This window comes from Klebsiella sp. SWET4, from assembly GCF_024296565.1.
In the GTDB taxonomy this organism is placed as follows: Bacteria; Pseudomonadota; Gammaproteobacteria; order Enterobacterales; family Enterobacteriaceae; genus Klebsiella; species Klebsiella variicola.
Window position 1 is genome coordinate 1 of the sequence record NZ_JANCOB010000016.1, and the last position, 56,880, is coordinate 56,880.

Sequence of the window (56,880 nt, forward strand, 5' to 3'; positions counted from 1 at the left end):
GCCTGTCACGCAGGGGGTCGCGGGTTCGAGTCCCGTCCGTTCCGCCACTTATTAAAATTAAGCCTGCTATATTAGCGGGCTTAATAGCGAGAAAGATTTAGGGGCGTAGCTCAGTTGGTAGAGCACCGGTCTCCAAAACCGGGTGTCGCGAGTTCGAGTCTCTCCGCCCCTGCCATATATAATCCTTTGCTTAGGCAAAGGATTTTTTTTGCTTGTAATTTTTCCATTCCTCTCTCTTCCTTGCTTTCTGAGCACTCCATCCATGGAGTCAGATCTTTATTCCAGTATGCTGCTTTTCAGGATCTCGCGAATATGCGCTTGTTTATCACTATTTTGTAGCCAAATGGCATACAGAGGACGTGAGAGCGTTACGCTATCGGTCACCGTATGCAGACCACTTTTCTGCTGCGCCCAACTGACGGGTAACCAGGTACAGCCATTCAAGGTACTGAGTTGCTGATAAGCCAGTTCTGCGGAGCTCGTCGTTAACAGTGGCACATCATCGCTACCAATCAGCCCCACTTCGTTTTGCTGGAAATCCGGCCCCCATTCCAGACGCAGGTAGTTCAAATCATTCTTATTTTTCCCTGGGGCGGCACAATAGAGCGCCAGGGTGAAATTACCCAGCAACTGGCAGCTTAATTCATCCATCTTCGGTGATTCAGTTGTGATCAGGAGATCGAGCTGGCGTTCATGCAACTGTTTAACTAATGACTGACGTTGGGCGATCCGCGCCTCGAATTGCAGGTTATAGGGATCTTTGTAGAGAGTCCCCAGCCAGCCGTTCAGTAGACATTCCCACAGCGACGCGCTGGCCCCGATGGAGAATTCGTTATGTCGCGAAGAGTGAGCGACCTCCTTGCGCGCGGCCTGCCAGGTGTTCATCAACGTTTCGGCGTAGGGCAGTAGCTTTTCTCCGGCGGTCGTCAGACGAATGTTATTACGATGGCGGGTGAACAGGTTCACGCCAAGTTGATTCTCCAGCTGACGAATACGAAAGCTGACCGCTGACTGCGTCAGGTAAAGTGCCTCTGCTGCCCGCCCAAAGTGACGAGTTCTGCTCACTTCCAGGAAAGTCTTGAGCAATTCCGTATCCACACCGTTCTCCACAAAATTATTTGTCGTCATGATTTAAATGTTTTGTTTGACGCTCTGTCAAGCGTAACTAATACTCCGCGCCATAAATAGCTCGGCCAAAGAATCAGGAGCGTGTAGGATGGCGGAAAGCTTTACGACGACTAATCGTTTTTTCGACAATAAAAATTATCCACGCGGGTTCTCCCGTCATGGTGATTTCACCATCAAAGAGGCGCAACTGCTGGAACGTCATGGTTATGCCTTTAACGAACTGGAACTGGGTAAACGCGAACCTGTTACCGATGATGAAAAACAATTTGTCTCGGTGTGCCGTGGTGAACGTGAGCCGGTAACGGAAGCAGAACGCGTATGGATTAAGTATATGGCACGCATTAAGCGGCCGAAGCGTTTCCATACTCTTTCCGGCGGCAAACCGCAGATGGAAGGCGCTGACGATTACACCGAAAGCGATGACTAAGAAAAAAGGGCGTAAGCCCTTTTTTTACGCCATCATTTTCTGCAGATGGTTTAGCATCCGGTCTATTGCCCGATAGCTGAGCGCCTCCTGCAAATGGCGGCGTTCAATCTCTTCAGCTTCTGCCAGATCGGCAATGGTTCTTGCCACCTTTAACAGACGCTGCCAGGCCCGTATAGAAAGCCCCAACTGCGTTAACGTCTGTTCCAGCCAAAGCGCATCCTCCTGGCGCAAGTGACAGCAGCTCTTCATTTCACGATTCTCAAGATGCGCATTCAGCTTATTTTGCCTGAGCATTTGACGTTCACGTGCCGCCAGCACACGCTGACGGACCGTCGCACTCGATTCTTCGCCCTGCGTGCCCTGGCTCAGTATCCCCGGCGGCGGGAGCGGGATCTCTAAAGAAAGATCGAAGCGGTCGAGAAAAGGGCCGGACAGGCGCCCAAGGTAGCGCAATGTCTGCTCAGGCGACGCGCGATTATGTTTGCCCTGATAATGCCCGGTAGGGCTTGGGTTCATTGCCGCGATAAGCTGAAAACGCGCCGGATAGTCAATCTTGGCGCGCGATCGCGATATGTGGATCTTGCCTGACTCAATGGGCTCACGTAGCGCATCCAGCACCCGCCGCTCAAACTCCGGTAGCTCATCAAGAAATAGGACGCCATTATGGGCCAGTGAAATCTCGCCTGGGGCAGGTATTGAGCCACCGCCCACCATCGCTGCCAGCGAGGCGCTATGGTGAGGGGCGCGAAACGGCCTCTGACGCCACCGGGTCTTCGCAGCCTGGAGGTTGACCAGACTTTGAATGGCCGTGCTCTCCAGCGCTTCCTGGTTGCTTAATGGCGGCAAAAGGCCGGGGAGCCGGCAGGCAAGCATTGTTTTGCCGGTACCGGGCGGGCCAATCAGCAGCAGGTTGTGGCCACCGGCCGCCACAATCTCCAGCGCTCGCTTGCCTTGTTGTTGGCCGATAACATCACGTAGATCTTCACAGCGTTCATCAACGGCGGGCACGTCGGCGAGAGGCGGCGAGAGCGATGCTTGCCCTGCGAGAAACGCGCACACCTGTTGCAGATGGTCGGCGACCAGGCAATCGCTGCCGCCGATCAGACCCACCTCAGCCGCATTGTCAGAGGAGACGACAATGCGCCGGCCGGCTTTGATGGCTTCCATTGCGCTGGGGATCGCCCCTGGAACGCCGCGTAAGCCGCCTGTAAGGGCGAGTTCGCCCACAAACTCATATTGATTCAATCGGGTAGTGTTGAGCTGCTCTGAGGCGACGAGAAGCGCGAGAGCGATGGGAAGGTCATATCGCCCGCCCTCTTTGGGCAGATCCGCGGGTGCCAGGTTAATGGTTATTTTCTTCGCAGGGAAAGCGTAGCCGCTGTTGATCAAGGCGCTGCGTACCCGGTCGCGGGCCTCTTTCACGGTGGTCTCCGGTAGCCCGACCATGGTCAAGCCAGGCAGACCGCTGCTGAGATGAACCTCGATAGTAATCAATGGCGCTTCGATACCGAGCGCCGCGCGTGTGTAAACGATGGCGAGCGACATAAAACCTCCTGGACAGAGAAGGATTATGACGAGCCAGCCGTGAAACGGCAGCGGCAATAACACGAAATTAGAAGCATAAATCCATTATTTTCACGCCATCTCGTTACATTTAGCCGAAAATGGAAGCGTGATCGAAAAAGGTGGTGCATCCGAAACAGAGATGGGCGCTGAGCGTACAGCGTGAAAGAAAACTGAATTTTTTTCATTTCTGATTTTCTTCATATAAAACAATTATTTTTCCTGAAACTGTTAGGCTGCTCAGAAACCAGGATATAAAAAAATCTTGTGTTTTATGTGATGTCTGTGGTACCTCTTTAGGTATTCCTTCGAACAAGAAGCCAGAAAGTACAGAAAATGACAGCCCTTCTACGAGTGATTAGCCTGGTCGTGATTAGCGTGGTGGTGATTATTATCCCACCGTGCGGGGCTGCACTTGGACGAGGAAAGGCTTAAGAATCAAGCCTTAACGAACTAAGACCCCCGCACCGAAAGGTCCGGGGGTTTTTTTATAACTGAAATAACCTAAGCGAGGAGCAGATGATGACTTTTAGCATAAAATTCTGTTTCTCCCGATTTATGACGGGGAACTAACTATGAATGGCGCGCAGTGGGTGGTACATGCTTTGCGGACACAGGGAGTCGACACAGTTTTTGGCTATCCGGGTGGCGCAATTATGCCGGTTTACGATGCACTGTATGACGGCGGCGTGGAGCACCTGCTGTGTCGGCATGAGCAAGGGGCAGCCATGGCGGCTATTGGCTATGCGCGAGCAACCGGGAAAACCGGGGTGTGCATAGCGACGTCCGGCCCGGGCGCGACCAACCTGATCACTGGCCTGGCGGACGCCCTGCTTGATTCCATTCCCATTGTCGCTATCACCGGCCAGGTGGCCGCTCCCTTCATCGGCACGGATGCGTTCCAGGAAGTAGACGTTCTTGGTTTGTCACTGGCCTGTACTAAGCACAGTTTCCTCGTGCAGTCTCTGGATGAGCTGCCGCGGGTTATCGCTGAAGCTTTCCAGGTGGCAAACTCAGGCCGTCCGGGCCCGGTGCTGGTTGATATCCCTAAGGATATTCAGATGGCCCAGGGCGAGCTTGATCCTCATTTCTCTACCGTCGACGATGAGATGGCGTTCCCGCAGGCGGAGGTTGCTCAGGCTCTGCAGATGCTGGCTCAGTCACAGAAGCCGATGCTGTATGTTGGCGGCGGGGTGGGTATGGCGCAGGCGGTACCGGCTTTGCGTGAATTCCTGGCGGTAACCCGAATGCCGGCAACCTGCACGCTGAAAGGGCTGGGCGTGGTGGCCGCAGATTATCCGTATTATCTCGGTATGCTGGGCATGCACGGCACTAAGGCGGCCAACCTGGCGGTACAGGAGTGCGATCTGCTGATCGCTGTCGGCGCGCGCTTTGACGATCGTGTGACCGGTAAGCTCAATACCTTCGCTCCGCATGCCAAAGTGATCCACATGGACATCGATCCGGCGGAGCTGAACAAGCTGCGTCAGGCGCACATCGGTCTGACCGGCGATCTGAACCGCTTGCTGCCGGCGCTGCAGCAGCCGTTAGCTATCGATGCCTGGCGCGAGCATAATGCCGCACTGCGTACCGAGCACGCCTGGCGTTACGATCATCCCGGCGAGGCGATCTACGCGCCGCTGCTGCTGAAGCAGCTTTCCGATCGTAAGCCGGCGGACAGCGTCGTGACAACCGACGTTGGCCAGCACCAGATGTGGTCGGCTCAACATATGACCTATACCCGCCCGGAAAACTTTATCACCTCCAGCGGCTTAGGCACGATGGGCTTTGGCCTGCCAGCCGCCGTTGGTGCCCAGGTGGCGCGCCCGGACGATACGGTGATCTGTATCTCCGGTGACGGTTCCTTCATGATGAACGTGCAGGAGCTGGGCACCGTCAAGCGCAAACAATTACCGTTAAAGATCGTGTTACTCGACAACCAGCGGTTAGGGATGGTTCGACAATGGCAGCAGCTGTTTTTCCAGGAACGTTATAGCGAAACCACTCTGACTGATAACCCTGATTTCCTCACGCTGGCCAGCGCCTTCGGTATTCCTGGCCAACACATCACCCGTAAAGACCAGGTTGAAGCGGCACTCGACACCATGCTTTCGAGCCAGGGGCCATACCTGCTTCATGTCTCAATTGACGAACTTGAGAATGTCTGGCCGTTGGTGCCACCCGGCGCCAGTAATGCAGAAATGCTGGAGAAATTATCATGAAGCAACATCAGGTCGCTTTGCAGGCGCGTTTCAATCCGGAAACCTTAGAGCGCGTGCTGCGCGTTGTCCGCCACCGTGGTTTTCAAATCTGCGCAATGAATATGGAAACCGCGCCAGATGCGCAAAATATAAATATCGAATTGACCGTTGCCAGCCCGCGGCCCGTCGAATTACTGTTTAGCCAATTAAGTAAACTGGTCGACGTTGCCTGCGTCGAGATCCAGCAACCCACATCACAACAAATCCGCGCCTGAGCGCAGAGGAATAAAAAAAATGACGACGAAGAAAGCTGATTACATTTGGTTCAATGGCGAGATGACCCCATGGGGCGAGGCGAAAGTGCACGTCATGTCCCATGCGTTGCACTACGGTACTTCGGTATTCGAAGGCATCCGCTGCTACGACTCGCACAAAGGCCCGGTGGTGTTCCGTCATCGCGAACATATGCAGCGTCTGCATGACTCAGCCAAAATTTATCGTTTCCCGGTCTCGCAGAGCGTTGATGAGCTGATGGAAGCCTGCCGCGAAGTTATCCGTACCAATAAACTGACCAGCGCTTATATTCGTCCGCTGGTGTTTGTTGGCGATGTTGGCATGGGCGTTAACCCGCCGGACGGTTACAAAACCGACGTTATCATCGCGGCGTTCCCGTGGGGCGCCTACCTCGGCGCAGAAGCGCTGGAGCAGGGGATCGATGCGATGGTTTCTTCCTGGAACCGCGCGGCGCCGAACACCATCCCAACCGCGGCGAAAGCGGGCGGCAACTATCTCTCCTCTCTGCTGGTCGGCAGCGAAGCGCGTCGTCACGGTTATCAGGAAGGTATCGCGCTGGATGTTAACGGTTATATCTCCGAAGGTGCAGGCGAAAACCTGTTTGAGGTAAAAGATGGCGTGCTGTTTACTCCGCCGTTCACCTCTTCCGCGCTGCCGGGCATTACCCGCGACGCGATCATCAAACTGGCGAAAGATCTTGGCATCGAAGTGCGCGAGCAGGTGCTGTCCCGTGAATCGCTGTACCTCGCGGATGAAGTGTTCATGTCCGGCACCGCGGCAGAAATCACCCCGGTACGCAGCGTTGACGGCATCCAGGTCGGCGCAGGTCGCCGCGGGCCGGTGACCAAACGCATTCAGGAAGCCTTCTTTGGCCTCTTCACCGGTGAAACAGAAGATAAATGGGGCTGGTTGGATCCGGTAAGTAAGTAATTAAAAATGGGACGGCACGCACCGTCCCATTTAATAAACAGAGATGGGAGTAAAAAGAGCATGCCTAAGTACCGTTCCGCCACCACCACACATGGCCGCAACATGGCGGGCGCCCGCGCGTTGTGGCGCGCAACCGGAATGACCGATGCCGATTTCGGCAAACCGATTATCGCCGTCGTCAACTCCTTTACCCAGTTTGTCCCCGGGCACGTGCACCTGCGCGATCTCGGTAAACTGGTTGCTGAGCAGATTGAAGCGGCAGGCGGTGTCGCCAAAGAATTTAACACCATCGCGGTGGATGATGGGATCGCCATGGGCCACGGGGGTATGCTCTATTCACTGCCATCCCGCGAGCTGATCGCTGACTCGGTCGAGTACATGGTTAACGCCCACTGTGCTGATGCCATGGTCTGTATCTCCAACTGCGACAAAATCACTCCGGGGATGCTGATGGCCTCTCTGCGCCTGAACATTCCGGTGATCTTTGTTTCCGGTGGCCCAATGGAAGCCGGGAAGACCAAGCTGTCAGATAAAATCATCAAGCTCGACCTGGTGGATGCGATGATCCAGGGGGCGGATCCGAAAGTGTCCGACGAACAGAGTAACCAGGTGGAACGTTCCGCTTGTCCGACCTGCGGCTCCTGTTCCGGGATGTTCACCGCGAACTCCATGAACTGCCTGACCGAAGCGCTGGGTCTGTCACAGCCGGGTAACGGCTCGCTGCTGGCGACCCACGCCGATCGTAAGGAGCTGTTCCTGAACGCCGGTAAACGTATCGTGGAGCTGACCAAACGCTACTACGAGCAGGACGACGCTTCCGCGCTGCCGCGCAATATCGCCAGCAAGGCGGCATTTGAAAACGCCATGACTCTCGATATCGCAATGGGCGGCTCAACCAATACCGTATTGCACCTGCTGGCGGCGGCGCAGGAAGCCGAAATCGACTTCACCATGAGTGATATCGACAAGCTGTCCCGCAAAGTGCCGCAGCTGTGTAAGGTGGCGCCGAGTACGCAAAAATACCATATGGAAGACGTGCACCGCGCCGGTGGCGTGCTGGGTATCCTCGGCGAGCTGGATCGCGCGGGGTTACTCAACCGCGATGTTAAAAACGTCCTTGGCCTGACGCTGCCGCAGACCCTGGAACAGTACGATGTGATGGTGACCCAGGACGACGCGGTGAAAAAAATGTTCCGCGCCGGCCCGGCCGGGATCCGTACCACTCAGGCATTCTCGCAGGATTGCCGCTGGGATACGCTGGATGACGATCGCGCCGAGGGATGTATCCGTTCTCTGGAACATGCCTACAGTAAAGACGGTGGCCTGGCGGTCCTGTACGGTAACTTTGCTGAAAACGGCTGTATTGTTAAAACCGCCGGTGTGGACGATAGCATCCTGAAATTTACCGGCCCGGCGAAAGTTTATGAAAGCCAGGACGAAGCGGTTGATGCCATCCTCGGCGGCAAAGTCGTGGAAGGCGACGTCGTGGTTATTCGCTATGAAGGGCCGAAAGGCGGGCCGGGGATGCAGGAAATGCTCTATCCGACCACCTTCCTGAAGTCCATGGGTCTTGGCAAAGCGTGCGCGCTGATCACCGATGGCCGTTTCTCCGGCGGCACCTCCGGGCTTTCCATCGGCCACGTATCGCCGGAAGCGGCGAGCGGCGGCAACATCGCGATCATCGAAGATGGCGACATGATTGCTATCGATATTCCGAACCGCGGTATTCAGCTGCAGCTCAGCGATGCCGAAATCGCCGCCCGTCGCGAAGCGCAGGAAGCGCGTGGCGATAAGGCGTGGACGCCGAAAGACCGCGAGCGCCAGGTCTCCTTTGCACTGCGCGCTTATGCCAGCCTCGCGACCAGCGCCGACAAGGGCGCGGTGCGCGATAAATCAAAACTGGGTGGCTAATTATGGCGGACTCACAACCCCTGTCCGGTGCCCCTGAGGGCGCCGAATACCTGAGAGCAGTGCTGCGCGCGCCAGTTTATGAAGCGGTGCAGAAAACGCCGCTGCAAAAAATGGAGAAGCTCTCTTCGCGGCTGGATAACGTTATTCTGGTCAAACGCGAAGATCGCCAGCCGGTACACAGCTTTAAGCTGCGCGGCGCCTACGCGATGATGTCCAGCCTGACGGCGGAACAGAAATCGAATGGGGTGATCACGGCGTCGGCAGGCAACCATGCGCAGGGAGTGGCTTTCTCAGCCTCCCGGCTTGGGGTTAAGGCGCTGATCGTGATGCCGGTAGCGACCGCCGATATCAAAGTCGATGCCGTTCGCGGTTTTGGTGGCGAAGTGCTGCTGCATGGCGCCAACTTTGACGAAGCGAAAGCTCGGGCGATTGAACTGGCGCAGCAGCAGGGGTTTACCTGGGTGCCGCCATTCGATCACCCGATGGTGATCGCGGGTCAGGGAACCTTGGCGCTGGAGCTGCTGCAGCAGGATGCCCACATCGACCGTGTATTCGTCCCGGTGGGCGGCGGCGGTCTGGCGGCGGGCGTGGCGGTGCTGATCAAGCAGCTGATGCCGCAGATTAAAGTGATAGCGGTAGAAGCGGAAGACTCGGCATGTCTGAAAGCGGCGCTGGATGCCGGCCATCCGGTGGATCTGCCGCGCGTCGGTTTGTTTGCTGAAGGCGTGGCGGTGAAGCGCATCGGCGATGAAACCTTCCGTTTGTGCCAGGAGTATCTGGACGACATCATCACTGTCGACAGCGACGCTATTTGCGCGGCGATGAAAGATCTGTTCGAAGATGTGCGGGCGGTGGCGGAGCCTTCCGGCGCGCTGGCGTTGGCGGGGATGAAGAAATATGTCGCCCAGCACAATATTCGCGGCGAGCGACTGGCTCATATTCTGTCCGGGGCCAACGTTAACTTCCACGGCCTGCGCTACGTGTCTGAGCGCTGCGAGCTCGGGGAACAGCGCGAAGCGCTGCTGGCGGTGACGATCCCGGAAGAGAAGGGCAGCTTTCTGAAGTTTTGCCAGCTGCTGGGCGGGCGCTCGGTGACGGAGTTCAACTACCGCTTTGCTGATGCTAAAGACGCCTGCATTTTTGTCGGGGTACGCCTGAGTCGCGGGCTGGAGGAGCGGAAAGAGATCCTCCAGTTACTGAACGATGGCGGCTACAGCGTCGTTGACCTTTCCGATGACGAAATGGCCAAGCTCCATGTGCGCTATATGGTCGGCGGCCGGCCGTCCAAAGCGCTGCAGGAGCGGCTGTTCAGCTTCGAGTTCCCTGAATCGCCGGGGGCGCTGCTGAAGTTCCTGCATACCCTTGGCACCCACTGGAATATTTCGCTGTTCCACTACCGTAGCCACGGCACCGACTATGGTCGGGTGTTAGCGGCCTTTGAGCTGGGCGAGCACGAGCCGGACTTTGAAACCCGCCTTAATGAACTGGGCTATGAGTGCCACGATGAAACGCATAACCCGGCGTTCCGCTTTTTCCTCGCGGGCTAGTGGTTAGGCAGGATTTTCCAGAAAGCATCAATAAGCGGCTCATGCAGCCGCTTTTTTTGTGCGCAAACGCCCAGCTCAAACGGGGTTTGCTCATCACTGCGCTCCAGAATCATCACCCGGTTGCGTACCGGTTCCGGGCTGTTTTCCAGTACCACCTCCGGTAGCAGCGCCACGCCGCAGCCGAGGGCGACCATCGACACCATCGCTTCGTGTCCCCCGACGGTGGCATAGATCGACGGGTTGCTGATTTTATGGCGTCGAAACCACAGCTCGATGCGCCGACGTACCGGCCCCTGGTCAGCCATGATAAACGGCACTGTCGACCAGTCCGGACGCTCGACGGTCACCTGGTTACGCACCGGGCAGGGAAGCGCCGGGGCAATTAACACCACGGCGAGGTTCTCCAGCATCGAAAACGCCACCGATCCCGGCAGGGTCTCTGGTTTACCGGCAATCGCCAGGTCGGCTTCGCCGGTGACGACCTTCTCCATGGCGTCAGCGGCATCGCCGGTCGATAATTTTATCTCAACCGAAGGATGCGCGGCGCGAAAGCGGTCGAGGATCGGCGGCAGATGGCTATAAGCGGCGGTGACAGAGCAGAAGATATGCAGCTCGCCGGAGAGCGACGGTCCCTGCTGATCGATGGCGTGGCGAAGCTGCTGATACTGCAGTAAGGTCTGCTGGGCAAAGGTGCGTAACTCTTCCCCGGCTTCGGTGAGCGTCACCGTGCGATTATCACGCACGAACAGCGGCTGGCCGAGGTCCTCTTCCAGGCGTTGGATCTGCCGCGAAAGGGTCGAAGGACTGACGTGCATGGCCCGCGCGCTGCGGCCAAAATGGCGGCTTTCCGCCAGATGCAGAAAGGTTTTCAGATCGCGTAAATCCACGGCGCGTACTCCCCGATTTTGTATTTCATAAATTGCAACGTGACGTTGTGAATATATCAATTTCCGCAATAAAATTCCTGTCATATAGTAAGTTCATTCTCGCAAAAGCGAACCGAACAATAAGCACGACAACACAACATCACGAGGTATCACCATGGCTAACTACTTCAACACACTGAATCTGCGCCAGCAGCTGGCACAGCTGGGCAAATGCCGCTTTATGGGGCGCGATGAATTTGCCGATGGCGCAAGCTATCTTCAGGGTAAAAAAGTAGTCATCGTCGGCTGTGGCGCGCAGGGCCTGAACCAGGGTCTGAACATGCGTGATTCCGGCCTGGATATCTCCTATGCGTTGCGTAAAGAAGCGATTGCCGAGAAGCGCGCTTCCTGGCGTAAAGCGACCGAAAACGGCTTCAAAGTCGGTACCTATGAAGAGCTGATCCCGCAGGCCGACCTGGTGGTTAACCTGACGCCGGACAAACAGCACTCTGACGTTGTGCGTTCCGTACAGCCGCTGATGAAAGACGGCGCGGCGCTGGGTTACTCCCACGGCTTCAACATCGTTGAAGTGGGCGAGCAGATCCGCAAAGACATCACCGTGGTGATGGTGGCGCCGAAGTGCCCGGGTACCGAAGTTCGTGAAGAGTACAAACGCGGTTTCGGCGTGCCGACGCTTATCGCCGTCCACCCGGAAAACGATCCGAAAGGCGAAGGCATGGCTATTGCCAAAGCCTGGGCAGCGGCGACCGGCGGCCATCGTGCGGGCGTTCTGGAATCCTCCTTCGTGGCGGAAGTGAAATCTGACCTGATGGGCGAGCAGACCATCCTCTGCGGCATGCTGCAGGCGGGTTCTCTGCTGTGCTTCGACAAGCTGGTGGCGGAAGGTACCGATCCGGCGTATGCGGAAAAACTGATTCAGTTCGGCTGGGAAACCATCACCGAAGCGCTGAAGCAGGGCGGTATTACCCTGATGATGGATCGCCTCTCTAACCCGGCGAAACTGCGCGCTTATGCGCTGTCCGAACAGCTGAAAGAGATCATGGCGCCGCTGTTCCAGAAACACATGGACGACATCATCTCCGGCGAATTCTCCTCCGGTATGATGGCAGACTGGGCGAACGATGATAAGAAACTGCTGACCTGGCGCGAAGAGACCGGCAAAACCGCGTTCGAAACCGCCCCGCAGTATGAAGGCAAAATCGGCGAGCAGGAGTACTTCGATAAAGGCGTGCTGATGATCGCGATGGTGAAAGCGGGCGTTGAGCTGGCGTTCGAAACCATGGTTGATTCCGGCATCATCGAAGAGTCCGCTTACTATGAATCACTGCACGAGCTGCCGCTGATCGCGAACACTATCGCCCGTAAGCGTCTGTATGAAATGAACGTGGTTATCTCTGATACTGCAGAGTACGGTAACTACCTGTTCTCTTACGCTTGCGTACCGCTGCTGAAAGAGTTTATGACTACCCTGCAGACCGGCGACCTGGGCAAAGCGATTGCTGAAGGCGCGGTAGATAACGCTCAGCTGCGCGATGTGAACGAAGCAATTCGCAGCCACGCTATCGAGCAGGTAGGTAAGAAACTGCGCGGTTATATGACTGATATGAAACGTATCGCGGTAGCCGGCTAATTCCTCGTCGTCTTTCGACTTGCCGATGCGTTGGCTACGGTACGTACACCCCAGTCACATAGTAATCTATGTTCCTGGGGATGTACTTCCTTGCCGCCTTCCGGCAAGCCGAAATCCATAGAGGAATGGATTTGTTTAGTCGGTCTGATAAGCGAAGCGCCATCAGGCAGAAACCCGGAGATTAAGATCCCCGGGTTTTTTATTATTTCCGGTATAGCACTTTGATGATGTGGTAGCCGAACTGGGTATGCAGCGGGCCGGTTGGCTCCAGTTCCGGGCAGGAGAAGACCACTTTATCGAAGGCCGGTACCATCTGGCCCTGGCGGAACTCACCCAGATCGCCGCCGCGTTTGCCTGACGGACAAATGGAGTGTTTCTTTGCCAGCTTGCCGAAATCGGCGCCGTTTTTGAGCTGCTCGAGCAGATCGAGCGCCAGTTTCTCTTCTTTTACCAGGATGTGCAGTGCTGCCGCGGTTTTAGCCATGATTGCGCCTTGATTGAGTTGGGATAAATCAGGGCGCCATAGTAGCACGCGTTACCGGCGATACAGCACCTTGATGATATGGTAGCCAAATTTGGTTTTCACCGGGCCATAGGGTTTGAGCAGCGGACAGCTGAAGACAGCTTGATCAAACGGACCGACCATCGTCCCCTGCGGGAATTCGCCTAAATCACCGCCATGACGTCCGGACGGACACTTTGAGTAACGCTTCGCCAGATGATCGAAGCTGATGCCCCGTTCCAGTTTGGCGAGGATCTCGTGCGCCAGTTTCTCTTCTTTAACCAGAATATGCAGGGCCGCTGCGCTTTTTGCCATTACCAGATCCTCAGGATGAATTGCGTGGCTGACACTTTACCATCAGCCGGTAAATCTCGGCCTCGCTTTCTGCTACAATCCACACCCCGTTCGAAGATTGAGCAATATTCCCATGCGTTTAAACCCTGGCCAACAACAAGCCGTCGAATTCGTTACCGGACCGTGCCTGGTGCTGGCGGGCGCCGGTTCCGGTAAGACCCGCGTTATTACGAATAAAATCGCCCACCTGATCCGCGGCTGCGGCTATCAGGCGCGCCATATCGCGGCCGTCACCTTCACCAACAAGGCCGCGCGCGAAATGAAAGAGCGCGTCGGGCAAACGCTGGGGCGCAAAGAGGCGCGCGGGCTGATGATCTCCACCTTCCACACCCTGGGCCTGGATATCATCAAACGTGAATACGCCGCGCTGGGAATGAAGTCTAACTTTTCCTTGTTCGATGATACTGACCAGGTCGCGCTGCTGAAAGAGCTCACCGAAGGGTTGATCGAAGATGACAAAGTGGTGTTGCAGCAGCTGATCTCGACGATCTCCAACTGGAAAAACGATCTGAAAACCCCGGCGCAGGCGGCGGCTGGCGCGAAAGGCGAACGGGACCGCATTTTCGCCCACTGCTATGGGCTGTACGATGCGCACATGAAGGCCTGCAATGTCCTCGATTTTGACGATCTGATCCTGTTGCCGACGCTGCTGCTGCAGCGTAATGAAGAGGTGCGCGAACGCTGGCAGAACAAAATCCGTTACCTGCTGGTGGATGAGTATCAGGATACCAACACCAGCCAGTATGAACTGGTGAAATTACTGGTGGGGCAGCGCGCGCGTTTTACCGTGGTGGGGGACGATGACCAGTCGATCTACTCGTGGCGTGGCGCGCGGCCGCAGAACCTGGTGCTGCTCAGCCAGGACTTCCCGGCGCTGCAGGTGATCAAGCTTGAACAGAACTACCGCTCCTCCGGGCGTATTCTGAAAGCTGCTAACATTTTGATCGCTAATAACCCGCACGTCTTTGAAAAGCGGCTGTTCTCAGAACTTGGCTACGGTACCGAGCTGAAAGTACTCTCCGCCAACAATGAAGATCATGAAGCGGAGCGCGTGGCCGGGGAACTGATCGCCCACCACTTTATTAATAAAACCAACTACAAAGACTACGCGATCCTTTACCGCGGCAACCACCAGTCGCGGGTCTTTGAAAAGATGCTGATGCAGAACCGCATCCCGTACAAAATCTCCGGCGGCACGTCGTTCTTCTCGCGTCCGGAAATTAAAGACCTGCTGGCCTATCTGCGCGTGCTGACCAACCCGGATGACGATAGCGCCTTCCTGCGTATCGTCAACACGCCGAAACGCGAGATCGGCCCGGCGACGCTGCAAAAGCTGGGTGAGTGGGCGATGAGCCGCAATAAAGGCTTATTCACCGCCAGCTTTGACATGGGGTTAAGCCAGACGCTGACCGGGCGCGGGTATGAATCCCTCACTCGTTTCACCCACTGGCTGCGGGAAATTCAGCAGCTGGCCGAGCGTGAACCAGTCAATGCCGTGCGGGATTTAATTCGCGGGATTGATTATGAGTCCTGGCTATATGAAACCTCGCCGAGCCCGAAAGCCGCGGAAATGCGGATGAAAAACGTCAACCAGCTGTTCACCTGGATGACCGAGATGCTGGAAGGCAGCGAAATCGATGAGCCGATGACCCTGACGCAGGTGGTCACCCGCTTTACCCTGCGGGACATGATGGAGCGCGGCGAATCGGATGAAGAGCTCGATCAGGTGCAGCTGATGACCCTCCATGCCTCAAAAGGGCTGGAGTTCCCGTATGTTTACCTGGTGGGAATGGAAGAGGGATTGCTGCCGCACCAAAGCAGCATCGATGAAGATAACGTCGATGAAGAGCGCCGGTTAGCCTACGTCGGCATCACCCGGGCGCAAAAAGAGCTGACCTTTACGCTCTGTAAGGAGCGTCGACAGTATGGTGAGCTGGTGCGCCCGGAGCCAAGCCGTTTCCTGCTTGAGCTCCCGCAGGACGATCTGATATGGGAGCAGGAGCGAAAAGTCATCTCTGCGGAAGAACGTATGCATAAAGGCCAGGCCAACGTCGCGAATATTAAAGCGATGCTGGCGAAGGCGAAAAAAGGCTAACGCCTCAGGCGACAAACTGCTGCCAGGCGGCGGAGAAGGGCATTACCAGCAGCAGTGAGGGCAGCATATTGGCGGTGGGGAAGGCGCGGATCCCGCACAGACGAAAACCAGTCGCCAGCATAATGATGCCGCCGCAGGCGGTGAAGTCGGCGATCATCGCCGGATTGATCAGCGCCATGATAAAGGTTGCCGCGAAAAACAGGATAATGAAGACAATCAGCTGGGGAATAAAGATCACGGTGATGATATACCCCAGCGTAGAGGCGAAAATCGCGGCAGTGAAAAAGTCGAGTATCGACTTGGTCAGCAGAATGGTCGGGTCGCCGGTCATCCCTTCGGTTAAAGCACCGAAAATGCCGGTGCCGCTGGCGCAGAAGAGGATCAGCACGGCGATAAACTGATTCATAAAATCTTCCGCACTCACGCTGGCGCTGGCCTGCGCCGGGAAAATGCGCTCAATGGGCGTGCGCAGCGTTGTCCCGGCCCGCTCAATCCATTTTTCAATATTCAGCAGGCCGCCGATAATCGTGCCGACAATAATGGCCAGGGCAATGGGCGGCAGATTATGCAATTTATTGACAAAGAAGATACCCATGCTGATGGAGATCAATCCGGCAATCAGCGGCAAGGTCTTTTTGAAGTGTTCCGGAATAAAGCGATTCAGCGAGGCGCCGGCCAGTGCACCGACGAGAAGCGAGCCGCTACAGACAAATATACCTATTGCCATCATTTATTCTCCCTAATAAAAACAGGGCCTGAATATTCAGGCCCTGAAGTCTGTCTTTAATATTACTTAATGTTAAAGACACGGCTGGCATTGCCCCAGGCAATTTTATCTTTCAGGCCCGCTTCAAGTTCTAACGGATCAAACCAGTCACAAGCCTGATGAATATCTTCATACGGATAATCGACAGAGAACATCACACGATCGGCGCCCATGACTTCAATGGCATTATTCAGCGAATGGGTATTAAAATGGCCGCTGGTGGTAACAATGAAGTTATTCTGCAGGTAGTGCATTAACGGTTTTTCCGCTTTACCCAGACCGCAGCCGAAACGCTGACGATAGAGGCGGTGCTGAGTACGCGGCAGCATATGAACCAGCCCTTCGCCGAGGTGGCCCAGTACCAGATTGAGGTTAGGATAACGATCGAACAAACCACTCATCATCAGACGGATAGCATGCACTGCCGTTTCCTGCGCAAAGCCCCACGCGGAGCCGATCAGGCTTTCGTAACCGGTATAGATGCCGCGCGCCGGGCCTTCCAGCGGTTCGCGAGGATGCAGGTACACCGGTACGTTCAGCTCGTTGACCTTATCCCAGAAGACCAACATCGATTCGTCATCAAGATACAGGCCATGCTCGCTATCTTTAACGTTGGTATAGCCGTTGATCAGCGCGCCTTTCATGCCTAGTTTCTTCACGGCGCGCTCCAGCTCTTCCGCCGCGGCTTCCGGGTTTTGCAAGGCCAGGGTGGCGAAAGCGCTAAATTTATCCGGATTTGGCTTCACATAATTCTCGACGATAAAATCGTTAGTATCACGAGCAAAAGAGACCGCTTTGGCTTTATCTAAAATAGATTGCGCGCCAGGTGAAGTTAGAGAAAGAATGACGTGGTCAATATGACGCTGCGCCATTTCTTCCAGCTGAATACTGCGATCCAGCAGGCGACGTTCAACGTCTTTCATATATTCTGTACCGTTACGGCCGGCTTCACCGGTTGAATCCCACAGACGGTTATTTTCAGGAGTGGAGACGTGTTCTTCTAAAGCGATTTTTCCGCGCATGATATATTCCTTGCGATATTTGTCAGTATGGCTCGATGCAATGAGAATAAAAGCTTTCTCGTATTGCCAGCAATAAACCAAACGTAATAGGGATTATCAGTAAAACTAATACAGCGGTATATTTCGCGGTTTAGATCGTAATAGATCCGCTCTGCTGAGCGGGATCGGCAAGTGCGGCGATCAGCGAACGTAGCCAGATATGCCCGGGATCGCGGTGCAGCCGCTGATGCCAGACCTGACGGATGGCGATCCTGGCGAGAGGAAAAGGTAGCGGCCAGCTGCGGCAGGGATAGCGGCGGGTGATATGCCGCGCTACCTGTTCCGGGACGACGGCAATCATATCGCTTTCGGCCACCAGCTCGCCGGTACCTAAAAAGCTCGGTAATGTCAGCGCGATCCGCCGGGGCATACTGTGCTCATCAAGCCGCTTATCCATATCGCCGTGGGCAGTCCCCTCCACGCGGATCGCCAGATGCTTTTCCTGCCGCCAGTCTTCGGCACGAAGCTGGGTTCGAATACGTGGATGATTTTCCGCCGCCAGGCAGACATACGATTGATCGAAGAGATGCTGCTGGTAGACGCTATCCGGAAGCTGCGTCAGGTAGCCGATCGCGAGATCACATTTCCCGGATTCGAGGGCGTTGAGGGTCTGCTCATCCAGATTCTGTATCGTAAAGGTGATCTCGTCCGCCGCCTGCTGCTGGAGCGCAATTTGCAGCAAAGGCAACAGCGTCATTTGACTGATATCGGTCATTCCGATCGTGAAGTTACGCTGGCTCTGCTGGGGAAGAAATTCAGGTTTGACGGCTAAATCGTTATCGGCAAGCTGGAGAAGGGTAAATACAGTCGGGGCGATCGCGTCCGCTCGCGGCGTCGGCATCATCCGCTGTCCCACCCGGACAAACAACGGGTCAGCAAAATGATCCCGTAGTTTTTTCAGCAAAAGGCTGCCGGTGGGTTGGCTGATATTCAGCGCGTCAGCCGCCGGGGAGACATTGCCTAGCCGGTAGAGCGCGGAGAAAAAGCGTAGCGATTTGAAATCCAGTTCTTCCCGCATCCGCCCTCCTGGCTGGATATTATCTTGGCGTATCGCCGCTGGTGACCCGTAGCGTCCAGTGGACGTAGCTTTGCCATTGACACTCCTGATCGACCATTTCCCGGCCAAGCGGATGTTCAGCCAGCCAGTTCTCCGGCAGCGTCAGCGTTAACTGGTCGTCGTGAGCGGCCAACTGAATCGCCGGCAACAAATCGTCGCGCCGCCGGCTGGCAAACAGGATCGCCAGTCGCAGCAGGCGACACAGATGTTCGGCCACTCGCGGCGGGACCGCATTCTGCTGATGAAGCGAAGACAGGTCGATGGCGTTGGTCTGATTCAGGAGCAGCGTGGCAATCAACTTCTTCTGCGCCGGGGTAAAGCCGGGCAGGTCGAGGTTATTGACCAGATAAGCCGCGTGCTGCGGCGCGCGCTTGAAATCCACACTCAGCCCAATTTCATGCAGCGAGCAGGCGCTGAGGAGTAAATCGCGGCTCAGCGGGTCCAGCTCCCAGCTGCCGTCCAGCTGACTGAGCAGATGGCTGGCCAGACTGGCGACGCGTTGGGCCTGCTCGGTGTCGATCATAAAACGGCGCTGAATATTGCGCAGGGTGCGGCTGCGGATGTCCTGTTCGACAGAGAGATGCAGCATGCCGTATACCAGACCTTCGCGTAACGCGCCGCCTGCCAGGGTCATACACTGAATATTCAGTTCGCTGAAGATAGCGATCAGGATCGCCAGCCCGCTCGGGAACACCAGCGCCCGCTCAAGGGTTAAGCCTTCGATCTCCAGCTCTTCCAGACGTCCGCACTGGATGGCGCGCTGTTTAAGCTGCTGGAGTTTAGCGAGGGTGATGCGTTCATCCATCCCCTGCGCCATCATAATTTCCTGCAGCGCCTGAACGGTGCCGGAAGCGCCGACGCACACTTTCCATCCGTGATAGCGCAGCACATCGGCGATGGGTAATAACACCTCGCGCGCGGCCGCTTCGGCGAGATCGAAATTCTCTTTCGTCAGGCTACGGTCGGCAAAATAGCGTTCAAGCCAGGTCACACAGCCCATCGACAGACTGAACAGCGAGGTCGTTTGCGCGCCGGTGCCGGTCACCAGTTCGGTGCTGGCGCCGCCGATATCGACCACCAGACGCTGATCGGCGCCGCCGGTGGTGTGGGCGACACCCTGGTAAATCAGGCGCGCTTCTTCTTCGCCGCTGATCACCTGCACTGGCGTGCCGAGGATCTCTTGCGCTTTCGCCAGAAACTCCTCTGCATTGACGGCAAGACGTAGCGTGGCGGTGGCCACGACGCGGATTTGCGTCGGCGGAATATCCTGCAGGCGTTCGGCAAACAGGCGTAAGCACTGCCAGCCGCGCTCCATCGCTTCCGCGGAGAGCGTGTTGTCGCTATTCAGACCGGCGGCCAGACGAACCTTACGCTTAATACGGCTCAGCGTCTGGATGCTGCCCGCCACCTCGCGCACCACCAACATATGGAAACTATTGGAACCCAAATCAATGGCGGCATACAGCGAGGTGGAGCTCATACTCTTCATCGTTCAGAAGGCTCCCTGGTTGGCGGAGCGCTTAAGCCCGGTCCACATCACTGAGCGGGTTGCCAGAGGAAGGTCGCCCTGGCTGATTCTGAATGATTGAGCGTATGGCATAGATTTCTTAACCTGAACGACGACGATTGCGCGGTGGACCGTTGCGGCGCGGGCCGTTGCCTGGGCGCGCACGGGTCAGACGCAGCGGCTTAGGCAGGTCGGTCATCAGCGCGTCCGGGTTGTACTTACTGACCGGGATCGAGTGACCAATATAGGTTTCGATTGCCGGCAGGTTCAGCGCGTACTCTTCGCAGGCGAGGCTGATAGAGTTGCCGCTGGCGCCAGCGCGGCCGGTGCGGCCGATGCGGTGAACGTAATCTTCGCAGTCGTCCGGCAGATCGTAGTTAAAGACGTGGGTCACGGCCGGAATATGTAAGCCGCGCGCAGCAACGTCAGTTGCGACCAGAATATCGAGATCGCCACGAGTAAATTCGTCGAGAATACGCAGACGCTTTTTCTGCGCCACGTCGCCGGTCAGCAGACCTACACGATGGCCGTCAGCGGCGAGATGACCCCAGATATCTTCACAACGGTGCTTGGTGTTGGCGAAGATGATGGCGCGATCGGGCCACTCTTCTTCCAGCAGCGTCTGCAGCAGGCGCATTTTTTCTTCGTTGGAAGGGTAGAACAGCTCTTCTTTAATACGGTGGCCCGTTTTCTGTTCCGGTTCCACTTCGACATATTCGGCGTTGTTCATCTGCTCGAACGCCAGTTCGCGAACGCGATAAGAAAGAGTCGCGGAGAACAGCATGTTCAGGCGCTGCGTCGCCGGCGGCATGCGGCGGAACAGCCAGCGGATATCTTTAATAAAGCCGAGATCGTACATGCGATCGGCTTCGTCCAGTACGACGACCTGAATGGCGCCGAGGTTAATGTGGTTCTGTTTCGCGTAATCGATCAGACGACCAGTGGTACCGATCAGAATATCGACACCGCTTTCCAGCACTTTCAGCTGCTTGTCGTAGCCGTCGCCGCCGTAAGCCAGACCCAGCTTCAGACCGGTGGCCTGCGCCAGCGGTTCAGCATCCGCGTGGATCTGTACCGCCAGTTCACGCGTTGGTGCCATAATTAGCGCGCGCGGTTGGTTAACCTGGCGATCGGCGATAGCCGGGTGAGAGAGAAGATAATGAAACGTTGACGTCAGGAACGCCATCGTTTTACCGGTACCGGTTTGCGCCTGCCCGGCGACATCGCGGCCTTCCAGCGTCAGCGGAAGGGCGAGGGCCTGAATGGGTGTGCAATTATGAAACCCTTTCTTTTCAAGGGCTTCAATGACTGCCGGGTGCAGGGCGAAGTCGGAAAACTTCTGTTCTGTTAAATGTGTTTTGCTCATAGTGTGGTAGAATATCAGCTAACTATTGCATTAAGAAAGCGTATCCGGTGAAATAACGTCAACCTTTCGTTGGCGGTGTACGAAATTATTCAAGGTACGTCTACGGTAACTGAACGAATCCAGGATAGCTTAGACTACTAAGCGAGTCGGGAGCGATAAATCTGCAGCATGCAGTTCGCGTTCGGGCACCCTGGCGTCAACAGGCGAGTCCATGATGGATTGCGCCAGTTGGCAGCCCAGAGAATTGAGGTATCCTGAAGAATAGCGTGCATAACGTAGCCGCAGCACGTCGTTGATGGCTACGACACCAACACACCAGGCTTATTCCTGTGGAGTTAAATATGAGCGATAAAATTATTCACCTGACTGACGACAGTTTTGACACGGACGTACTCAAGGCTGACGGGCTGACCCTCGTCGATTTCTGGGCAGAGTGGTGTGGTCCGTGCAAAATGATCGCCCCGATTCTGGATGAGATCGCTGAAGAGTATCAGGGCAAACTGACCGTAGCTAAGCTGAACATCGACCAGAACCCGGGCACCGCGCCGAAATACGGCATTCGCGGTATCCCAACCCTGCTGCTGTTCAAAAACGGCGAAGTGGCGGCCACTAAAGTTGGCGCACTGTCCAAGGGTCAGCTGAAAGAGTTCCTCGACGCCAACCTGGCGTAAGCGAATTGCTGGTCCGGCGTCCAGATTCCTATTTTTTGCGGAACTCTGGACGCCCGGCAGGAGTCGTGCTAAGTTAATCCACAGACTTCGTTTTAAACATACCTATTGTTTGAATCTTGTTTTACCCAAAGCGTCCCGCAGACGATGCGCGTGAGGCTAATAATTCCGGGCTTATCACTCATTCCGTCTTGTCGTTTCAGTTCTGCGTTCTTTCCTGTGACCAGGCAACGTACAGACACGAGATGAAGCCGCTAACAGGCATGGATGTTCCTGCCATACCATTCACAACATTAAGTTCGAGATTTACCCCGAGTTTAAGAACCCACACCACTATGAATCTTACCGAATTAAAGAATACGCCGGTTTCTGAGCTGATTACTCTCGGCGAAAATATGGGGCTGGAAAACCTGGCTCGTATGCGTAAGCAGGATATTATTTTTGCCATCCTCAAGCAGCATTCGAAGAGTGGCGAAGATATCTTTGGCGACGGCGTACTGGAGATACTGCAGGATGGATTTGGATTCCTCCGCTCCGCAGACAGCTCCTACCTCGCCGGCCCTGACGACATCTACGTATCCCCCAGCCAAATCCGCCGTTTCAACCTTCGCACTGGTGACACCATTTCCGGTAAGATTCGTCCTCCGAAAGAGGGTGAGCGTTACTTTGCACTGTTGAAAGTTAACGAAGTTAACTACGACAAGCCGGAAAACGCGCGTAACAAGATCCTCTTCGAGAACTTAACGCCGCTGCACGCGAATTCTCGCCTGCGTATGGAACGTGGTAACGGTTCTACCGAAGACTTAACCGCTCGCGTACTGGATCTGGCCTCCCCGATTGGCCGCGGCCAGCGTGGTCTGATTGTCGCGCCGCCGAAAGCCGGTAAAACGATGCTGCTGCAGAACATCGCGCAGAGCATCGCTTACAACCACCCGGACTGCGTGCTGATGGTGCTGCTGATCGACGAACGTCCGGAAGAAGTGACCGAGATGCAGCGTCTGGTGAAAGGTGAAGTGGTTGCTTCCACCTTTGACGAGCCGGCATCCCGCCACGTGCAGGTTGCCGAGATGGTTATCGAGAAAGCAAAACGTCTGGTTGAACACAAGAAAGACGTTATCATCCTGCTCGACTCCATTACTCGTCTGGCGCGAGCCTACAACACCGTGGTACCGGCTTCTGGTAAAGTCCTGACCGGTGGTGTGGACGCCAACGCCCTGCACCGTCCGAAGCGTTTCTTCGGTGCGGCACGTAACGTCGAAGAGGGCGGCAGCCTGACCATCATTGCCACGGCGCTGATTGACACCGGCTCCAAAATGGACGAAGTGATCTACGAAGAGTTTAAAGGCACCGGTAACATGGAGCTGCACCTCTCTCGTAAGATTGCCGAAAAACGCGTCTTCCCGGCTATCGATTACAACCGTTCCGGTACCCGTAAAGAAGAACTGCTCACCACTCAGGAAGAGCTGCAGAAAATGTGGATCCTGCGCAAAATTATTCATCCGATGGGTGAGATCGATGCAATGGAATTCCTCATTAACAAGCTGGCGATGACCAAGACGAATGATGACTTCTTCGATATGATGAAGCGCTCGTAAGGTAAAAAAAGCCAAAAACGCCACGCCTTTGCGTGGCGTTTTCATTTTTGGGTTTGTATGATCCAGAGACAGAGAAAGCGGGACGAAAGTTGTCGTATAATGGCGCCGGATAGCAGGCGGAGACAGCTTTAACAGACTAAAATCTATACAATAAATTTGTAATGTTCTGCTTTTCCCCTTCTGGAGTTGGGGCATCATCGCTATACTTCCCGGATTAACTATGCTGAGAGCACATGCGTTGTGAATTTACTCACTGCTATTACTGAATTAATCAGTATTTTCTTATTCACGACCCTCTTTATTTTTGTCGCGCGGAAAGTGGCAAAAAAGATCGGGTTGGTGGATAAACCAAACTATCGCAAACGGCATCAGGGGTTGATTCCGTTGGTCGGTGGTATCTCAGTTTATGCAGGCATCTGTTTTACTTTCGCCATCGCCGATTATTATATTCCTCACGCCTCGCTGTATCTGGCCTGCGCGGGGGTATTGGTGCTGGTTGGCGCGCTTGACGATCGCTTCGATATCAGCGTGAAAATTCGCGCAGTCATACAGGCTGCGATCGCCGTGATTATGATGATGGCAGGGAATCTGCATCTGAGTAGTCTCGGCTTTATTTTTGGCTCGTGGGAGCTGGTGCTGGGGCCTTTCGGCTTCTTCCTGACGCTGTTTGCCGTGTGGGCCGCCATCAATGCGTTTAACATGGTCGACGGGATCGACGGCCTGCTCGGCGGTCTGTCATCGGTCTCCTTTGCGGCGACTGGGATCATCCTCTGGTTTGATGGTCAGTACAGCCTGGCGATGTGGTGCTTCGCGATGATCGCCGCCATTCTGCCCTATATTCTTCTCAATCTTGGCGCCCTCGGCCGCCGCTATAAAGTCTTTATGGGTGACGCCGGCAGCACGATGATTGGCTTCACCATTATCTGGATCCTGCTGGAAACCACGCAAGGTAAAACACATCCCATTAGCCCGGTTACCGCGCTGTGGATTATCGCTATCCCGTTGATGGACATGGTGGCGATTATGTATCGCCGCCTGCGCAAAGGCATGAGTCCTTTCTCTCCGGACCGTCAGCATATTCATCATTTGATCATGCGCGCCGGCTTTACTTCCCGTCAGGCGTTCGTCCTGATTACCCTGGCCGCCGCCCTGCTGGCGCTGGTTGGCGTCGCGGCGGAATACACCCGCATTGTGCCGGAATGGGTGATGTTAATTCTCTTTTTGGTAGCCTTCTTCCTTTATGGCTACTGTATTAAGCGCGCCTGGAAAGTGGCGCGCCTGGTTAAGCGCATCAGACGCAGAATTCGGCGACACAGCGGCAATAATCCGAAACTAACCAAGTAAAGCTGGGGATGTGATGACTCAACCATTACCGGGAGCACAAGCAGTGAACGTTGAGAACGAGCTGGATATTCGCGGGCTGTTTCGCGCTTTATGGGCAGGAAAAGGCTGGATAGTCGGCGGCGCCGTACTCTTCGCCGCCATCGTGCTGGTATATACCTTTTTTGCTCGCCAGGAGTGGAGCGCCACGGCGATCACCGATCGGCCTACTGTCAATATGTTGGGGGGGTACTATTCCCAGCAGCAGTTCTTACGCAATCTGGACATTAAAGCCGACCTTGCCTCGGTCGATCAGCCTTCCGCCATGGATGAAGCGTATAAAGAGTTCATCATGCAGCTGGCCTCCTGGGATACCCGGCGCGATTTCTGGCTACAAACGGACTACTACAAGCAGCGTCAGTCGGGTAATGCCCGCGCGGATGCGGCGATGCTGGATGACCTGATTAACAATATCCAGTTTATGCCAGGCGATGCGGCCAAGAGCATTAACGACAGCGTCAAACTGACCGCCGAGACCGGGCAGGATGCCAATAATCTGTTGCGTCAGTATGTGGCTTTCGCCAGCCAGCGGGCGGCAGGCCATCTTAATGACGAACTCAAAGGCGCCTGGGCGGCGCGGACCGTGCAAATGAAAGCGCAGGTGAAGCGCCAGGAAGAGGTGGCCGAGGCCATCTTCAACCGTCGGACGCACAGCGTGGAGCAGGCGCTGAAGGTGGCCCAGCAGCACAATATTTCACGCAGCGAAACGGATGTTCCTGCCGATCAGTTGCCGGATTCAGAGCTATTTTTATTGGGCAGGCCGATGCTGCAGGCCAGGCTGGAAAACCTGCAGGCCGTCGGGCCGGAATATGACCTCGATTACGACCAGAACCGCGCCATGCTGAGCACGTTGAACGTCGGTCCAACGTTAGATCCGCGTTTTCAGACTTACCGGTATTTGCGGACGCCGGAAGAACCTGTAAAACGCGATAGCCCGCGCCGTGTATTTCTGATGGTGATGTGGGGGATTGTGGGTGCGCTCATCGGCGCAGGCGTGGCGTTATCACGTCGTCGTGTCCTGTGATTGCGGCCTGTGGTGAAGGGCAGATGACCTTCATCGCCTAATCGAAGAGAATCGATGTGAAAGTACTAACTGTATTTGGCACGAGGCCGGAAGCCATCAAGATGGCGCCTCTGGTCCATGCGCTGGCAAAGGATCCTCATTTTGAGGCGAAAGTATGCGTGACCGCGCAGCATCGGGAGATGCTCGATCAGGTGTTGAAACTTTTCTCTATTGTCCCGGACTACGATCTCAACATCATGAAGCCGGGGCAGGGGCTGACCGAGATCACCTGTCGCATCCTTGAGGGGCTGAAGCCGGTGCTGGAGTCGTTTAAACCCGACGTGGTGCTGGTGCATGGCGATACCACGACCACCATGGCGGCGAGCCTGGCGGCGTTTTATCAGCGGATACCGGTGGGCCACGTAGAGGCCGGCCTGCGCACTGGCGATTTAAGTTCGCCGTGGCCGGAAGAAGGCAACCGTACTTTGACCGGCCATCTGGCGACATACCATTTCGCCCCCACGGAAACCTCGCGGCAGAACCTGCTACGGGAAAATATTGCCGACAGTCGCATCACGGTCACCGGGAATACGGTCATTGACGCCCTGTTCTGGGTGCGGGATCGGGTTCTGGGTGATGAAGCGCTACGGGAGACCCTGCTGCAGCGCTATCCTTTCATTAGCCACGGTAAAAAGATGATTCTGGTTACCGGCCACCGGCGGGAAAGCTTTGGGCTCGGCTTTGAACAGATCTGCCAGGCGCTGGCGGAGATAGCCCATACCCACCCTGAGGTGCAGATTGTCTATCCGGTTCACCTGAATCCTAACGTCAGCGAGCCGGTGAATCGTATTCTAGGTCATATTGACAATGTGATGTTGATTGAACCGCAGGACTACCTGCCGTTCGTCTGGCTGATGGATCGGGCCTGGCTGATCCTGACCGATTCCGGCGGCATTCAGGAAGAGGCCCCTTCTCTCGGGAAACCGGTACTGGTCATGCGCGATATGACCGAACGTCCGGAAGCGGTGGCCGCTGGCACCGTGTGCCTGGTCGGCACCGACAGCCAGCGCATCGTGGCGGAAGTCACGCGACTGCTGCAGGATGATGCCGCATACCAGGCGATGAGCCGCGCGCATAATCCCTATGGCGATGGTGAAGCATGTCGTCGAATTTTGTCTGCACTTAAAAATAATCAGGTAACGTTATGAGTTTTTCTACCATTTCAGTGATTGGCCTTGGCTATATCGGGCTGCCAACCGCTGCCGCGTTCGCCTCCCGGCAGAAGCGGGTGGTCGGCGTTGATGTTAATCAACATGCCGTGGAGACCATTAACCGTGGAGAGATTCATATCGTGGAGCCGGATCTGGCGAGCGTGGTGAAGACCGCGGTCGAACAGGGTTATTTAAGCGCCACCACCACCCCGGTGGAGGCGGATGCCTACCTGATTGCCGTGCCGACGCCGTTTAAAGATCGCCACGAGCCGGATATGGTGTTTGTCGAGTCGGCCGCTAAATCCATTGCGCCGACGTTAAAGAAAGGGTCACTGGTGATCCTGGAGTCCACCTCGCCGGTGGGTTCGACTGAGCAGATGGCCGGCTGGCTGGCGGAGATGCGCCCGGACCTCAGCTTCCCTCAGCAGGCGGGCGACGCCGCTGACGTGAATATCGCCTACTGCCCGGAGCGGGTATTGCCCGGTCAGGTGATGGTCGAGCTGATTAAAAACGATCGCGTTATCGGCGGCATGTCGCCGGTCTGCTCGGCGCGCGCCAGCGAGCTGTATAAAATCTTCCTCGAAGGCGAATGCGTGGTGACCAACTCGCGTACCGCCGAGATGTGTAAGCTGACGGAAAACAGCTTCCGCGACGTCAACATCGCCTTTGCCAACGAACTGTCGCTGATTTGCGCCGACCAGGGCATTAACGTCTGGGAGCTGATCCGCCTGGCAAACCGCCATCCGCGCGTCAATATCCTGCAGCCGGGCCCGGGCGTCGGCGGCCACTGCATCGCCGTCGACCCGTGGTTTATCGTGGCGCAAAACCCGCAGCAGGCGCGTCTGATCCGCACCGCTCGCGAGGTCAACGACCATAAGCCGGAATGGGTTATCGAACAGGTGAAAGCGCAGGTGGCGGACTGCCTGACTGCCACCAACAAACGGGCCAGCGAACTGACGATCGCCTGTTTTGGCCTCGCTTTTAAACCGAATATTGACGACCTGCGCGAAAGCCCGGCGATGGAAATTGCCGCGCAGATTGCCCGCTGGCACAGCGGCACGACGCAGGTGGTTGAGCCCAACATTCACGCGCTGCCGAAGAAACTCGATGGACTGTGTACGCTGGCGACCCTCGATGCGGCGCTGGCCAGCGCCGATGTGCTGGTGATGCTGGTCGATCATAATGAATTTAAAGCCGTTAGCGGCGATAGCGTCACCCAGGCGTATATCATCGACACCAAAGGAGTGTGGCGGTGAGAACCATTCTGGTCACCGGCGGCGCGGGCTTTATTGGTTCGGCGGTGGTGCGGGAGATTATCCAGCACACCGCCGATCGCGTAGTGGTGGTGGATAAACTGACCTATGCCGGCAATTTAATGTCGCTGGCGCCAGTGGCGCAGGATGCGCGTTTCGCCTTTGAACAGGTGGATATCTGCGACCGCCGCGAGCTGGACCGTATTTTCCGTCAGCATCAACCCGATACGGTGATGCACCTGGCGGCGGAAAGCCACGTCGATCGTTCGATTGACGGCCCGGCGGCGTTTATCGAAACCAATATCGTAGGCACCTATACGCTACTGGAGGCGGCCCGCAGCTGGTGGAATACCCTGGCCACGGAGAAAAAATCGGCGTTCCGTTTTCACCATATCTCGACCGACGAAGTGTATGGCGATCTGCACGGCAGCGAGGATTTCTTTACCGAGACCACGCCCTATGCGCCAAGCAGCCCCTATTCGGCCTCGAAAGCCAGCAGCGACCACCTGGTGCGCGCCTGGCTGCGGACCTATGGCCTGCCGACGCTTATCACCAATTGCTCCAATAACTACGGCCCGTATCACTTCCCCGAGAAGCTGATCCCGCTGACGATCCTCAATGCGCTGGCGGGCAAGCCGCTGCCGGTGTATGGCAATGGGCAGCAGATCCGCGACTGGCTGTACGTGGAAGATCACGCCAGAGCGCTGTATCTGGTGGCGACCCGCGGCGAACCGGGCGAAACTTACAATATCGGCGGTCATAACGAACGTAAAAATATCGAGGTGGTGGAAACCATTTGTCAGCTGCTGGAAGAGCTGGCGCCGCATAAACCGCAAAGCGTGGTGCACTATCACGATCTGATCACCTTCGTAGCCGATCGTCCGGGCCACGATCTGCGCTATGCCATTGATGCCTCGAAGATTGCCCGCGAGCTGGGCTGGACGCCGGCAGAGACCTTTACTTCCGGTATGCGTAAGACCGTGGCGTGGTATCTGGCGAACGAGAGCTGGTGGCGCCAGGTTCAGGATGGAAGCTATCAGGGCGAGCGTCTTGGGCTGCAAGGCTAATCATCTCTGGGGGGAATGATGAAAGGTATTATTCTGGCGGGCGGTTCCGGAACGCGACTGCATCCCATCACCCGTGGCGTATCGAAGCAGTTGTTGCCGATCTACGACAAGCCGATGATCTACTACCCGCTGTCGGTATTAATGCTGGCCGGGATACGTGAGATCCTGATCATCACCACGCCGGACGACCTACGTGATTTCCAGCGCCTGCTCGGCGATGGCTCAGAGTTTGGCATTGCGCTGCACTATGCCGTACAGCCGACGCCGGATGGTTTAGCCCAGGCGTTTATCATCGGCGAAGCCTTTCTTAACGGCGAACCGGCATGTCTGGTGCTAGGCGACAATATTTTCTTCGGCCAGAGCTTTAGCCCGAAGCTGCGCAGCGTGGCTGCCCGCACGGAAGGGGCGACGATTTTTGGCTATCAGGTGATGGATCCTGAGCGCTTTGGCGTGGTGGAGTTTGATGACAACTTCCGCGCGCTGTCACTGGAAGAGAAGCCGAAGCAGCCGAAGTCGAACTGGGCGGTCACCGGTCTCTATTTCTACGATGGCAAGGTGACGGAGTATGCCAAACGGGTCAAGCCGTCCGAGCGCGGCGAGCTGGAAATCACCTCCATCAACCAGATGTACCTTGAGGATGGCGCATTGACCGTCGAGCTCCTCGGGCGCGGTTTTGCCTGGCTGGACACCGGCACGCACGATAGCCTGATCGAGGCCAGCATGTTCGTGCAGACCGTCGAGAAGCGCCAGGGCTTTAAAATCGCCTGTCTGGAAGAGATCGGCTGGCGTAACGGCTGGCTGGACGATGATGGCGTCAAACGCGCCGCGAAGCGGCTGGAAAAAACCGGCTACGGCCAATACCTGCTGGATCTGCTCCGTGCCCGTCCGCGCCAGTATTGATCCCCTGGAGTGGGAGAACCGCTTCTTTGCCGTTAACAGCGCCATCGTTCACTTTGATGAACGTGCGCCGCGGCTGACGCCTGAGGCGCTGGCGGGGTGGTCGCGGGTGCAGGCGAAGGTGGCCGCCAGCGACACCGTCCGGCTGGACGCGCTACAGCAGCTGGGTTTTCAGCTGGTGGAAGGCGAAGTCGATCTGGCGCTACCGGTGGGCAACCCTGCTGATGCGGGCGCCGACGTCGCCGTGGAAGCGGATATTGCGCCGCTGCGCGAGCTGGCGGCACAGGCCTTTGCCATGAGCCGCTTTCGCGCGCCCTGGTACGCTGCCGATGCCAGCGGCCGCTTCTATGCCCAGTGGATTGAAAATGCGGTGCGCAGCACCTTCGATCATCAGTGCCTGATTTACCGCCATCCTGAGGGCGATATTCGCGCCTTTGTCTCTCTGCGCCAGCTCAACGCGACCGAGGCGCGTATTGGCCTTCTGGCCGGGCGCGGCGCCGGGGCGCAACTGATGCAGGCGGCGCAGCACTGGGCTGCCTCGCGCGGACTTTCTACACTGCGGGTGGCGACCCAGATGGGCAACACCGCCGCGCTTAAACGTTATATTCTCAGCGGTGCTAACGTGGAAAGCACCGCCTACTGGCTATACAGGTGACCCCATGATCCCATTTAACGCGCCGCCGGTGGTTGGAACCGAGCTTGATTACATGCAGTCTGCGATGAACAGCGGCAAGCTGTGCGGCGACGGCGGTTTTACGCGCCGCTGCCAGCAGTGGATGGAGCAGCGATTTGGCACGGCAAAAGCGCTGCTGACGCCTTCCTGCACGGCTTCGCTGGAGATGGCCGCGCTGCTGCTGGATATCCAGCCGGGCGACGAAGTGATTATGCCCAGCTATACCTTTGTCTCTACCGCCAACGCCTTTGTGCTGCGTGGGGCGAAAATCGTCTTCGTTGATATCCGCCGCGATACGATGAATATCGATGAAACGCTTATCGAAGCCGCCATCACCGATAAAACCCGGGCGATTGTCCCGGTGCACTATGCCGGCGTAGCCTGCGAGATGGACACCATCATGGCCATTGCCGACAAATACAACCTGTTTGTGGTGGAAGACGCCGCGCAGGGGGTGATGTCTACCTATAAGGGGCGTGCGCTGGGCACCATCGGCCATATCGGCTGCTTCAGCTTCCATGAAACCAAAAACTACACCGCCGGCGGTGAGGGCGGGGCGACGCTTATCAACGATCGCACACTGGTGGAACGCGCGGAGATCATTCGTGAAAAAGGTACCAACCGCAGCCAGTTCTTTCGCGGTCTGGTGGATAAATATACCTGGCGCGATATTGGCTCCAGCTATCTGATGTCCGACCTGCAGGCCGCCTATCTGTGGGCGCAGCTGGAAGCGGCGGAGCGGATCAACCAGCAGCGCCTGGCGCTGTGGCAGAACTATCACGATGCGCTGCTGCCGCTGGCGCGTGCGGGGCGTATCGAACTGCCGACGGTTCCGGCCGACTGTGGGCAAAATGCGCACATGTTCTACATTAAGCTGCGTGATATCGAGGATCGCAGCAGGCTGATCGCCTGGCTGAAAGAGGCGGAGATCCTCGCGGTATTCCATTATATTCCGTTGCACAGCTGCCCGGCCGGAGAACACTTCGGCGAGTTCCACGGTGAAGACCGCTACACCACCCAGGAGAGCGAGCGCCTGGTGCGCCTGCCGCTGTTTTACAATCTCTCTCTGGTGAACCAGCGGACGGTGATTAACTCGCTGCTGAGCTATTTCTCCTGATATGTCGTTAGCAAAAGCCTCACTGTGGACGGCGGCATCGACGCTGGTCAAAATCGGCGCCGGTCTGCTGGTCGTCAAGCTGCTGGCCGTCTCGTTTGGGCCGGCGGGCGTTGGCCAGGCCGGTAACTTCCGGCAGCTGGTCACCGTGCTCGGCGTGCTGGCGGGTGCCGGGATATTTAACGGCGTCACGAAGCTGGTGGCTCAGCATCACGACGATCCCCCACGTCTGAAACAGGTGGTGGGTACCTCGTCGGCTATGGTGCTTGGCTTTTCCACGCTGCTGGCGCTGGTGTTTTTACTGGCGGCGGCGCCGATAAGCCAGGGGCTGTTCGGCCATACGCACTATCAGGGGCTGGTACGCCTGGTGGCGCTGGTGCAGATGGGGATCGCCTGGGCGAACTTCCTGCTGGCGCTGATGAAAGGCTTTCGCGATGCGGCGGGTAACGCCTTCTCGCTGATTGCCGGGAGCCTGATTGGCGTCGCGGCCTATTATGCCTGTTACTACTTCGGGGGTTACCAGGGGGCGCTGTTGGGGTTGGCGTTAGTGCCGGCGCTGGTGGTGATCCCGGCGGGCATCATGCTCTGGCGGCGGGGTAATATACCGCTGAGCGCCCTGCGCCCGCGCTGGGATAACAGTCTGGCGGGACAGCTATCGAAATTTACCCTGATGGCGCTCATAACCTCGGTGACGCTGCCGGTGGCCTATGTAATGATGCGTAATCTGCTGGCGGCGCATTACGGCTGGGAGGCGGTCGGGATTTGGCAGGGGGTGAGCAGCATTTCCGATGCCTACCTGCAGTTTATTACCGCCTCGTTTAGCGTCTATCTGCTGCCGACGCTGTCGCGGCTGAGCGCCAAAACGGATATCACCCGCGAGATTGCCAAATCGCTGAAATTCGTTCTGCCGGCGGTGGCGGCGGCAAGCCTGACGGTCTGGCTACTGCGCGATTTTGCCATCTGGCTGCTGTTTTCCGATCGCTTTACCGCGATGCGTGACCTGTTCGCCTGGCAGCTGGTGGGCGACGTCTTAAAAGTCGGCGCCTATGTCTACGGCTATCTGGTGATCGCCAAAGCGTCGCTACGTTTTTATATTCTGACGGAAATCAGCCAGTTCACGCTGCTGACCGCATTCTCACACTGGCTTATTCCGGCGCACGGCGCAATTGGCGCGGCGCAGGCGTATATGGCCACGTATATTGTTTATTTCGCCCTTTGTAGTGGCGTGTTTTTACTCTGGCGTAAACGGGCATGACAGCACTGATACATGTACTGGGATCGGATATCCCGCACCACAACCAGACCGTACTGCGGTTCTTTAACGACGAACTGGCCGCCGACCCGCAGGCGCGGAGATTTTTGGTCGTCGGTGATGAGGCTAGAGTGCGTGATGGATATCCGGCACTGGATATCACCTGCTATCGAGGAAAGAAAGCGCTGGCGCAGGCAGTGATTGCCACCGCGAAAGCCAACCGCCAGCAGCGCTTTTTCTTCCACGGCCAGTTTAATACCGGGCTGTGGCTGGCGCTGTTGAGCGGCGGCATCCGCCCGTCACAGTTTAACTGGCATATCTGGGGGGCAGATCTGTATGAAAACTCTGCCAGCCTGAAGTTTCGCCTGTTCTATCCGCTACGCCGCATGGCGCAGGGGCGAGTAGGGCGCGTTTTCGCCACCCGCGGCGATCTCAGCTGGTTCGCTAACCGCCATCCGCGTGTGCCGGGTGAGCTGCTCTACTTCCCGACCCGTATGGATCCGGCGCTGAATACCCTGGCCGATAACGCCCCGCGCAGTGATACCCTGACTATTCTGGTCGGCAACTCCGGGGATCGCAGCAATGAACATATTGCCGCGCTGAAGGCTATCCATCAGCAGTTTGGCGATACGGTGAATGTCATCGTGCCGATGGGTTATCCGGCGAATAACGACGCCTATATCAACGAGGTGCGCGAGGCGGGGGCGGCGCTGTTTAGCCGTGCGCATCTGCAGATCCTCAGCGAGAAGCTTGAATTTAATGATTATCTGGCGCTGCTGCGCCGCTGCGATCTGGGCTATTTTCTGTTTGCCCGCCAGCAGGGGATCGGCACCCTGTGTCTGCTGATTCAGGCGGGCATCCCCTGCGTGCTCAATCGGGAAAACCCGTTCTGGCAGGATATGACCGAGCAGCATGTGCCGGTGCTGTTCACCAGCGACGCGCTGGACGTCAGCGTGGTGCGTGAAGCGCAGCGTCAGCTGGCGAGCGTGGATAAATCTACTATCGCCTTCTTCCGGCCGAACTATATGACGGGCTGGCAGCGGGCGCTACGGTTAGCGGCGGAGGGGCAGGCATGACGTTAATGCAATTTAGCGGGCTGCTGGTGGTCTGGCTGTTGTCGACCCTGTTTATCGCCACCGCCACCTGGTTTGAGTTCCGCCGGGTACGCTTCAACTTCAACGTCTTTTTCTCGTTGTTGTTTCTGCTGACCTTTTTCTTCGGCTTCCCGCTGACCAGTATTCTGGTGTTCCGCTTTGACGTCAGCGTAGCGCCGCCGGAGATTTTGCTGCAGACGCTGCTGATCGCGGTATGCTTCTACGCGATCTACTACGTGACCTATAAAACGCGGTTGCGCCCGGCCTCGCGCGAGGTTGCGCATCGCCCGCTGTTTACCATGAACCGGGTGGAAACCCATCTGGCGTGGGGCATACTGATGGGGCTGGCGCTGCTGTGCGTCGGCATCTTCTTCGCTCACAACGGCTTTCTGCTGTTTAAGCTCAACTCCTACAGCCAGATTTTTTCTGCTGAAGTGTCCGGCGTGGCGTTGAAGCGCTTCTTTTACTTCTTTATTCCGGCGATGCTGGTGGTCTATTTTCTGCGCCAGGATTATAAGGCGTGGATCTTCTTCCTCGTCAGCACCGTGGCCTTTGGTTTGCTGACCTACGCCATCGTCGGCGGGACCCGCGCCAATATCATCATCGCCTTCGCCATCTTTCTGTTCATCGGTATTATTCGCGGCTGGATCAGCTTGTGGATGCTGGCGGCGGCGGGCGTGCTGGGTATTGTCGGCATGTTCTGGCTGGCGCTGAAGCGCTACGGGATGAACGTCAGCGGCGATGAAGCGTTTTATACCTTCCTGTATCTCACGCGCGACACCTTCTCACCGTGGGAAAACCTGGCGCTGCTGCTGCAGAACTACGACAAGATCGATTTCCAGGGGCTGGCGCCGATGATCCGCGATTTCTACGTCTTCATCCCCAGCTGGATGTGGCACGGTCGTCCGACGATGGTGCTCAATACCGCCAACTACTTCACCTGGGAGGTGTTAAACAATCATTCGGGGCTGGCGATTTCGCCGACGCTGATTGGCTCGCTGGTGGTGATGGGCGGCGTCTGGTTTGTGCCGCTGGGCGCTGTGGCGGTAGGGTTGATTATTAAATGGTTCGACTGGCTGTATGAGCTGGGCAACCGGGAGAGCAATCGTTACAAAGCGGCTATCCTGCACAGTTTCTGTTTCGGCGCTATCTTCAACATGATAGTGCTGGCGCGCGAGGGTCTGGATTCGTTCGGCTCCCGCGTGGTGTTTTTCCTCGTGATCTTTGGTATCTGCTTGCTGGCGGCGAAATTGCTGTACTGGTTCCTGGATAGCGTGGGACTGATTCATAAGCGCGTAAAACCGCTTTCGCAACCGCAAGTCTGAGAAGGATAGACATGACTGGGACCATTTCCGCGCCGTTGTACCTGTTAAGAGGGCTGCAGCTCATAGGCTGGCGCGATATGCAGCACGCTCTGGATTATTTGTATGCCGACGGCGCGCTCCGGGAGGGGACGCTGGTGGCCATTAATGCTGAGAAAATGCTGGCCGTAGAAGATAACCCGGAGGTACGGGCGCTGATTGAGGCTGCGGAGTTTAAATATGCGGATGGCATCAGCGTGGTGCGTTCGCTGCGCAAAAAATACCCGCAGGCCCAGGTATCCCGCGTCGCCGGGGCCGATCTCTGGGAAGCGTTAATGCAGCGCGCTGGCGCTGAAGGGACACCGGTGTTTTTGGTTGGTGGTAAACCTGAGGTCCTGACGCAAACGGAGTCCAGGCTGCGTCAGCGCTGGCAGGTGAACATCGTCGGCAGCCAGGACGGTTATTTTACCCCTGAGCAGCGCCAGGCATTGTTCGAACGCATTCGCGACAGCGGGGCGAAAATCGTCACCGTCGCGATGGGGTCGCCGCGCCAGGAGATCTTCATGCGCGACTGCCGGCGCCTGTATCCGCACGCGCTGTATATGGGCGTCGGCGGCACTTACGATGTCTTCACTGGGCACGTCCATCGGGCGCCGAAGTTCTGGCAGGATCTGGGGCTGGAGTGGTTCTATCGCCTGCTTTTGCAGCCGAGCCGCATCAAGAGACAGTTCCGTCTGCTGCGCTATTTACGTTGGCATTATACCGGCAAGCTCTGATATTCCACTGCAACCAGGCGAGTTTGCATACATATTCTGTGTAATCTCTTCACTCGCCTGATACTTTATTTGCCATTTCCGCAAAATTAATTAACCATTCGCAGGCTTCATACGCGCGGGGGAGACCTGCGCGTCGGCAAGGCTATGGTTTCAGTTAATAACAATAACCGGGAGTACCCGGAATACGGCAAACACAAGAGGATATATGACTGAGAAAAAAGCGGAGCTCCAGCGTGGACTGGAGGCCCGGCATATTGAACTGATCGCCCTTGGCGGGACGATTGGCGTGGGGTTGTTTATGGGGGCGGCCAGTACGTTGAAATGGGCCGGGCCTTCCGTGCTGCTGGCGTACATTATCGCTGGCCTGTTCGTCTTTTTCATTATGCGCTCAATGGGCGAAATGCTGTTCCTTGAGCCTGTCACTGGCTCCTTCGCGGTGTATGCGCATCGCTATATGAGCCCCTTCTTCGGCTACCTGACCGCGTGGTCCTACTGGTTTATGTGGATGGCGGTGGGGATCTCGGAGATTACCGCCATCGGGGTCTATGTGCAGTTCTGGTTCCCGGAGATGGCGCAGTGGATCCCGGCGTTAATTGCCGTGGGGCTGGTGGCGCTGGCGAACCTGGCGGCGGTCCGGCTTTACGGTGAAATCGAGTTCTGGTTCGCCATGATTAAAGTGACCACCATTATCGTGATGATCGTCGTCGGGCTGGGCGTCATTTTCTTCGGCTTTGGCAACGGCGGCCACTCCATTGGTTTTGGTAATCTCACCGAACATGGCGGTTTCTTCGCCGGCGGCTGGAAGGGCTTCCTGACGGCGCTGTGTATCGTGGTCGCATCCTATCAGGGCGTAGAGCTTATCGGTATTACCGCGGGTGAAGCGAAAAATCCGCAGGTGACGCTGCGCAGCGCGGTGGGCAAAGTGCTGTGGCGGATCCTGATTTTCTACGTCGGCGCGATTTTCGTTATTGTCACTATCTTCCCGTGGGATCAAATTGGCTCCAACGGCAGCCCGTTCGTACTGACGTTTGCCAAAATCGGGATTACCGCGGCGGCGGGAATTATCAACTTCGTGGTGCTGACGGCGGCGCTTTCCGGCTGCAACAGTGGGATGTACAGCTGTGGACGTATGCTGTACGCCCTGGCGAAGAACCGCCAACTGCCGGCGGCGATCGGTAAGGTATCGCGCAACGGCGTTCCGGCCGTCGGCGTGGCGCTGTCGATTCTGATCCTGCTGGTGGGCTCCTGCCTGAATTACATCATTCCTAATCCGCAGCGGGTGTTTGTCTATGTCTACAGCGCCAGCGTGTTGCCAGGGATGGTGCCATGGTTTGTGATCCTGATCAGCCAGCTGCGTTTCCGTCGCGTGCATCGGGCGGCAATCGCCAGCCATCCGTTCCGTTCGCTGCTGTTTCCGTGGGCCAACTATTTCACCATGGCCTTCCTGATCTGTGTGCTGGTAGGGATGGGTCTGAATGATGAAACCCGGATGTCGCTGTTTGTCGGCATTATTTTCCTGGCCGCCGTCACCCTGATTTATAAGGTGTTTGGCCTCGGAAGACAGGGGCAAGTCAATAATACGGCTGAATAACCGTCAAAACGAACAAAGCATGAGCAAACGATAATTTTCTTTTAAAAGGCACTAGACAGCGGGGTAGGAAGTCCGTATTATCCGACCCCGCAACGGCGCTAAGCGCCCGTAGCTCAGCTGGATAGAGCGCTGCCCTCCGGAGGCAGAGGTCTCAGGTTCGAATCCTGTCGGGCGCACCATTAACCCGGTGCTGGAGCTGCGGTGGTTTTAATACCGCGTAAAAGGTTTGCAGTGGTGGCTATAGCTCAGTTGGTAGAGCCCTGGATTGTGATTCCAGTTGTCGTGGGTTCGAATCCCATTAGCCACCCCATTATTTGATAGAGTTGTGAATTTGCGAAGGTGGCGGAATTGGTAGACGCGCTAGCTTCAGGTGTTAGTGTTCTTACGGACGTGGGGGTTCAAGTCCCCCCCCTCGCACCACGACTTTAACGAATTGAACTAAAAATTCAAAAAGCAGTATTTCGGCGAGTAGCGCAGCTTGGTAGCGCAACTGGTTTGGGACCAGTGGGTCGGAGGTTCGAATCCTCTCTCGCCGACCAATTTTGAACCCCGCTTCGGCGGGGTTTTTTGTTTTCTGCTGCCGTCCGCCATCTCTTATTTCTCTGATCTTGCTGATAAAAAATCTTCTCTTTGCTTAAGAATACGCGTCAGGAAAACTCTCAATTCATCACTGTGGTAGATGCAATTTCCCCGGATCCTGTGCGATAATAACCGGGTAGATGCTCATTCCATCTCTTATGTTCGCCTTCGTGCCTCATAAACTCCGGAATGATGCAGAGCCGTTCTTACGGTGCTTATCGTCCACTGACAGATGTCGCATTTATGCCTCATCAAACACCATGGACATTACGTTGAGTGAAGCACCCAATTTGTTGTCAAACAGACCTGTTTTAACGCCTGCCCTGATTTCAGCGCAGGCGTTTTTTTCTTTCAGGGATCCGTCAACGCGAAGGCGGGGGAGAAGGGCTATCGCCCCGCAGGAGGCGATAGCCATGGCAGGTTACGGCTGAGGATTATTCTGCAGCGTCAGCAGCAGCCCATCGCGGCGCATAGCGGCGGCTTCTTCCGGCTGATGCAGGCGATCCAGGGCATCCGCCAGCCAGGCGTAATCAAAGGCATCCGGACGCTGCTTAAGCGCGGCGCGGAAGGCGATGCTGGCCTCCTGCCATTCGCCGTGCCGCATCAGCGACTGGCCCAGGGTACTCCACAGCAGCGGACGGTCGCCAACGGCTTTGATCTGCTGGCGCAGCACTTTCTCCAGCTGTTCCGGGTTATTGGTCTTCAGACGCGGGATCGGCATCACCAGACGGTCATCATACTGTTTCTTCAGACCATCAATGATAATTTGCTGCGCGGTATCGTGATCGTCGCTCTCGATGAGGCGCTCGGCCATTGCCACCTGCAGCGGCACCAGCGCCCGTGTTTTACGGCTCTGGTTGCGCCACCATTCGCGCAACCCTTCGCTGCCGCCGTCGGCCAGCGCTTTATCCATCAGGCCAACCCAGGCCAGCTGTTCCAGCGCAGCGCGGTGCTCTTCATCGCCGACGTTAGCTTTCGCCATCGACGGAATGATGTCCAGCAGCGACTGCCAGGCGCCGGTGCGGGTGTATGCCTGTTCGGCGAGGCGCAGCACTTCAGGATGACGCGGAGTAATTTCCAGCAGCTTATCGATGCCATGGCGCGCGGCGTGATTTTCATTACGCGCCAGCTGCAGGCGAACGCGGGTGATTTCCACCGGGATCAGGTCATCGCCCGCCAGCTCGGTGGCGCGCTCCAGATGCTGGTTGGCCCGCGCTTCATCGCCGCGCTGCTGGGCCGCTTCCGCCGCCAGCAGATAGTTCACCACCGGTTGTTCGGCGTGATCGGCATTTTTCGCCATCAGCTTCTCAACCTGCTGGTAATCACCTTCCGCCAGCTTGAGAAGCGCCTGCTCGGTTTGCTTACGCGCGCGACGGCGTTTACGGCCGACAAACCAGCCGCGCGTATGCGCCCCGGTGCGGAAAATGCGGCGCAGCAGCCATTCGATGGCGAACAGCACCACCATGGCGAGGATCAGAATGATCACCAGCCCGGTGACGCTGGTCTCGATATTGTAATTATCGGTCTGGATCAGGACGTAGCCCTGATGCCCGGCGATCATCGGGCCAAGCACGATCCCGGCGATCAACAGCGCGAAGAGTAGAAGAATTTTCAGCATGCGTTACTCTCCTTGCGGCGCAGCAGGGGCGGCCGGTGCAGCAGGGGCTGGTGAGGGCGCGCCGCCCGCGTTAACGGCAGGCTGCGCCATCAGGTTGCGCACCCGGGTCTGCATCAGTTTTTCCAGCAACGCCTGGCTCTGCAGCGTTTCCGGCACCGTCATGGTAATGCTTTGCTGACTGAGCTTATCCACCTCGTCGAGGAAGGCTTTGGTGGTGGCGTCATCAGTATCGTAATAGGCGCGTACCCAGGTCGAGACGTTATCCAGCGACTGTTTCCAGGTCTCTTCCTGATGGCGCGGCACTGCCTGCGCGGCGACCAGCAGGCGAGAGCGAATATTTTCCCGCAGATAGATATCCTGATTCGGCGCCAGCAGCGGGACCGCGGTTTCATCGCGGCGGCGCACGGTGATAAAGCTGTCCATAAAGTTCTGCCAGCTTTTCTGCAGATTGACGCGCCATTCGCTGATAGAGCTGGAAAGCTCGTCGCTATCAGAGTCCATCGGCGAATCGTCATCGTTATTATCGGCCAGCCGCAGGTTGTCGATTTGGTTCGCCAGCTGATTCACCTTGAGGATCATGCCGTCGTAGTCCACCTGGCTTACCGCGGAGAGGGTGGTGATGTCGTCGGTGATCGCCCGGCGGGCGCCGATCAGGCTGGGGTCATTCATGTCGGCGAGGCTGGCGTCGGCGCTTTTTAGCAGCGCGGCGGCGGTAGTGACATCCTGATCGCTCCACAGCTTACGTCCCGCCAGCTTGACGAGGAAATCGGCCTGGGCCAGCAGCCAGGTTTTGGCATCGCTGCCCGAAATCACGGCGACTTTCTGCTGCAACTCATCAAGCTGTTTGGTCAGGGTTTCCTGCTCGTGTTTGGCCTGACTCAACTGGTCGGCCTGCTGTTTGATAATGCCTTCCAGTTCGCTCTTTTGGCTCTCCTGCGCTTTTTGCAGTGCCGCAAGCTGGCCTGATAATTCAGCGGTGGTTGCGTTTTGCCGCGTGGCCTGCTGTTTGTTCAGGCCATACAGGCCGATGCCAGCGGCTATCGCAATGGCGATAGCGATCGCGCTGAGCGCCAGGCTGGTTTTGTTACCCGCCTTCTTCTTATCGTTGTTCTCTGGCTGTGGTGTGGTTTCCACGGCCTCCCTGGTCTCTTCAACCACGGCGGATTGATTTTGTTGTTCCGTCATTATGGCTTCCAATGTTGAGAGTTATTGTAATGCGCGTAGCAGCGCATCGTTGTCAGCGTTATCGGCAACCTGAATCTCCTGCCAGCCCAGTTCCCGGGCCTGAAGGGCCAGACGTTCGCTGACAACGACAAGGCGGCAGTGCAGGAGCCACTGTTCGCGATACCATTGCGGTATGAGCGACCACAGCTGCTGCAGCATCTCACCGCTGGTGACCACCAGCGTGGTGACCCCGCGAGACTGCCAGCGCATCGCTTCTTCTGCGCCATCGTAATGTTTTGCACTACGTTGATAACATTCACAAAATGTGACCCTGGCGCCGCGTTCAGCCAGCGTGGCGCCTAAGAGTTCCCGCCCACCATTGCCGCGTAGGATCAGCGCATTTTTCCCGGCAATGTTTTGTAATTCAGGTAATTGTAGCAAGACTTCGCTAATTTCCCGATCTAACGGGTAACGGATGTGCTGCCCGCTGACCGTATGCAGGGCCAGCGCCGTCGTTCGACCAATGGCAAAATAGTGCGGAGAAGTGGGCCAGGGCAGGCCTTGCTGCTGCAGACGGGCATGGGCGAATTCCACCGCATGCTGGGATAGCGCAAACAGCAGGTCGTCGGACCCCAGATGGGCAAGATGGTCGCCCAGCACGGGAAGCTCCCGGCCAGGCGTAAATTCTATCAGCGGAAAGCTCCAGGCCACGCGTCCCATGGCCCGCAGACGGCTGACCAGCGCTTCCCCTTGCGGGAGTGGACGAGTGACCAGGATGCTCATCGTGGGGCTTCTCCATCATAAACTGCCGCGAGAATGTCGCGGGCGCCGTTATCCAGGAGCTCTTCCGCCAGCGAGATGCCGAGCGCTTCGGCCTGCTCTGCTGGCCCGCGCCGTTCGCCGCGTACCATCTGCGAACCATCCGGGGCGCCAACCAGCGCCCGCAGCCACAGTTCGCCGTTGACGAGTTCCGCATAGCTGCCAATTGGCACCTGACAACCGCCTTCGAGGCGGGTGTTCATCGCCCGTTCGGCGCGCACGCGTACCGCGGTTTCCGCATGGTTGAGGGGCGCTAACAGCGCCTGGGTCCATGCATCGTCAAGACGGCATTCGATACCCACCGCGCCCTGGCCGACGGCCGGCAGGGATTGCTCCGGCGACAGCGGCTGGCGAATACGCGCTTCCAGTTTCAGGCGCTTCAACCCGGCGGCGGCAAGGATAATGGCGTCATACTCACCGTTATCCAGTTTACTCAGCCGGGTACCGACGTTACCGCGCAGAGAGCGGATCACCAGGTCTGGACGGGTGGCGGCCAGCTGGCACTGACGGCGTAAACTTGACGTGCCAACGACGCTGCCGGCCGGCAGTTCGTCAATTGAGGCATAGTGATTGGAAACAAACGCGTCGCGCGGATCGTCGCGCTCGCAGATGGTGACCAACCCCAGGCCCTCCGGGAATTCCACCGGGACATCTTTCATCGAATGGACGGCGATATCGGCCCGCCCTTCGAGCATGGCGAGCTCTAACTCTTTCACAAATAAGCCCTTGCCGCCCACCTTTGCCAGGGGCGTATCAAGGATGACATCACCGCGCGTAACCATCGGCACCAGCTCGACGTTCAGTCCTGGATGCGCTTGTTCCAGGCGCGCTTTAACATACTGCGCCTGCCATAGCGCAAGCGGGCTTTGCCGTGTGGCAATTTTCAAAACTTTGTCTAACATGCTTGTTACCGTCATTGTCGACCACTATCCATCCTAACATTGTTGTCTTACGGATGTTAGTTTTCACGGTTTATGTGGGAGATGGCTCCGGCCTTCTCTTTTTTAACCTTTCATGCGCGTGGCGGTTGCCGGAGGCGTAGTGAGGAATTTACAGGTAATAAACGGTGCTACACTTGTATGTAGCGCATCTTTCTTTACGGTCAATGAGCAAGGTGTTAAATTGATCACGTTTTAAACCATTTGTCCGTCCGCTGCTCATCACAACCACACCGACGACGAATGGTGACGGTTTTTGTTGAAATACTGAAATCCTCCGTACTATTGTACTTCGGGTTTTTGAACATCAGGCGATATGTCTTGTACCTCTATATTGAGACACTGAAACAGAGACTGGATGCCATCAACCAATTGCGCGTGGATCGCGCGCTTGCTGCCATGGGACCCGCTTTCCAGCAGGTTTACAGTCTACTGCCAACGTTACTACATTATCATCACCCGCTGATGCCGGGTTACCTTGACGGTAACGTTCCCCGTGGCATTTGCCTCTACACGCCTGATGAAACCCAACGCCACTATCTTGAAGAACTGGAGCTGCATCGCGGCATGCAGACCCAGGAGCCGCCGAAAGGCGAGCTGCCGATCACCGGCGTCTACTCGATGGGCAGTACTTCCTCCGTTGGTCAAAGCTGTTCTTCCGATCTGGATATCTGGGTATGTCACCAGGCCTGGCTGGATAGCGAAGAGCGCCAGCTGCTGCAGCGAAAATGCAGCCTGCTTGAGAGCTGGGCGGCCTCGCTCGGCGTGGAAGTCAGCTTCTTCCTGATCGACGAAAACCGCTTCCGTCATAATGAAAGCGGCAGTCTCGGCGGCGAAGACTGCGGTTCGACTCAGCATATCCTGTTGCTCGATGAGTTCTATCGCACCGCGGTGCGCCTCGCCGGCAAGCGTATTCTGTGGAATATGGTGCCGTGCGATGAAGAAGAGCATTACGATGATTACGTCATGGGGCTGTATGCTCAGGGCGTGCTGACGCCTAACGAATGGCTCGATCTCGGCGGCCTCAGTTCGCTGTCGGCGGAAGAGTACTTCGGCGCCAGCCTGTGGCAGCTGTATAAAAGTATCGACTCCCCCTATAAAGCGGTGCTGAAAACGCTGCTGCTGGAAGCCTACTCCTGGGAATACCCCAATAACCGCCTGTTAGCGAAAGATATCAAACAGCGTCTGCACGACGGCGAGATTGTCTCCTTCGGCCTCGACCCGTACTGCATGATGCTGGAGCGCGTGACTACCTATCTGCAGGCCATCGAAGATGAAACCCGCCTCGACCTGGTGCGCCGCTGCTTCTACCTGAAAGTCTGTGAAAAACTCAGCCGCGAACGCGCCTGCGTCGGCTGGCGTCGCGAAGTCGTCAGCCAGTTGGTGAATGCCTGGGGCTGGGACGAAAAGCGTCTGATGATGCTCGACAACCGCGCCAACTGGAAAATTGATGAAGTGCGCAAGGCGCACAACGAACTGCTCGACGCCATGATGCAGAGCTATCGTAATCTGATCCGCTTCGCGCGGCGCAATAACCTTAGCGTCTCCGCCAGCCCTCAGGATATTGGCGTGCTGACCCGTAAGCTGTATGCGGCCTTTGAAGCGCTACCGGGGAAAGTGACGCTGGTGAACCCGCAAATTTCGCCGGATCTGTCGGAACCGAACCTGACCTTTATCCACGTGCCGCCGGGCCGTGCCAACCGTACCGGTTGGTATCTGTATAACCGCGCGCCGGATATGGAATCGATCATCAGCCATCAGCCGCTGGAATATAACCGTTATCTTAATAAGCTGGTGGCCTGGGCCTGGTTTAACGGCCTGCTGACCTCACGCACCCGCCTGTTTATTAAGGGCAACGGCATCGTCGATCTGGCGAAGCTGCAGGAGATGGTGGCCGACGTGTCGCACCACTTCCCGCTGCGCCTGCCGGCGCCGACGCCAAAAGCACTGTACAGCCCGTGCGAAATCCGCCATCTGGCGATTATCGTCAACCTCGAATATGACCCGACCGCGGCCTTCCGCAATCAGGTGGTGCACTTCGACTTCCGTAAACTGGATGTTTTCAGCTTCGGTGAAGAGCAAAAATGTCTGATCGGCAGCGTCGACCTGCTGTATCGCAACTCGTGGAACGAAGTGCGTACGCTGCACTTTAACGGCGAGCAGGCGATGATCGAAGCGCTGAAGACGATCCTCGGCAAAATGCATCAGGACGCCGCGCCGCCGGACAGCGTGGAGGTGTTCTGCTATAGCCAGCACCTGCGCGGCCTGATCCGCACCCGCGTGCAGCAGATGATCTCCGAATGCATCGAACTGCGTCTCTCCAGTACCCGCCAGGATACCGGGCGCTTCAAAGCGCTGCGCGTCTCCGGCCAGACGTGGGGGCTGTTCTTCGAGCGTCTTAACGTTTCGGTGCAGAAGCTGGAAAACGCCATTGAGTTCTACGGCGCTATCTCGCACAACAAGCTTCACGGGTTGTCGGTGCAGGTGGAAACCAATCACGTTAAGCTGCCGGCGGTGGTGGATGGCTTCGCCAGCGAAGGGATTATTCAGTTCTTCTTTGAAGATGCGGATAACAACGACAGCGGCTTTAACATCTATATTCTTGATGAGAGCAACCGTGCCGAGGTCTATCATCACTGCGAGGGCAGTAAAGAGGAGCTGGTGCGCGACGTCAGCCGCTTCTATTCGTCATCGCACGATCGTTTCACCTACGGCTCCAGCTTTATCAACTTCAACCTGCCGCAGTTCTATCAGATTGTCGAGGTAGACGGGCGCACCCAGGTGATCCCCTTCCGTACCCAGGCGATTGCCGCCGCGATACCCACCAGCCAGGACGTTACCGCCTCGCCGGTGCTGCAGCAGCGCTACTCGTAGATTTGGCCCGGATAAGGCGTGAGCCGCTATCCGGAGATATTCCCTGCTGGCGCTGCGCTTAGCAGGGCTACGGTTCTAAGTCGTCGGGTAGCCCGGATAAGGCGCGATGCGCCGCCATCCGGGAAACACGTCATTAACGGAATTTCACCGTCTCACCGGCCTGCTGGCTCGCCGCCTGCTCCAGCAAATCCCAGAAGGTCTCGCCGCTGCGATCGCAGATCCACTCGTCGCCTTTGAGATCAAAATGGTAGCCGCCCTGTTTGGTGGCCAGCCACACCTGGTGCAGCGGCTCCTGACGGTTAATAATGATTTTGCTGCCGTTTTCAAAGCTGATGGTCAGCACGCCGCCGTTGATTTCACAGTCGATGTCGCTATCGCCGTCCCAGTCGTCCAGGCGTTCTTCGATGGTCATCCACAGGCTATCCGCCAGGCGATGGAATTCACTGTCGTTCATGGTTCTATCCTGCTTTTTTGAAGATGGCGGCAGTATAGCGCGAAACAAAAGCGCGCGCAGTCGGATGCTAAACGCTTGCTTTTACGTCTTCTCCTGCGATGATAGAAAGCAGAAAGAATGAATCACGGGCAACTATCAATGAAAAACGTTTTTCCTACGCTTGCCGTTTTGTTTGCGATCTTCAGCCTGACCGGCTGCGGTCTGAAAGGGCCTCTCTATTTCCCGCCGGCGGACAAAACCGCGCCGCCGCCGACCAAACCGGTTAACCCGGGCATTCAGAGCTCAACGCCGGATCGTAACGATCGTGGCGATACCGGTGGTCCGAGCCAGGTCAATTACTAACGATAACGTTCTGTTCCGCGCAACTGGAGTAGATGATGCAGTTCTCTAAAATGCATGGCCTTGGCAACGATTTTATGGTCGTTGACGCGGTAACGCAGAATGTTTTTTTCTCGCCGGAGTTGATTCGCCGCCTGGCAGATCGCCATCTTGGCGTCGGGTTCGATCAGCTGTTGGTCGTCGAGCCGCCCTACGATCCCGATCTGGATTTTCATTACCGGATCTTTAACGCCGACGGCAGCGAAGTGTCGCAGTGCGGCAACGGCGCGCGCTGTTTTGCCCGCTTTGTCCGGCTGAAAGGCCTGACCAATAAACGTGATATTCGCGTGAGTACGGCCAACGGGCGTATGGTATTAAGCGTAACGGAAGACGATCTGGTGCGGGTGAATATGGGCGAGCCTAACTTTGAGCCGTCCCAGGTGCCGTTCCGCGCCAACAAAGCGGAAAAGACCTATATCATGCGTGCCGCCGAGCAGACAGTATTGTGCGGCGTGGTGTCCATGGGGAATCCGCACTGCGTCATCCAGGTGGATGACGTGGATACGGCGGCCGTAGAAACCCTCGGCCCGGTGATGGAAAGCCACGAGCGTTTTCCGGAGCGCGCCAATATCGGCTTTATGCAGGTGGTCGGCCGGTCCCACATCCGTCTGCGCGTCTACGAACGCGGCGCGGGGGAAACCCAGGCCTGCGGCAGCGGCGCCTGCGCCGCGGTGGCGGTGGGGATCCAGCAGGGGCTGCTCGCTGAAACGGTACGCGTGGAATTGCCCGGCGGTCGTCTTGATATCGCCTGGAAAGGCCCGGGCCAGCCGCTGTTTATGACCGGCCCGGCGGCCCATGTCTATGATGGATTTATTCATTTATGAAACCAATCGGGGAAGAACAGCAGGAGGTTACCAGCGCGTTGAACGATCGTGCGGTGGTGGACTATCTGTTGCAACATCCTGAATTTTTTATTCGTAATGCCGCCCAGGTTGAACATATCCGTGTCCCGCATCCGGTCCGCGGTTCGATTTCGCTGGTGGAGTGGCACATGATGCGGGCGCGTAACCATATTCATGTGCTGGAAGAGAATATGTCGCTGCTGATGGAGCAGGCGGTCGCTAATGAAAGCCTGTTCCAGCGCCTGCTGCAGCTGCAAACGCGGCTGGCGGCCGCGGAGAGCCTCGATGATATGCTCAACCGCCTTCATCGCTGGGCTCGCGAGCTGGGGTTAGCTGGCGCCACGGTGCGCCTGTTCCCTGACTGCTGGCGCCTCGGCGCGCCCTCGAAGTTTACCCATTTGGCGTTAAGCCGGCAGGCGTTTGAGCCGATCCGTATTCAACGTCTGGGCCAGGCGCGCCACTATCTTGGGCCGCTGAACGGTCCGGAGCTGCTGGTGGTGCTACCGGAAGCGAAGGCCATTGGATCCGTGGCGATGTCGATGCTGGGCGGCGATAACGCTCCGGGCGTGATGCTCTTTAGCAGCCGCGATGCGCAGCATTATCAGTCAGGGCAGGGGACGCAGTTGCTGCAGGAAATTGCGCAGATGCTCCCTGGCCTGCTGGAGCGCTGGATTGAACGCGCATGACCGACTCTCCGCTTTCCGCCTGCGTCGACCGCTTCCTGCGCTATCTCGGCGTTGAGCGTCAGCTTAGCCCGATTACGCTGACTAACTACCAGCGTCAGCTGGACGCGTTGATCGCCCTGGCGGATGAGGCTGAGCTGAAAAGCTGGCAGCAGTGCGATGCCGCTCAGGTGCGTAGCTTTGCGGTACGCAGCCGCCGTGCGGGTTTAGGACCGGCGAGCCTGGCGCTGCGGCTTTCCGCGCTACGCAGCTTCTTTGACTGGATGGTCAGTCAGGGCGAACTGGCCGCTAACCCGGCGAAGGGGATTGCGGCGCCGAAAATTCCCCGCCACTTGCCGAAAAATATCGATGTCGATGATGTAAATCGGCTGCTGGATATCGACCTCAACGATCCGCTCGCGGTGCGCGACCGGGCGATGCTGGAAGTGATGTACGGTGCAGGTCTGCGTCTGTCTGAGCTGGTCAACCTTGATATTAAGCACCTCGACCTCGAAAGCGGTGAGGTTTGGGTGATGGGCAAAGGCAGCAAAGAACGCCGTTTACCGATCGGTCGCAACGCGGTGACGTGGATTGAGCACTGGCTGGATTTGCGCGGCCTGTTCGGTACTGATGACGACGCGCTGTTTTTGTCGAAGCTGGGTAAACGCATTTCGGCGCGCAACGTGCAGAAGCGATTTGCCGAGTGGGGGATTAAGCAGGGGCTGAACAGCCATGTGCACCCGCACAAGCTGCGCCACTCCTTTGCTACCCATATGCTGGAGTCCAGTGGCGATCTGCGCGGCGTGCAGGAGCTGTTGGGCCATGCTAACCTCTCCACCACTCAAATCTATACCCATCTTGACTTTCAACACCTTGCCTCGGTGTACGATGCCGCGCATCCGCGCGCTAAACGGGGGAAATAATGCGTTTTTACCGACCTCTGGGCCAGATTTCCGCACTGACGTTTGACCTGGACGACACCCTATATGATAACCGCCCGGTGATTGACCGGACGATGCACGAGTCGCTGGCCTTTGTGCGCAATTACCATCCGTCGCTCAGCCAGTTCGATGCCCATGAGCTTAACCAACTGCGTCAGACGCTGCTGGCATCTGAGCCGGAGATCTACCACGACGTGACCGTCTGGCGCCATCGTGCGCTGGAGCTCGGCATGCGTAACGCTGGGCTCTCCGCCGAAGCGGCAAAAGCCGGCGCCGATGCGGCGATGGAAAACTTCGCCCACTGGCGCAGCCGGGTCGATGTTCCGCAGGAGACCCACGATACGCTGGCGAAGCTGGCACAGAAGTGGCCGCTGGTGGCCATTACCAATGGCAACGCCCGCCCCGAGCTGTTCGGCCTGAGCGACTATTTCCGCTTCGTGCTGCGCGCGGGTCCGGATGGTCGTTCCAAGCCGTTTGCCGATATGTATCACCTGGCGGCGGCGCGTCTGAATTTACCGCTCGGGCACATTCTGCACGTCGGCGATGATCTGACGACCGACGTCGCCGGTTCGCTGCGCTGTGGGATGCAGGCCTGCTGGATCAAACCGCAAGGTGCGGACCTGATGCACACCGCGGACAGCCGCCTGCTGCCGCATATTGAAATTTCACGGTTGGCATCTCTGACCTCGCTGATATAATCACCAGTCACTCTGTATATATTAACAGGGGTTCATGGAACCCCTTCTCTTCCGGCGGTGCCAATGGACGTTTCTTACCTGCTCGACAGCCTTAATGACAAACAGCGTGAAGCCGTAGCGGCCTCGCGCACCAATATGCTGGTTCTGGCAGGGGCGGGCAGTGGTAAGACGCGCGTTCTGGTGCACCGTATCGCCTGGCTGCTGAGCGTGGAGAACTGCTCGCCGTACTCGATTATGGCGGTGACCTTTACCAACAAAGCGGCGGCGGAGATGCGCCACCGTATCGGCCAGCTGATGGGCACTACCCAGGGCGGCATGTGGGTAGGCACCTTCCACGGCCTCGCGCACCGCCTGCTGCGTGCGCATCATCTGGACGCCAACCTGCCGCAGGATTTCCAAATCCTCGACAGCGAAGACCAGCTCCGTCTGCTGAAGCGTCTGATTAAGGCGATGAACCTCGATGAGAAGCAATGGCCGCCGCGTCAGGCGATGTGGTACATCAACAGCCAGAAAGATGAAGGGCTGCGCCCGCATCACATTCAGAGCTACGGCAACCCGGTCGAGCAGACCTGGCAGAAGGTCTATCAGGCCTACCAGGAGGCCTGCGACCGCGCCGGGCTGGTGGATTTCGCCGAGCTGCTGCTGCGCGCGCACGAGCTGTGGCTGAACAAGCCGCATATCCTGCAGCACTATCGTGAGCGTTTCACCAATATCCTTGTCGATGAATTCCAGGACACCAACAACATCCAGTACGCCTGGATCCGCCTGCTGGCGGGCGATACCGGCAAAGTGATGATCGTCGGCGATGATGACCAGTCGATTTATGGCTGGCGCGGCGCGCAGGTCGAGAACATTCAGCGCTTCCTCAACGACTTCCCCGGCGCGGAAACTATTCGCCTGGAGCAGAACTATCGTTCAACCAGCAATATTCTTAGCGCTGCCAACGCCCTGATTGAAAACAACAACGGGCGCCTGGGCAAAAAGCTGTGGACCGACGGTGCCGACGGCGAGCCGATTTCGCTGTACTGCGCCTTCAACGATCTCGACGAAGCGCGCTTCGTGGTGAACCGCATTAAAACCTGGCAGGAGAACGGCGGCGCGCTGGAGCAATGCGCCATTCTCTATCGCAGTAACGCCCAGTCGCGCGTGCTGGAAGAGGCGCTCCTGCAGGCCAGCATGCCGTACCGTATCTACGGCGGTATGCGCTTCTTCGAACGTCAGGAAATCAAAGATGCGCTCTCTTACCTGCGCCTGATTGCCAACCGTAACGACGATGCCGCCTTTGAGCGGGTGGTCAATACGCCGACCCGCGGCATCGGCGATCGCACGCTGGACGTGGTGCGCCAGACCTCGCGCGATCGTCAGCTGACGCTGTGGCAGGCCTGCCGCGAGCTGCTGAAAGAGAAAGTGCTGGCTGGCCGTGCCGCCAGCGCTCTGCAGCGCTTTATGGAGTTGATTGACGCGCTGGCGCAGGAAACCGCCGATATGCCGCTACATGTTCAGACCGATCGGGTGATTAAAGACTCCGGGCTGCGCGCGATGTACGAGCAGGAGAAAGGCGAGAAGGGCCAGACCCGTATTGAAAACTTAGAGGAACTGGTGACGGCGACGCGCCAGTTCAGCTACAACGAAGAAGATGAAGACCTGATGCCGCTGCAGGCGTTCCTCTCTCACGCCGCGCTGGAGGCGGGCGAGGGGCAGGCGGACACCTGGCAGGACGCGGTTCAGCTGATGACCCTGCACTCGGCGAAAGGGCTGGAATTCCCGCAGGTGTTTATCGTCGGCGTCGAAGAAGGGATGTTCCCGAGCCAGATGGCGCTTGATGAAGGCGGCCGCCTGGAAGAAGAGCGTCGCCTGGCCTACGTTGGCGTGACGCGCGCCATGCAGAAGCTGACGCTGACCTACGCCGAAACCCGCCGTCTGTACGGCAAAGAGGTTTACCATCGCCCGTCGCGCTTTATTGGAGAACTGCCGCAGGAGTGCGTAGAAGAAGTGCGTCTGCGGGCCACAGTGAGCCGTCCGGTAAACCACCAGCGACTGGGGGCGCCGATTGCCGAGAGCGATACCGGCTACAAGTTAGGTCAGCGGGTGCGTCATCCGAAGTTTGGCGAAGGCACTATCGTCAACCTCGAAGGCAGCGGCGAGCACAGCCGGCTGCAGGTGGCTTTTCAGGGCCAGGGAATCAAATGGCTGGTGGCGGCTTACGCGCGGCTTGAGACGGTGTAACTTTAAGAAAAATATCATTATTTTGTAATATTCTGCTACCTTTATACGTTAAGGCGCCTGATTTGCGCTTTCGCGTTCCGTTGCGTGTTGACGCCGATTTTGCGCTGGCGTAACATGCGCGCACGATTACGCTAAGAGGACATTCGCCTTGGACACACCCAGTAGATGCTGGCTCAACTTCCTGTCATTCAGGAACAACTCCTAAGGCTATCCTCTTATGCTGATAGCCTTAGCGGTTGTCAGCGACCTGTCCTATTCCCGTCGCGCTGAGTCAGGCTTAATGGTCTGAAACCCAATTTGTTTCTGTGTGCCCACCGAACTGTCCGATAATTTTTTTGCATTGGGAGTCCCGGTCATGCTGAGCGCATTTCAACTGGAAAACAATCGTTTAACGCGCCTGGAAGCCGATGAGATCAAGCACCTCGCCAGCTCGGTGTGGGTCGATCTGGTCGAGCCTGACGACGATGAGCGAAGCCGCGTGCAGACGGAACTGGGTCAGAACCTGGCGACGCGCCCGGAACTGGAAGATATCGAAGCCTCCGCGCGTTTCTTTGAAGATGAAGACGGGTTACACATCCACTCGTTCTTCTTTTTTGAAGATGCGGAAGATCACGCCGGCAACTCTACCGTGGCGTTTACCATCCGCGAAGGCCGCCTGTTCACGCTGCGCGAGCGCGAACTGCCCGCTTTCCGCCTGTACCGTATGCGCGTGCGCAACCAGACGCTGGTCGACGGTAACGCCTACGAACTGCTGCTCGACCTGTTCGAAACCAAAATCGAGCAGCTGGCGGATGAAATTGAAAATATCTACAGCGACCTGGAAAAGCTGAGCCGCGTGATTATGGAAGGCCATCAGGGCGACGAGTACGATGAAGCGCTGTCGACGCTGGCGGAACTGGAAGATATCGGCTGGAAGGTCCGCCTCTGTCTGATGGATACCCAGCGCGCGCTGAACTTCCTGGTGCGTAAGGCGCGCCTGCCGGCGGGCCAGCTGGAACAGGCGCGGGAGATCCTGCGCGATATCGAATCCCTGCTGCCGCACAACGAATCGCTGTTCCAGAAGGTGAACTTCCTGATGCAGGCGGCGATGGGCTTCATCAACATCGAGCAGAACCGCATCATCAAGATCTTCTCGGTGGTGTCGGTGGTATTCCTGCCGCCAACCCTGGTGGCGTCCAGCTACGGGATGAACTTTGAATTTATGCCGGAGCTGCACTGGAGCTTCGGCTACCCGGGGGCGATCGTCTTTATGATGCTGGCCGGCCTGGCGCCATATCTCTACTTCAAGCGTAAAAACTGGCTGTAAAAAAAGGGAGCGGCGGCTCCCTTTTTTACTGGCAGAGGCCGGCTTAGCCTCTGCGCAGCCGGCGCTGGGTATACAGCGCATCGACGATAAATACCGCCAGCGCGACCCAGATAAAGCCGAAGGTCACCATTTTATCCTTGCCCGGCACTTCGCCGTAGAACGTCACCGCCAGCAGGAACATCAGCGTTGGGCCGATGTACTGGAAAAAGCCCAGCGTGGAGAGCCGCAGGCGCGTTGCCGCGCCAGTGAAGCACAGCAGGGGAATGGTCGTGACCACGCCCGCGGCCATCAGCAGCAGATTGAGCGACCAGGGGTTCTCCCCCATATGGCTGGTCGGGCTATCAGTGATGCCAAACAGCCAGATTGCCGCCACCGGCAGTAGCCACAGCGTTTCCACCAGCATGCCGGTCTGCGCGTCGACAGCGATTTTCTTCCGCACCAGGCCGTAAAAGGCAAAACTGAAGGCCAGCCCAAGGCCGATTATCGGCAGCGAACCAAAGGTCCACAGCTGGACCAACACGCCGCAAAAGGCGAGGATCACCGCCAGCCACTGCAGGCGACGGAAGCGTTCGCCGAGGAAAATCATCCCCAACAGAATATTTACCAGCGGGTTGATAAAGTAGCCGAGGCTGGCTTCCAGCATATGGTGGTTATTCACCGCCCAGATGAACAACAGCCAGTTACCGCCGACCAGCACTGCCGAGAGCGCCAGCAGGAAGATCTTGCGCGGCGTCTTCAGCAGCTTTTTCACCTGCGGCCACTGGCGGCTGACGCTGATGAGCGCCACCATGAAGAAGAAGGACCAGATCACGCGATGGGTCAGAATTTCATCGGCGGGAACATAGTAGATAAGTTTGAAGTACGCTGGCGCGATACCCCAGATAAAGTAGGCGGCGAGGGCCAGAATGATCCCCAACCGCGTCTGTTTCGCATCCATCGGTAAAATCCATTGCCAAAGAGAGTGATGTTACTCGATTTTGGCCAATCAACCCACCATATAGGTGGCCGTTGCGCTGGCAATATAGACCTGAGCTTCGTTATGCAGTTCCACGCGGGCTACCGCCACTTTATTGCCGGCGCGCAGCAGAGTGCTGGTGGCGGTAAACCGTTCGCCACGGCCCGGACGCAGGTAGTCTACGCGCAGGTCGATGGTTCCCATGCGGGAGAGGCGTTGGCGCAGCTCTTCTTCGTTGATGGTGTCATGGCGGGTGAGGGTGCTGCCGACGCAGACCAGGCCAGCGGCGACGTCCAGCGCGGAGGCGATCACTCCGCCATGCAAAATACTCTGCGCCCAGTTGCCGACCATCATCGGCTGATTATTAAAGCTGAGCTGGGCAAACGCCTTTTCATAGCGCTCCAGTTCGAGACCGAGGGCACGGTTAAACGGCATGTGATAGACGAAAATCTCCCCCACCAGTTTCAGCGCTGCTTCGGCAGTAAGTTCAGACATAACACCGGTTCCATTCGTTAACAAAATGTTGATTTTATGCTTCTAAAATATTGATTTCCACTTTCGGAGCGGATTAGGGGGCAGGTGATTAATAAACAGGTAGAATGGCTTCAGGTTAAACAAAAATAAAAACTATTTATCAGGAGACCAGCATGCGTATCTCTTTGGCCTGCCTGGTGGCGCTGTGCGCGCTACCGGCCGGTGTTATGGCGCAGGATGCGTCGGTTCACGACAAACCGGCAGTGCGCGGCAGCATTATCGCCAACCTGCTCCAGGACCATGATAATCCTTTCCTGCTCTATCCTTATGAGAGCAACTATTTGCTCTACACATGGACCAGCGACCTCAATAAAGAGGCGATCCGCAGCTATGACTGGGCCGAAAATGCCCGTAAAGATGAAGTGAAATTTCAGCTGAGTCTGGCGTTCCCGCTGTGGCGCGGCATCCTGGGCGATAATTCGCTGCTCGGCGCATCGTACACCCAGAAATCCTGGTGGCAGCTCTCCAACAGCAAAGAGTCGGCGCCGTTTCGCGAAACCAATTACGAACCCCAGCTGTTTTTGGGCTTTGCGACCGACTACCAGTTTGCCGGCTGGACGCTGCGTGACATCGAGATGGGGTATAACCACGACTCGAATGGTCGTTCCGACCCCACCTCGCGCAGCTGGAACCGGCTTTACGCCCGCCTGATGGCGCAAAACGGCAACTGGCTGGTGGAAGTGAAGCCCTGGTATGTGGTGGGCAACACCGATGATAACCCGGATATCACCAAATATATGGGCTATTACCGGCTGAAGGTGGGCTACCAGCTGGGAGAGGCGATCCTGAGCGCGCAGGGGCAATATAACTGGAACACCGGCTATGGCGGGGCGGAGCTCGGCGTGAGCTATCCCATTACCAAACATGTTCGCGCCTATACGCAGATCTACAGCGGTTACGGCGAATCGCTTATCGACTACAACTTTAATCAAACGCGCGTCGGCGTCGGGCTAATGCTCAACGATCTGTTTTAATCGTTGCACTCTGGCTCACAGGCGCTGAAAATAGCGCCTGTTTTCTTTTCAGGCAAATGGGGTCAACGTGGCACAGGCGGAAGTATTAAATCAGGAATCGCTGGCGAAGCAGGTTTTACAAGAGACCTTCGGCTACCAGCAGTTCCGTCCTGGCCAGGAAACGATTATCGAGACGGTGCTTGAGGGCCGGGACTGCCTGGTGGTCATGCCTACCGGTGGCGGTAAGTCGCTGTGCTATCAGGTGCCGGCGCTGGTCATGGGCGGTCTGACGGTCGTGGTCTCACCCCTGATCTCGCTGATGAAAGACCAGGTCGATCAACTGCTGGCCAACGGCGTGGCGGCGGCTTGTCTGAACTCGACGCAAAGCCGCGAGCAGCAGCAGGAAGTGATGGCCGGCTGTCGCAGCGGGCAGGTTCGTCTGCTGTATATCGCGCCGGAACGGTTGATGCTGGATAACTTTCTTGAGCATCTGGCGAACTGGAACCTGGCGATGCTGGCGGTAGACGAAGCGCACTGTATCTCCCAGTGGGGCCATGACTTCCGTCCGGAATATGCCGCGCTGGGCCAGCTGCGCCAGCGGATGCCGAAGATCCCGTTTATGGCGTTGACCGCCACCGCCGATGACACCACCCGCCGTGATATCGTCCGTCTGCTCGGGCTTAACGATCCGCTGATTCAGGTCAGCAGCTTCGACCGGCCGAACATCCGCTATATGCTGATGGAGAAATTCAAACCGCTCGACCAGTTGATGCGCTACGTTCAGGATCAGCGTGGCAAATCGGGCATCATCTACTGCAACAGCCGCTCGAAAGTGGAA

General features: G+C 57.0%; 54 protein-coding genes and 5 tRNA genes (1 of these 59 only partly in view). 42 read left to right on the plus strand and 17 right to left on the minus strand.

Going from position 1 to position 56,880, the window contains the following annotated elements:
- Positions 1–99: 99 nt before the first annotated feature.
- Positions 100–175, plus strand: a tRNA-Trp gene (locus tag NKJ21_RS24745).
- Between the two features lie 101 nt (positions 176–276).
- On the opposite strand, the gene hdfR is transcribed toward NKJ21_RS24745, so the two are convergent.
- Positions 277–1,098, minus strand: a complete 822-nt coding sequence (gene hdfR, locus NKJ21_RS24750) for an HTH-type transcriptional regulator HdfR (protein ID WP_012543255.1) — start codon at positions 1,096–1,098, stop codon at positions 277–279.
- A gap of 118 nt (positions 1,099–1,216) precedes the next feature.
- On the opposite strand from hdfR, the gene NKJ21_RS24755 reads away from it, so the two are divergent.
- On the plus strand, positions 1,217–1,555 hold the full coding sequence (locus tag NKJ21_RS24755) for a DUF413 domain-containing protein (protein ID WP_004886877.1): 339 nt from the start codon (positions 1,217–1,219) through the stop codon (positions 1,553–1,555).
- A 24-nt stretch (positions 1,556–1,579) separates the two neighbouring features.
- Here NKJ21_RS24755 and NKJ21_RS24760 read toward each other — a convergent pair whose 3' ends face one another.
- Complete coding sequence (locus NKJ21_RS24760) at positions 1,580–3,100, minus strand: YifB family Mg chelatase-like AAA ATPase (RefSeq protein WP_254733269.1); 1,521 nt, start codon at positions 3,098–3,100, stop codon at positions 1,580–1,582.
- A gap of 354 nt (positions 3,101–3,454) precedes the next feature.
- Here NKJ21_RS24760 and ilvL point away from each other — a divergent pair, with 354 nt between their 5' ends.
- From ilvL to ilvA, 7 genes are all read left to right on the plus strand, one after another.
- Positions 3,455–3,553 carry an ilv operon leader peptide gene (gene ilvL / locus NKJ21_RS24765; RefSeq protein WP_001311244.1) on the plus strand — a complete coding sequence of 33 codons (99 nt, stop codon included), beginning with the start codon at positions 3,455–3,457 and terminating at the stop codon, positions 3,551–3,553.
- 87 nt (positions 3,554–3,640) lie between these two features.
- Positions 3,641–3,691, plus strand: a complete 51-nt coding sequence (ilvX, locus tag NKJ21_RS27890; RefSeq protein ID WP_175426296.1) for a peptide IlvX — start codon at positions 3,641–3,643, stop codon at positions 3,689–3,691.
- A gap of 2 nt (positions 3,692–3,693) precedes the next feature.
- On the plus strand, positions 3,694–5,340 hold the full coding sequence (gene ilvG, locus NKJ21_RS24770; RefSeq protein ID WP_008807982.1) for an acetolactate synthase 2 catalytic subunit: 1,647 nt from the start codon (positions 3,694–3,696) through the stop codon (positions 5,338–5,340).
- Positions 5,337–5,594 carry an acetolactate synthase 2 small subunit gene (ilvM, locus tag NKJ21_RS24775; protein WP_055323049.1) on the plus strand — a complete coding sequence of 86 codons (258 nt, stop codon included), beginning with the start codon at positions 5,337–5,339 and terminating at the stop codon, positions 5,592–5,594. The genes ilvG and ilvM overlap by 4 nt, the downstream gene beginning before the upstream one ends.
- Before the next feature lie 19 nt (positions 5,595–5,613).
- A complete protein-coding gene (locus tag NKJ21_RS24780) occupies positions 5,614–6,543 on the plus strand; it encodes a branched-chain amino acid transaminase (RefSeq protein WP_008807980.1) in 930 nt (309 codons plus the stop codon).
- A 60-nt stretch (positions 6,544–6,603) separates the two neighbouring features.
- Positions 6,604–8,454: a dihydroxy-acid dehydratase gene (gene ilvD / locus NKJ21_RS24785; protein ID WP_008807979.1), complete on the plus strand. Its 1,851-nt coding sequence runs from the start codon at positions 6,604–6,606 to the stop codon at positions 8,452–8,454.
- 2 nt (positions 8,455–8,456) lie between these two features.
- Positions 8,457–10,001, plus strand: coding sequence for a threonine ammonia-lyase, biosynthetic (gene ilvA, locus NKJ21_RS24790; RefSeq protein WP_008807978.1), 1,545 nt, complete (start codon positions 8,457–8,459; stop codon positions 9,999–10,001).
- Here the strand turns inward: ilvA and ilvY are convergent.
- Positions 9,998–10,888: an HTH-type transcriptional activator IlvY gene (gene ilvY / locus NKJ21_RS24795; RefSeq protein WP_012543253.1), complete on the minus strand. Its 891-nt coding sequence runs from the start codon at positions 10,886–10,888 to the stop codon at positions 9,998–10,000. The two genes, ilvA and ilvY, sit on opposite strands and share 4 nt — an antisense overlap.
- Positions 10,889–11,042: 154 nt before the next feature.
- On the opposite strand from ilvY, the gene ilvC reads away from it, so the two are divergent.
- Positions 11,043–12,518 (plus strand): ketol-acid reductoisomerase, encoded by a 1,476-nt coding sequence (gene ilvC, locus NKJ21_RS24800; RefSeq protein WP_008807976.1) that lies wholly within the window; start codon positions 11,043–11,045, stop codon positions 12,516–12,518.
- 202 nt (positions 12,519–12,720) lie between these two features.
- Here ilvC and ppiC (NKJ21_RS24805) read toward each other — a convergent pair whose 3' ends face one another.
- Positions 12,721–13,002, minus strand: a complete 282-nt coding sequence (gene ppiC, locus NKJ21_RS24805) for a peptidylprolyl isomerase PpiC (protein WP_002883180.1) — start codon at positions 13,000–13,002, stop codon at positions 12,721–12,723.
- Between the two features lie 51 nt (positions 13,003–13,053).
- Complete coding sequence (gene ppiC / locus NKJ21_RS24810) at positions 13,054–13,335, minus strand: peptidylprolyl isomerase PpiC (RefSeq protein WP_008807974.1); 282 nt, start codon at positions 13,333–13,335, stop codon at positions 13,054–13,056.
- Between the two features lie 112 nt (positions 13,336–13,447).
- Here ppiC (NKJ21_RS24810) and rep point away from each other — a divergent pair, with 112 nt between their 5' ends.
- Complete coding sequence (rep, locus tag NKJ21_RS24815; protein ID WP_015368891.1) at positions 13,448–15,469, plus strand: DNA helicase Rep; 2,022 nt, start codon at positions 13,448–13,450, stop codon at positions 15,467–15,469.
- A gap of 4 nt (positions 15,470–15,473) precedes the next feature.
- Here the strand turns inward: rep and NKJ21_RS24820 are convergent, their stop codons facing one another.
- The 5 genes from NKJ21_RS24820 to rhlB form a co-directional block, all read right to left on the minus strand.
- Positions 15,474–16,196, minus strand: a complete 723-nt coding sequence (locus NKJ21_RS24820; protein ID WP_032736961.1) for a DUF554 domain-containing protein — start codon at positions 16,194–16,196, stop codon at positions 15,474–15,476.
- A 62-nt stretch (positions 16,197–16,258) separates the two neighbouring features.
- On the minus strand, positions 16,259–17,257 hold the full coding sequence (locus tag NKJ21_RS24825) for an amidohydrolase family protein (RefSeq protein WP_012969204.1): 999 nt from the start codon (positions 17,255–17,257) through the stop codon (positions 16,259–16,261).
- 130 nt (positions 17,258–17,387) lie between these two features.
- On the minus strand, positions 17,388–18,314 hold the full coding sequence (locus NKJ21_RS24830) for a LysR family transcriptional regulator (protein WP_239270732.1): 927 nt from the start codon (positions 18,312–18,314) through the stop codon (positions 17,388–17,390).
- Positions 18,315–18,333: 19 nt separating this feature from the next.
- Positions 18,334–19,842 carry a guanosine-5'-triphosphate,3'-diphosphate diphosphatase gene (gene gppA, locus NKJ21_RS24835; RefSeq protein WP_012969202.1) on the minus strand — a complete coding sequence of 503 codons (1,509 nt, stop codon included), beginning with the start codon at positions 19,840–19,842 and terminating at the stop codon, positions 18,334–18,336.
- Positions 19,843–19,960: 118 nt separating this feature from the next.
- Positions 19,961–21,226, minus strand: coding sequence for an ATP-dependent RNA helicase RhlB (rhlB, locus tag NKJ21_RS24840; protein WP_008807968.1), 1,266 nt, complete (start codon positions 21,224–21,226; stop codon positions 19,961–19,963).
- 341 nt (positions 21,227–21,567) lie between these two features.
- Here rhlB and trxA point away from each other — a divergent pair, with 341 nt between their 5' ends.
- From trxA to NKJ21_RS24935, 20 genes are all read left to right on the plus strand, one after another.
- On the plus strand, positions 21,568–21,897 hold the full coding sequence (gene trxA, locus NKJ21_RS24845) for a thioredoxin TrxA (protein WP_002883224.1): 330 nt from the start codon (positions 21,568–21,570) through the stop codon (positions 21,895–21,897).
- Between the two features lie 144 nt (positions 21,898–22,041).
- Entirely contained in the window at positions 22,042–22,143 is a 102-nt protein-coding gene (locus tag NKJ21_RS27895; RefSeq protein WP_049245627.1) for a rho operon leader peptide, read from the plus strand.
- Positions 22,144–22,229: 86 nt separating this feature from the next.
- Complete coding sequence (gene rho, locus NKJ21_RS24850) at positions 22,230–23,489, plus strand: transcription termination factor Rho (protein WP_002883293.1); 1,260 nt, start codon at positions 22,230–22,232, stop codon at positions 23,487–23,489.
- A gap of 240 nt (positions 23,490–23,729) precedes the next feature.
- Positions 23,730–24,833, plus strand: a complete 1,104-nt coding sequence (gene wecA, locus NKJ21_RS24855; protein WP_004886849.1) for a UDP-N-acetylglucosamine--undecaprenyl-phosphate N-acetylglucosaminephosphotransferase — start codon at positions 23,730–23,732, stop codon at positions 24,831–24,833.
- A 13-nt stretch (positions 24,834–24,846) separates the two neighbouring features.
- Complete coding sequence (gene wzzE / locus NKJ21_RS24860; RefSeq protein WP_002883296.1) at positions 24,847–25,893, plus strand: ECA polysaccharide chain length modulation protein; 1,047 nt, start codon at positions 24,847–24,849, stop codon at positions 25,891–25,893.
- Between the two features lie 56 nt (positions 25,894–25,949).
- Positions 25,950–27,080: a non-hydrolyzing UDP-N-acetylglucosamine 2-epimerase gene (gene wecB, locus NKJ21_RS24865; protein ID WP_008807966.1), complete on the plus strand. Its 1,131-nt coding sequence runs from the start codon at positions 25,950–25,952 to the stop codon at positions 27,078–27,080.
- Positions 27,077–28,339 carry a UDP-N-acetyl-D-mannosamine dehydrogenase gene (wecC, locus tag NKJ21_RS24870; RefSeq protein WP_012543247.1) on the plus strand — a complete coding sequence of 421 codons (1,263 nt, stop codon included), beginning with the start codon at positions 27,077–27,079 and terminating at the stop codon, positions 28,337–28,339. The genes wecB and wecC overlap by 4 nt, the downstream gene beginning before the upstream one ends.
- The gene (gene rffG, locus NKJ21_RS24875; RefSeq protein ID WP_023323437.1) at positions 28,336–29,403 is read left to right on the plus strand and encodes a dTDP-glucose 4,6-dehydratase; all 1,068 of its coding nucleotides are present in this window, start codon (positions 28,336–28,338) and stop codon (positions 29,401–29,403) included. Before wecC ends, rffG begins: the two co-directional genes overlap by 4 nt.
- A gap of 18 nt (positions 29,404–29,421) precedes the next feature.
- Positions 29,422–30,303 (plus strand): glucose-1-phosphate thymidylyltransferase RfbA, encoded by an 882-nt coding sequence (rfbA, locus tag NKJ21_RS24880; protein ID WP_002883307.1) that lies wholly within the window; start codon positions 29,422–29,424, stop codon positions 30,301–30,303.
- A complete protein-coding gene (gene rffC, locus NKJ21_RS24885; RefSeq protein ID WP_023323438.1) occupies positions 30,281–30,955 on the plus strand; it encodes a dTDP-4-amino-4,6-dideoxy-D-galactose acyltransferase in 675 nt (224 codons plus the stop codon). The genes rfbA and rffC overlap by 23 nt, the downstream gene beginning before the upstream one ends.
- Before the next feature lie 4 nt (positions 30,956–30,959).
- Positions 30,960–32,090 (plus strand): dTDP-4-amino-4,6-dideoxygalactose transaminase, encoded by a 1,131-nt coding sequence (rffA, locus tag NKJ21_RS24890; protein WP_012543244.1) that lies wholly within the window; start codon positions 30,960–30,962, stop codon positions 32,088–32,090.
- A 1-nt stretch (position 32,091) separates the two neighbouring features.
- Positions 32,092–33,342 carry a lipid III flippase WzxE gene (wzxE, locus tag NKJ21_RS24895; protein WP_008807961.1) on the plus strand — a complete coding sequence of 417 codons (1,251 nt, stop codon included), beginning with the start codon at positions 32,092–32,094 and terminating at the stop codon, positions 33,340–33,342.
- Positions 33,339–34,415 carry a TDP-N-acetylfucosamine:lipid II N-acetylfucosaminyltransferase gene (locus tag NKJ21_RS24900; protein ID WP_023323439.1) on the plus strand — a complete coding sequence of 359 codons (1,077 nt, stop codon included), beginning with the start codon at positions 33,339–33,341 and terminating at the stop codon, positions 34,413–34,415. The genes wzxE and NKJ21_RS24900 overlap by 4 nt, the downstream gene beginning before the upstream one ends.
- The gene (gene wzyE / locus NKJ21_RS24905) at positions 34,412–35,758 is read left to right on the plus strand and encodes an ECA oligosaccharide polymerase (RefSeq protein WP_004886822.1); all 1,347 of its coding nucleotides are present in this window, start codon (positions 34,412–34,414) and stop codon (positions 35,756–35,758) included. The genes NKJ21_RS24900 and wzyE overlap by 4 nt, the downstream gene beginning before the upstream one ends.
- 11 nt (positions 35,759–35,769) lie before the next feature.
- The gene (wecG, locus tag NKJ21_RS24910) at positions 35,770–36,510 is read left to right on the plus strand and encodes a lipopolysaccharide N-acetylmannosaminouronosyltransferase (protein WP_012969197.1); all 741 of its coding nucleotides are present in this window, start codon (positions 35,770–35,772) and stop codon (positions 36,508–36,510) included.
- Between the two features lie 205 nt (positions 36,511–36,715).
- On the plus strand, positions 36,716–38,101 hold the full coding sequence (locus NKJ21_RS24915) for an amino acid permease (RefSeq protein WP_012969196.1): 1,386 nt from the start codon (positions 36,716–36,718) through the stop codon (positions 38,099–38,101).
- A 102-nt stretch (positions 38,102–38,203) separates the two neighbouring features.
- Positions 38,204–38,280 (plus strand) — tRNA-Arg (locus NKJ21_RS24920).
- Positions 38,281–38,335: 55 nt separating this feature from the next.
- Positions 38,336–38,411 (plus strand) — tRNA-His (locus tag NKJ21_RS24925).
- 23 nt (positions 38,412–38,434) lie between these two features.
- Positions 38,435–38,521, plus strand: a tRNA-Leu gene (locus NKJ21_RS24930).
- Positions 38,522–38,563: 42 nt separating this feature from the next.
- Positions 38,564–38,640, plus strand: a tRNA-Pro gene (locus NKJ21_RS24935).
- 461 nt (positions 38,641–39,101) lie between these two features.
- On the opposite strand, the gene hemY is transcribed toward NKJ21_RS24935, so the two are convergent.
- From hemY to hemC, 4 genes are read right to left on the minus strand one after another with little or no spacing between them, the layout of a single operon-like run.
- The gene (hemY, locus tag NKJ21_RS24940) at positions 39,102–40,298 is read right to left on the minus strand and encodes a protoheme IX biogenesis protein HemY (protein WP_008807956.1); all 1,197 of its coding nucleotides are present in this window, start codon (positions 40,296–40,298) and stop codon (positions 39,102–39,104) included.
- Positions 40,299–40,301: 3 nt separating this feature from the next.
- Positions 40,302–41,483: a uroporphyrinogen-III C-methyltransferase gene (gene hemX, locus NKJ21_RS24945; RefSeq protein WP_023323440.1), complete on the minus strand. Its 1,182-nt coding sequence runs from the start codon at positions 41,481–41,483 to the stop codon at positions 40,302–40,304.
- A 21-nt stretch (positions 41,484–41,504) separates the two neighbouring features.
- The gene (gene hemD, locus NKJ21_RS24950; protein ID WP_008807954.1) at positions 41,505–42,245 is read right to left on the minus strand and encodes a uroporphyrinogen-III synthase; all 741 of its coding nucleotides are present in this window, start codon (positions 42,243–42,245) and stop codon (positions 41,505–41,507) included.
- Positions 42,242–43,183 (minus strand): hydroxymethylbilane synthase, encoded by a 942-nt coding sequence (gene hemC, locus NKJ21_RS24955; protein WP_008807953.1) that lies wholly within the window; start codon positions 43,181–43,183, stop codon positions 42,242–42,244. Before hemC ends, hemD begins: the two co-directional genes overlap by 4 nt.
- A gap of 357 nt (positions 43,184–43,540) precedes the next feature.
- On the opposite strand from hemC, the gene cyaA reads away from it, so the two are divergent.
- Entirely contained in the window at positions 43,541–46,093 is a 2,553-nt protein-coding gene (gene cyaA / locus NKJ21_RS24960) for a class I adenylate cyclase (protein ID WP_002883383.1), read from the plus strand.
- Positions 46,094–46,226: 133 nt separating this feature from the next.
- On the opposite strand, the gene cyaY is transcribed toward cyaA, so the two are convergent.
- Complete coding sequence (cyaY, locus tag NKJ21_RS24965; protein WP_002883389.1) at positions 46,227–46,547, minus strand: iron donor protein CyaY; 321 nt, start codon at positions 46,545–46,547, stop codon at positions 46,227–46,229.
- A 138-nt stretch (positions 46,548–46,685) separates the two neighbouring features.
- Between cyaY and NKJ21_RS24970 the strand changes: the two genes are divergently transcribed.
- The 8 genes from NKJ21_RS24970 to corA all read left to right on the plus strand — a co-directional run bounded on the left by NKJ21_RS24970 (position 46,686) and on the right by corA (position 53,600).
- Positions 46,686–46,889 (plus strand): lipoprotein, encoded by a 204-nt coding sequence (locus tag NKJ21_RS24970; RefSeq protein ID WP_004886794.1) that lies wholly within the window; start codon positions 46,686–46,688, stop codon positions 46,887–46,889.
- Between the two features lie 35 nt (positions 46,890–46,924).
- Positions 46,925–47,749 carry a diaminopimelate epimerase gene (dapF, locus tag NKJ21_RS24975; protein ID WP_002883394.1) on the plus strand — a complete coding sequence of 275 codons (825 nt, stop codon included), beginning with the start codon at positions 46,925–46,927 and terminating at the stop codon, positions 47,747–47,749.
- Positions 47,746–48,453 (plus strand): DUF484 domain-containing protein, encoded by a 708-nt coding sequence (locus NKJ21_RS24980; protein ID WP_008807952.1) that lies wholly within the window; start codon positions 47,746–47,748, stop codon positions 48,451–48,453. The genes dapF and NKJ21_RS24980 overlap by 4 nt, the downstream gene beginning before the upstream one ends.
- Positions 48,450–49,352, plus strand: a complete 903-nt coding sequence (gene xerC, locus NKJ21_RS24985; protein WP_023323441.1) for a tyrosine recombinase XerC — start codon at positions 48,450–48,452, stop codon at positions 49,350–49,352. Before NKJ21_RS24980 ends, xerC begins: the two co-directional genes overlap by 4 nt.
- Positions 49,352–50,068 carry a 5-amino-6-(5-phospho-D-ribitylamino)uracil phosphatase YigB gene (gene yigB, locus NKJ21_RS24990; RefSeq protein WP_012969191.1) on the plus strand — a complete coding sequence of 239 codons (717 nt, stop codon included), beginning with the start codon at positions 49,352–49,354 and terminating at the stop codon, positions 50,066–50,068. The genes xerC and yigB overlap by 1 nt, the downstream gene beginning before the upstream one ends.
- A 63-nt stretch (positions 50,069–50,131) precedes the next feature.
- Positions 50,132–52,294, plus strand: coding sequence for a DNA helicase II (gene uvrD, locus NKJ21_RS24995; RefSeq protein ID WP_012543235.1), 2,163 nt, complete (start codon positions 50,132–50,134; stop codon positions 52,292–52,294).
- A gap of 148 nt (positions 52,295–52,442) precedes the next feature.
- On the plus strand, positions 52,443–52,499 hold the full coding sequence (gene ysgD, locus NKJ21_RS27900; protein WP_349815745.1) for a YsgD/CorL family protein: 57 nt from the start codon (positions 52,443–52,445) through the stop codon (positions 52,497–52,499).
- A gap of 150 nt (positions 52,500–52,649) precedes the next feature.
- Positions 52,650–53,600, plus strand: coding sequence for a magnesium/cobalt transporter CorA (gene corA, locus NKJ21_RS25000; protein WP_012543234.1), 951 nt, complete (start codon positions 52,650–52,652; stop codon positions 53,598–53,600).
- Between the two features lie 43 nt (positions 53,601–53,643).
- On the opposite strand, the gene rarD is transcribed toward corA, so the two are convergent.
- The gene (gene rarD, locus NKJ21_RS25005; RefSeq protein WP_002883402.1) at positions 53,644–54,537 is read right to left on the minus strand and encodes an EamA family transporter RarD; all 894 of its coding nucleotides are present in this window, start codon (positions 54,535–54,537) and stop codon (positions 53,644–53,646) included.
- A gap of 48 nt (positions 54,538–54,585) precedes the next feature.
- Positions 54,586–55,050 carry an acyl-CoA thioesterase YigI gene (gene yigI, locus NKJ21_RS25010; RefSeq protein WP_002883404.1) on the minus strand — a complete coding sequence of 155 codons (465 nt, stop codon included), beginning with the start codon at positions 55,048–55,050 and terminating at the stop codon, positions 54,586–54,588.
- Positions 55,051–55,202: 152 nt separating this feature from the next.
- Between yigI and pldA the strand changes: the two genes are divergently transcribed.
- Both pldA and recQ read left to right on the plus strand, forming a co-directional pair.
- Positions 55,203–56,063, plus strand: coding sequence for a phospholipase A (gene pldA, locus NKJ21_RS25015; RefSeq protein ID WP_002883408.1), 861 nt, complete (start codon positions 55,203–55,205; stop codon positions 56,061–56,063).
- Positions 56,064–56,130: 67 nt separating this feature from the next.
- Positions 56,131–56,880, plus strand: partial view of an ATP-dependent DNA helicase RecQ gene (gene recQ, locus NKJ21_RS25020; protein ID WP_023296874.1) — the 5' portion only. It continues 1,077 nt past the right edge of the window; the window shows 750 of its 1,827 coding nt (coding positions 1–750); it begins with the start codon at positions 56,131–56,133; its stop codon lies beyond the right edge, outside the window.

What these genes read in the sequence shown, in the direction of transcription:
- NKJ21_RS24755 (WP_004886877.1), top strand. Translation starts at nt 1,217, where the DNA reads ATGGCGGAAAGCTTTACGACGACTAATCGTTTTTTCGACAATAAAAAT.
- NKJ21_RS24760 (WP_254733269.1), bottom strand. Translation starts at nt 3,100, where the DNA reads ATGTCGCTCGCCATCGTTTACACACGCGCGGCGCTCGGTATCGAAGCG.
- ilvL (WP_001311244.1), top strand. Translation starts at nt 3,455, where the DNA reads ATGACAGCCCTTCTACGAGTGATTAGCCTGGTCGTGATTAGCGTGGTG.
- ilvG (WP_008807982.1), top strand. Translation starts at nt 3,694, where the DNA reads ATGAATGGCGCGCAGTGGGTGGTACATGCTTTGCGGACACAGGGAGTC.
- ilvM (WP_055323049.1), top strand. Translation starts at nt 5,337, where the DNA reads ATGAAGCAACATCAGGTCGCTTTGCAGGCGCGTTTCAATCCGGAAACC.
- NKJ21_RS24780 (WP_008807980.1), top strand. Translation starts at nt 5,614, where the DNA reads ATGACGACGAAGAAAGCTGATTACATTTGGTTCAATGGCGAGATGACC.
- ilvD (WP_008807979.1), top strand. Translation starts at nt 6,604, where the DNA reads ATGCCTAAGTACCGTTCCGCCACCACCACACATGGCCGCAACATGGCG.
- ilvA (WP_008807978.1), top strand. Translation starts at nt 8,457, where the DNA reads ATGGCGGACTCACAACCCCTGTCCGGTGCCCCTGAGGGCGCCGAATAC.
- ilvC (WP_008807976.1), top strand. Translation starts at nt 11,043, where the DNA reads ATGGCTAACTACTTCAACACACTGAATCTGCGCCAGCAGCTGGCACAG.
- ppiC (WP_002883180.1), bottom strand. Translation starts at nt 13,002, where the DNA reads ATGGCTAAAACCGCGGCAGCACTGCACATCCTGGTAAAAGAAGAGAAA.
- ppiC (WP_008807974.1), bottom strand. Translation starts at nt 13,335, where the DNA reads ATGGCAAAAAGCGCAGCGGCCCTGCATATTCTGGTTAAAGAAGAGAAA.
- rep (WP_015368891.1), top strand. Translation starts at nt 13,448, where the DNA reads ATGCGTTTAAACCCTGGCCAACAACAAGCCGTCGAATTCGTTACCGGA.
- NKJ21_RS24820 (WP_032736961.1), bottom strand. Translation starts at nt 16,196, where the DNA reads ATGGCAATAGGTATATTTGTCTGTAGCGGCTCGCTTCTCGTCGGTGCA.
- NKJ21_RS24825 (WP_012969204.1), bottom strand. Translation starts at nt 17,257, where the DNA reads ATGCGCGGAAAAATCGCTTTAGAAGAACACGTCTCCACTCCTGAAAAT.
- NKJ21_RS24830 (WP_239270732.1), bottom strand. Translation starts at nt 18,314, where the DNA reads ATGCGGGAAGAACTGGATTTCAAATCGCTACGCTTTTTCTCCGCGCTC.
- gppA (WP_012969202.1), bottom strand. Translation starts at nt 19,842, where the DNA reads ATGAAGAGTATGAGCTCCACCTCGCTGTATGCCGCCATTGATTTGGGT.
- rhlB (WP_008807968.1), bottom strand. Translation starts at nt 21,226, where the DNA reads ATGAGCAAAACACATTTAACAGAACAGAAGTTTTCCGACTTCGCCCTG.
- trxA (WP_002883224.1), top strand. Translation starts at nt 21,568, where the DNA reads ATGAGCGATAAAATTATTCACCTGACTGACGACAGTTTTGACACGGAC.
- NKJ21_RS27895 (WP_049245627.1), top strand. Translation starts at nt 22,042, where the DNA reads ATGCGCGTGAGGCTAATAATTCCGGGCTTATCACTCATTCCGTCTTGT.
- rho (WP_002883293.1), top strand. Translation starts at nt 22,230, where the DNA reads ATGAATCTTACCGAATTAAAGAATACGCCGGTTTCTGAGCTGATTACT.
- wzzE (WP_002883296.1), top strand. Translation starts at nt 24,847, where the DNA reads ATGACTCAACCATTACCGGGAGCACAAGCAGTGAACGTTGAGAACGAG.
- wecC (WP_012543247.1), top strand. Translation starts at nt 27,077, where the DNA reads ATGAGTTTTTCTACCATTTCAGTGATTGGCCTTGGCTATATCGGGCTG.
- rfbA (WP_002883307.1), top strand. Translation starts at nt 29,422, where the DNA reads ATGAAAGGTATTATTCTGGCGGGCGGTTCCGGAACGCGACTGCATCCC.
- rffA (WP_012543244.1), top strand. Translation starts at nt 30,960, where the DNA reads ATGATCCCATTTAACGCGCCGCCGGTGGTTGGAACCGAGCTTGATTAC.
- wzxE (WP_008807961.1), top strand. Translation starts at nt 32,092, where the DNA reads ATGTCGTTAGCAAAAGCCTCACTGTGGACGGCGGCATCGACGCTGGTC.
- NKJ21_RS24900 (WP_023323439.1), top strand. Translation starts at nt 33,339, where the DNA reads ATGACAGCACTGATACATGTACTGGGATCGGATATCCCGCACCACAAC.
- wzyE (WP_004886822.1), top strand. Translation starts at nt 34,412, where the DNA reads ATGACGTTAATGCAATTTAGCGGGCTGCTGGTGGTCTGGCTGTTGTCG.
- wecG (WP_012969197.1), top strand. Translation starts at nt 35,770, where the DNA reads ATGACTGGGACCATTTCCGCGCCGTTGTACCTGTTAAGAGGGCTGCAG.
- NKJ21_RS24915 (WP_012969196.1), top strand. Translation starts at nt 36,716, where the DNA reads ATGACTGAGAAAAAAGCGGAGCTCCAGCGTGGACTGGAGGCCCGGCAT.
- hemY (WP_008807956.1), bottom strand. Translation starts at nt 40,298, where the DNA reads ATGCTGAAAATTCTTCTACTCTTCGCGCTGTTGATCGCCGGGATCGTG.
- hemX (WP_023323440.1), bottom strand. Translation starts at nt 41,483, where the DNA reads ATGACGGAACAACAAAATCAATCCGCCGTGGTTGAAGAGACCAGGGAG.
- hemD (WP_008807954.1), bottom strand. Translation starts at nt 42,245, where the DNA reads ATGAGCATCCTGGTCACTCGTCCACTCCCGCAAGGGGAAGCGCTGGTC.
- hemC (WP_008807953.1), bottom strand. Translation starts at nt 43,183, where the DNA reads ATGTTAGACAAAGTTTTGAAAATTGCCACACGGCAAAGCCCGCTTGCG.
- cyaY (WP_002883389.1), bottom strand. Translation starts at nt 46,547, where the DNA reads ATGAACGACAGTGAATTCCATCGCCTGGCGGATAGCCTGTGGATGACC.
- NKJ21_RS24970 (WP_004886794.1), top strand. Translation starts at nt 46,686, where the DNA reads ATGAAAAACGTTTTTCCTACGCTTGCCGTTTTGTTTGCGATCTTCAGC.
- dapF (WP_002883394.1), top strand. Translation starts at nt 46,925, where the DNA reads ATGCAGTTCTCTAAAATGCATGGCCTTGGCAACGATTTTATGGTCGTT.
- NKJ21_RS24980 (WP_008807952.1), top strand. Translation starts at nt 47,746, where the DNA reads ATGAAACCAATCGGGGAAGAACAGCAGGAGGTTACCAGCGCGTTGAAC.
- xerC (WP_023323441.1), top strand. Translation starts at nt 48,450, where the DNA reads ATGACCGACTCTCCGCTTTCCGCCTGCGTCGACCGCTTCCTGCGCTAT.
- yigB (WP_012969191.1), top strand. Translation starts at nt 49,352, where the DNA reads ATGCGTTTTTACCGACCTCTGGGCCAGATTTCCGCACTGACGTTTGAC.
- uvrD (WP_012543235.1), top strand. Translation starts at nt 50,132, where the DNA reads ATGGACGTTTCTTACCTGCTCGACAGCCTTAATGACAAACAGCGTGAA.
- corA (WP_012543234.1), top strand. Translation starts at nt 52,650, where the DNA reads ATGCTGAGCGCATTTCAACTGGAAAACAATCGTTTAACGCGCCTGGAA.
- rarD (WP_002883402.1), bottom strand. Translation starts at nt 54,537, where the DNA reads ATGGATGCGAAACAGACGCGGTTGGGGATCATTCTGGCCCTCGCCGCC.
- yigI (WP_002883404.1), bottom strand. Translation starts at nt 55,050, where the DNA reads ATGTCTGAACTTACTGCCGAAGCAGCGCTGAAACTGGTGGGGGAGATT.
- pldA (WP_002883408.1), top strand. Translation starts at nt 55,203, where the DNA reads ATGCGTATCTCTTTGGCCTGCCTGGTGGCGCTGTGCGCGCTACCGGCC.